The 57,671-nt window shown below is 37.5% G+C and carries 51 protein-coding genes (2 of these 51 running past the window's edge); 14 read left to right on the plus strand and 37 right to left on the minus strand.

Features of this window, described 5'->3' with window-relative positions; genetic code table 11:
• The 3 genes from A6E03_RS04800 to A6E03_RS04810 all read right to left on the minus strand — a co-directional run.
• Nucleotides 1–616: the 5' portion of an alkene reductase gene (locus A6E03_RS04800; RefSeq protein ID WP_065600274.1), read on the minus strand. 485 nt of this gene lie to the left of the window's left edge; 616 of the gene's 1,101 nt are visible here — the first part of the coding sequence; it begins with the start codon at nucleotides 614–616; its stop codon lies off the left edge, out of view.
• A 78-nt stretch (nucleotides 617–694) separates the two neighbouring features.
• Entirely contained in the window at nucleotides 695–1,363 is a 669-nt protein-coding gene (locus tag A6E03_RS04805) for an SDR family oxidoreductase (RefSeq protein ID WP_065591992.1), read from the minus strand.
• 278 nt (nucleotides 1,364–1,641) lie between these two features.
• Nucleotides 1,642–2,826: an MFS transporter gene (locus tag A6E03_RS04810; RefSeq protein ID WP_065600275.1), complete on the minus strand. Its 1,185-nt coding sequence runs from the start codon at nucleotides 2,824–2,826 to the stop codon at nucleotides 1,642–1,644.
• Between the two features lie 159 nt (nucleotides 2,827–2,985).
• Between A6E03_RS04810 and A6E03_RS04815 the strand changes: the two genes are divergently transcribed.
• Nucleotides 2,986–3,912 carry a LysR family transcriptional regulator gene (locus A6E03_RS04815; RefSeq protein WP_065600276.1) on the plus strand — a complete coding sequence of 309 codons (927 nt, stop codon included), beginning with the start codon at nucleotides 2,986–2,988 and terminating at the stop codon, nucleotides 3,910–3,912.
• 82 nt (nucleotides 3,913–3,994) lie between these two features.
• On the opposite strand, the gene A6E03_RS04820 is transcribed toward A6E03_RS04815, so the two are convergent.
• From A6E03_RS04820 to A6E03_RS04830, 3 genes are all read right to left on the minus strand, one after another.
• The gene (locus A6E03_RS04820) at nucleotides 3,995–5,341 is read right to left on the minus strand and encodes a magnesium transporter (protein ID WP_065600277.1); all 1,347 of its coding nucleotides are present in this window, start codon (nucleotides 5,339–5,341) and stop codon (nucleotides 3,995–3,997) included.
• 274 nt (nucleotides 5,342–5,615) lie between these two features.
• Nucleotides 5,616–6,170, minus strand: a complete 555-nt coding sequence (locus A6E03_RS04825) for a ferredoxin-type protein NapF (protein WP_065591988.1) — start codon at nucleotides 6,168–6,170, stop codon at nucleotides 5,616–5,618.
• Nucleotides 6,170–6,754 (minus strand): molecular chaperone TorD family protein, encoded by a 585-nt coding sequence (locus A6E03_RS04830; protein ID WP_065591987.1) that lies wholly within the window; start codon nucleotides 6,752–6,754, stop codon nucleotides 6,170–6,172. The genes A6E03_RS04825 and A6E03_RS04830 overlap by 1 nt, the downstream gene beginning before the upstream one ends.
• 333 nt (nucleotides 6,755–7,087) lie before the next feature.
• Here A6E03_RS04830 and A6E03_RS04835 point away from each other — a divergent pair, with 333 nt between their 5' ends.
• From A6E03_RS04835 to A6E03_RS04845, 3 genes are read left to right on the plus strand one after another with little or no spacing between them, the layout of a single operon-like run.
• Entirely contained in the window at nucleotides 7,088–9,526 is a 2,439-nt protein-coding gene (locus A6E03_RS04835; protein WP_065600278.1) for a DmsA/YnfE/YnfF family dimethyl sulfoxide reductase, read from the plus strand.
• A 10-nt stretch (nucleotides 9,527–9,536) separates the two neighbouring features.
• The gene (locus tag A6E03_RS04840) at nucleotides 9,537–10,151 is read left to right on the plus strand and encodes a DMSO/selenate family reductase complex B subunit (protein WP_065591985.1); all 615 of its coding nucleotides are present in this window, start codon (nucleotides 9,537–9,539) and stop codon (nucleotides 10,149–10,151) included.
• Between the two features lies 1 nt (nucleotide 10,152).
• Nucleotides 10,153–10,998 carry a DmsC/YnfH family molybdoenzyme membrane anchor subunit gene (locus A6E03_RS04845; RefSeq protein WP_065600279.1) on the plus strand — a complete coding sequence of 282 codons (846 nt, stop codon included), beginning with the start codon at nucleotides 10,153–10,155 and terminating at the stop codon, nucleotides 10,996–10,998.
• A 130-nt stretch (nucleotides 10,999–11,128) separates the two neighbouring features.
• Here A6E03_RS04845 and hdfR read toward each other — a convergent pair whose 3' ends face one another.
• Nucleotides 11,129–11,989, minus strand: a complete 861-nt coding sequence (hdfR, locus tag A6E03_RS04850) for an HTH-type transcriptional regulator HdfR (protein ID WP_065600461.1) — start codon at nucleotides 11,987–11,989, stop codon at nucleotides 11,129–11,131.
• A 70-nt stretch (nucleotides 11,990–12,059) separates the two neighbouring features.
• On the opposite strand from hdfR, the gene A6E03_RS04855 reads away from it, so the two are divergent.
• Nucleotides 12,060–12,458 carry a DUF413 domain-containing protein gene (locus tag A6E03_RS04855; protein ID WP_083190298.1) on the plus strand — a complete coding sequence of 133 codons (399 nt, stop codon included), beginning with the start codon at nucleotides 12,060–12,062 and terminating at the stop codon, nucleotides 12,456–12,458.
• A gap of 85 nt (nucleotides 12,459–12,543) precedes the next feature.
• Here the strand turns inward: A6E03_RS04855 and tesA are convergent, their stop codons facing one another.
• Nucleotides 12,544–13,161, minus strand: a complete 618-nt coding sequence (gene tesA / locus A6E03_RS04860) for a multifunctional acyl-CoA thioesterase I/protease I/lysophospholipase L1 (protein WP_065600280.1) — start codon at nucleotides 13,159–13,161, stop codon at nucleotides 12,544–12,546.
• A gap of 254 nt (nucleotides 13,162–13,415) precedes the next feature.
• Between tesA and A6E03_RS04865 the strand changes: the two genes are divergently transcribed.
• Both A6E03_RS04865 and A6E03_RS04870 read left to right on the plus strand, forming a co-directional pair.
• Complete coding sequence (locus tag A6E03_RS04865) at nucleotides 13,416–14,684, plus strand: dual specificity protein phosphatase family protein (RefSeq protein WP_176703451.1); 1,269 nt, start codon at nucleotides 13,416–13,418, stop codon at nucleotides 14,682–14,684.
• A complete protein-coding gene (locus A6E03_RS04870) occupies nucleotides 14,681–15,571 on the plus strand; it encodes a phosphatidate cytidylyltransferase (protein ID WP_065600282.1) in 891 nt (296 codons plus the stop codon). Before A6E03_RS04865 ends, A6E03_RS04870 begins: the two co-directional genes overlap by 4 nt.
• Here A6E03_RS04870 and A6E03_RS04875 read toward each other — a convergent pair.
• Genes A6E03_RS04875 through A6E03_RS04890 form a run of 4 tightly spaced genes read right to left on the minus strand, consistent with a single transcriptional unit; the run spans nucleotide 15,546 to nucleotide 19,660 of the window.
• Nucleotides 15,546–16,280: an SDR family oxidoreductase gene (locus A6E03_RS04875; RefSeq protein ID WP_065600283.1), complete on the minus strand. Its 735-nt coding sequence runs from the start codon at nucleotides 16,278–16,280 to the stop codon at nucleotides 15,546–15,548. The genes A6E03_RS04870 and A6E03_RS04875 overlap by 26 nt on opposite strands.
• An 8-nt stretch (nucleotides 16,281–16,288) precedes the next feature.
• Nucleotides 16,289–17,359 (minus strand): patatin-like phospholipase family protein, encoded by a 1,071-nt coding sequence (locus A6E03_RS04880; protein WP_065600284.1) that lies wholly within the window; start codon nucleotides 17,357–17,359, stop codon nucleotides 16,289–16,291.
• A gap of 2 nt (nucleotides 17,360–17,361) precedes the next feature.
• Nucleotides 17,362–19,065 (minus strand): bifunctional alpha/beta hydrolase/class I SAM-dependent methyltransferase, encoded by a 1,704-nt coding sequence (locus tag A6E03_RS04885; protein WP_065600285.1) that lies wholly within the window; start codon nucleotides 19,063–19,065, stop codon nucleotides 17,362–17,364.
• Between the two features lie 7 nt (nucleotides 19,066–19,072).
• The gene (locus A6E03_RS04890) at nucleotides 19,073–19,660 is read right to left on the minus strand and encodes a CDP-alcohol phosphatidyltransferase family protein (RefSeq protein WP_065591976.1); all 588 of its coding nucleotides are present in this window, start codon (nucleotides 19,658–19,660) and stop codon (nucleotides 19,073–19,075) included.
• A 306-nt stretch (nucleotides 19,661–19,966) separates the two neighbouring features.
• Between A6E03_RS04890 and A6E03_RS04895 the strand changes: the two genes are divergently transcribed.
• Both A6E03_RS04895 and A6E03_RS04900 read left to right on the plus strand, forming a co-directional pair.
• Nucleotides 19,967–20,650, plus strand: coding sequence for an ABC transporter ATP-binding protein (locus tag A6E03_RS04895; protein ID WP_065600286.1), 684 nt, complete (start codon nucleotides 19,967–19,969; stop codon nucleotides 20,648–20,650).
• Nucleotides 20,647–23,088, plus strand: coding sequence for an ABC transporter permease (locus A6E03_RS04900; RefSeq protein WP_065600287.1), 2,442 nt, complete (start codon nucleotides 20,647–20,649; stop codon nucleotides 23,086–23,088). The genes A6E03_RS04895 and A6E03_RS04900 overlap by 4 nt, the downstream gene beginning before the upstream one ends.
• A 56-nt stretch (nucleotides 23,089–23,144) precedes the next feature.
• On the opposite strand, the gene A6E03_RS04905 is transcribed toward A6E03_RS04900, so the two are convergent.
• Nucleotides 23,145–23,636: a hypothetical protein gene (locus A6E03_RS04905; RefSeq protein WP_065591973.1), complete on the minus strand. Its 492-nt coding sequence runs from the start codon at nucleotides 23,634–23,636 to the stop codon at nucleotides 23,145–23,147.
• Nucleotides 23,637–23,716: 80 nt separating this feature from the next.
• Complete coding sequence (locus tag A6E03_RS04910; protein WP_065600288.1) at nucleotides 23,717–25,693, minus strand: alkyl sulfatase dimerization domain-containing protein; 1,977 nt, start codon at nucleotides 25,691–25,693, stop codon at nucleotides 23,717–23,719.
• A gap of 252 nt (nucleotides 25,694–25,945) precedes the next feature.
• Between A6E03_RS04910 and A6E03_RS04915 the strand changes: the two genes are divergently transcribed.
• A complete protein-coding gene (locus A6E03_RS04915) occupies nucleotides 25,946–26,881 on the plus strand; it encodes a LysR family transcriptional regulator (RefSeq protein ID WP_065600289.1) in 936 nt (311 codons plus the stop codon).
• A 107-nt stretch (nucleotides 26,882–26,988) separates the two neighbouring features.
• Here A6E03_RS04915 and A6E03_RS04920 read toward each other — a convergent pair whose 3' ends face one another.
• Entirely contained in the window at nucleotides 26,989–27,234 is a 246-nt protein-coding gene (locus tag A6E03_RS04920; RefSeq protein ID WP_065600290.1) for a hypothetical protein, read from the minus strand.
• A gap of 406 nt (nucleotides 27,235–27,640) precedes the next feature.
• Between A6E03_RS04920 and A6E03_RS04925 the strand changes: the two genes are divergently transcribed.
• Together A6E03_RS04925 and A6E03_RS04930 are read left to right on the plus strand one after the other, a co-directional pair.
• Complete coding sequence (locus A6E03_RS04925; RefSeq protein ID WP_065600291.1) at nucleotides 27,641–28,012, plus strand: YgiW/YdeI family stress tolerance OB fold protein; 372 nt, start codon at nucleotides 27,641–27,643, stop codon at nucleotides 28,010–28,012.
• Nucleotides 28,013–28,109: 97 nt separating this feature from the next.
• On the plus strand, nucleotides 28,110–28,547 hold the full coding sequence (locus A6E03_RS04930; protein WP_065600292.1) for a cytochrome b562: 438 nt from the start codon (nucleotides 28,110–28,112) through the stop codon (nucleotides 28,545–28,547).
• A gap of 77 nt (nucleotides 28,548–28,624) precedes the next feature.
• Here the strand turns inward: A6E03_RS04930 and A6E03_RS04935 are convergent, their stop codons facing one another.
• The 22 genes from A6E03_RS04935 to A6E03_RS05040 all read right to left on the minus strand — a co-directional run bounded on the left by A6E03_RS04935 (nucleotide 28,625) and on the right by A6E03_RS05040 (nucleotide 55,061).
• Nucleotides 28,625–28,852: a glutaredoxin family protein gene (locus tag A6E03_RS04935; RefSeq protein ID WP_012551652.1), complete on the minus strand. Its 228-nt coding sequence runs from the start codon at nucleotides 28,850–28,852 to the stop codon at nucleotides 28,625–28,627.
• Nucleotides 28,853–28,894: 42 nt separating this feature from the next.
• Complete coding sequence (locus A6E03_RS04940; protein ID WP_065600293.1) at nucleotides 28,895–29,443, minus strand: DUF1415 domain-containing protein; 549 nt, start codon at nucleotides 29,441–29,443, stop codon at nucleotides 28,895–28,897.
• Nucleotides 29,444–29,500: 57 nt separating this feature from the next.
• On the minus strand, nucleotides 29,501–29,998 hold the full coding sequence (locus A6E03_RS04945; protein ID WP_065600294.1) for a hypothetical protein: 498 nt from the start codon (nucleotides 29,996–29,998) through the stop codon (nucleotides 29,501–29,503).
• 38 nt (nucleotides 29,999–30,036) lie between these two features.
• Entirely contained in the window at nucleotides 30,037–31,929 is a 1,893-nt protein-coding gene (locus A6E03_RS04950) for a bifunctional diguanylate cyclase/phosphodiesterase (RefSeq protein ID WP_065591966.1), read from the minus strand.
• A gap of 149 nt (nucleotides 31,930–32,078) precedes the next feature.
• Nucleotides 32,079–32,723, minus strand: a complete 645-nt coding sequence (locus A6E03_RS04955) for a sugar transferase (RefSeq protein WP_065591965.1) — start codon at nucleotides 32,721–32,723, stop codon at nucleotides 32,079–32,081.
• A 15-nt stretch (nucleotides 32,724–32,738) separates the two neighbouring features.
• Entirely contained in the window at nucleotides 32,739–33,923 is a 1,185-nt protein-coding gene (locus A6E03_RS04960) for a glycosyltransferase family 2 protein (RefSeq protein ID WP_065591964.1), read from the minus strand.
• Entirely contained in the window at nucleotides 33,920–35,008 is a 1,089-nt protein-coding gene (locus tag A6E03_RS04965; protein ID WP_065600295.1) for a glycosyltransferase, read from the minus strand. Before A6E03_RS04965 ends, A6E03_RS04960 begins: the two co-directional genes overlap by 4 nt.
• A 161-nt stretch (nucleotides 35,009–35,169) precedes the next feature.
• On the minus strand, nucleotides 35,170–36,669 hold the full coding sequence (locus A6E03_RS04970) for a chain-length determining protein (RefSeq protein WP_065600296.1): 1,500 nt from the start codon (nucleotides 36,667–36,669) through the stop codon (nucleotides 35,170–35,172).
• Entirely contained in the window at nucleotides 36,666–37,814 is a 1,149-nt protein-coding gene (locus A6E03_RS04975; RefSeq protein WP_065600297.1) for a glycosyltransferase, read from the minus strand. Before A6E03_RS04975 ends, A6E03_RS04970 begins: the two co-directional genes overlap by 4 nt.
• Nucleotides 37,804–38,559, minus strand: coding sequence for an acyltransferase (locus A6E03_RS04980; RefSeq protein WP_065600298.1), 756 nt, complete (start codon nucleotides 38,557–38,559; stop codon nucleotides 37,804–37,806). The genes A6E03_RS04975 and A6E03_RS04980 overlap by 11 nt, the downstream gene beginning before the upstream one ends.
• Nucleotides 38,560–38,716: 157 nt before the next feature.
• A complete protein-coding gene (locus A6E03_RS04985; protein WP_065600299.1) occupies nucleotides 38,717–40,102 on the minus strand; it encodes an O-antigen ligase in 1,386 nt (461 codons plus the stop codon).
• Nucleotides 40,102–41,328, minus strand: coding sequence for a glycosyltransferase family 4 protein (locus tag A6E03_RS04990; RefSeq protein ID WP_065591958.1), 1,227 nt, complete (start codon nucleotides 41,326–41,328; stop codon nucleotides 40,102–40,104). The genes A6E03_RS04985 and A6E03_RS04990 overlap by 1 nt, the downstream gene beginning before the upstream one ends.
• Nucleotides 41,329–41,518: 190 nt before the next feature.
• A complete protein-coding gene (locus tag A6E03_RS04995) occupies nucleotides 41,519–42,547 on the minus strand; it encodes a glycosyltransferase family 4 protein (RefSeq protein WP_065600300.1) in 1,029 nt (342 codons plus the stop codon).
• Nucleotides 42,528–43,988 carry a sigma-54 dependent transcriptional regulator gene (locus tag A6E03_RS05000; protein WP_065591956.1) on the minus strand — a complete coding sequence of 487 codons (1,461 nt, stop codon included), beginning with the start codon at nucleotides 43,986–43,988 and terminating at the stop codon, nucleotides 42,528–42,530. Before A6E03_RS05000 ends, A6E03_RS04995 begins: the two co-directional genes overlap by 20 nt.
• A 52-nt stretch (nucleotides 43,989–44,040) precedes the next feature.
• Entirely contained in the window at nucleotides 44,041–44,733 is a 693-nt protein-coding gene (locus A6E03_RS19780) for an Hpt domain-containing protein (RefSeq protein WP_255310583.1), read from the minus strand.
• A 32-nt stretch (nucleotides 44,734–44,765) separates the two neighbouring features.
• Nucleotides 44,766–46,289, minus strand: coding sequence for a SpoIIE family protein phosphatase (locus A6E03_RS05010; protein ID WP_065591955.1), 1,524 nt, complete (start codon nucleotides 46,287–46,289; stop codon nucleotides 44,766–44,768).
• A gap of 2 nt (nucleotides 46,290–46,291) precedes the next feature.
• Nucleotides 46,292–46,999: a CpsD/CapB family tyrosine-protein kinase gene (locus tag A6E03_RS05015; RefSeq protein WP_065600301.1), complete on the minus strand. Its 708-nt coding sequence runs from the start codon at nucleotides 46,997–46,999 to the stop codon at nucleotides 46,292–46,294.
• Complete coding sequence (locus A6E03_RS05020) at nucleotides 46,999–49,110, minus strand: SLBB domain-containing protein (RefSeq protein ID WP_065591953.1); 2,112 nt, start codon at nucleotides 49,108–49,110, stop codon at nucleotides 46,999–47,001. The genes A6E03_RS05015 and A6E03_RS05020 overlap by 1 nt, the downstream gene beginning before the upstream one ends.
• A 14-nt stretch (nucleotides 49,111–49,124) precedes the next feature.
• Complete coding sequence (locus A6E03_RS05025; RefSeq protein ID WP_065591952.1) at nucleotides 49,125–49,952, minus strand: OmpA family protein; 828 nt, start codon at nucleotides 49,950–49,952, stop codon at nucleotides 49,125–49,127.
• Between the two features lie 29 nt (nucleotides 49,953–49,981).
• On the minus strand, nucleotides 49,982–50,299 hold the full coding sequence (locus tag A6E03_RS05030; protein ID WP_065591951.1) for an STAS domain-containing protein: 318 nt from the start codon (nucleotides 50,297–50,299) through the stop codon (nucleotides 49,982–49,984).
• A 328-nt stretch (nucleotides 50,300–50,627) separates the two neighbouring features.
• Nucleotides 50,628–52,370, minus strand: coding sequence for a response regulator (locus tag A6E03_RS05035; RefSeq protein ID WP_065600302.1), 1,743 nt, complete (start codon nucleotides 52,368–52,370; stop codon nucleotides 50,628–50,630).
• 9 nt (nucleotides 52,371–52,379) lie between these two features.
• Nucleotides 52,380–55,061 (minus strand): ATP-binding protein, encoded by a 2,682-nt coding sequence (locus A6E03_RS05040; RefSeq protein ID WP_065600303.1) that lies wholly within the window; start codon nucleotides 55,059–55,061, stop codon nucleotides 52,380–52,382.
• Nucleotides 55,062–55,783: 722 nt separating this feature from the next.
• Here A6E03_RS05040 and A6E03_RS05045 point away from each other — a divergent pair.
• Together A6E03_RS05045 and A6E03_RS05050 are read left to right on the plus strand one after the other, a co-directional pair.
• The gene (locus tag A6E03_RS05045; protein ID WP_065600304.1) at nucleotides 55,784–56,665 is read left to right on the plus strand and encodes a sigma-70 family RNA polymerase sigma factor; all 882 of its coding nucleotides are present in this window, start codon (nucleotides 55,784–55,786) and stop codon (nucleotides 56,663–56,665) included.
• Nucleotides 56,666–56,695: 30 nt separating this feature from the next.
• Nucleotides 56,696–57,671 carry the 5' portion of a GGDEF domain-containing phosphodiesterase gene (locus A6E03_RS05050; protein ID WP_065600305.1) on the plus strand. It continues 623 nt past the right edge of the window, so only the first 976 of its 1,599 coding nucleotides appear in the window; the start codon lies at nucleotides 56,696–56,698; its stop codon lies off the right edge, out of view.

Raw genomic sequence — 57,671 nt, forward strand, 5'->3', positions numbered from 1 at the left:
GAGAATCCCCATACTTATCCGTTCTATGGTTAGAGTTAGTACGAAGAAATTGATCAATTAAATATCCGTTACCGCCGTGTATTTCAACACCATCAAAACCGGCTTCGACTGCGCGTTTTGCAGAGTAGGCGAAATCTTGAATGACACGATTGATGTCTTCATGAGTCATTGCTCGCGGCTGGATACAATCAACCATATTACCGTTACCTTGTTCATCCGAAATCCACACTTTGGTTTCGACAGGAGCGAGAGCAGATGGCGCAATAGGCAATTCACCTTTTTGGAAAGTAGGATGAGATACACGGCCTACATGCCAAAGCTGACAGAACATAGCCGAACCTTGAGAGTGAGCAGCTTTGGTTATTGGTTGCCATCCTTTTACTTGTTCATCGGTATAAACTCCTGGGGTAAATGAGTACCCTTGGGAGTCATCTGAAATTTGAGTCGCTTCAGAGATAATTAATCCGGCAGTTGCACGTTGCTTGTAGTAGGTCGCCATCATGTCATTTGGAATGTTACCCGGCTGGCTAGTACGTGCGCGAGTCATTGGAGCCATGACAACTCGATTTTGTAAGTTCAGATTGTTTAGTTTTGTTTTTTTAAATAATGAATTCATGATTGTATGCCTCTTTGTTTTTTCATCGTAAGTATTGAAGAAGTCTTAGTCGTTTTTTAATGTGAAATTTGTATTCTGTTAATTAATTAGGGCACCACCATCAACATCGATGATTGAACCTGTCATGTATGGATTTGCAATTGCCATCACATAGGCCATCGCAATATCTGAAGCTTGACCAATGTGCCCAACAGGTAAATTTTGTTTTGCGTTGTCATACATAGATTTGCGATTTTCCTCATCCATATTTTGATAAGCCGTAGTGGCTGTTAATCCGGGACTTACCGCGTTGACTCGTATTGGTGCAAGCTCTTTCGCAAGTACTTTGGTTACGATTTCTAATGCAGCATTCATTGCTGATTTTACATAGGTATTTGCCACAACTTTACGTGACAGCATCCCCGTTGTAAGGGTGATAGAACCATTGGGTTTTAGGTATCGAGCTGCATTTTTTGCCGCATGAATTGAACCCCAAAACTTAGTATCAAAGGCGTTTTTTGCTTCTTCGGTAACCACATCAACTACTTTTCCTGATGGTGCGAATGAGCCAGCAGTAATCACAAGATGATCAATAGGACCGATGGATTCAAAATAATGATGAACCGAGTTTTCATCACTGATGTCTAGCCCGGTAGATCGACTGGCAACATGAACAATATTACTTTCATTAGTGAAATGTTGGGCTACAGCCTCCCCAATCCCTGATGTTCCGCCAATGATGACGAACGTAGTTTTGCCTTGATTCATAATGCGTTCCTTCTGAAATCGTAGTGAGATAGTGCGGTACATGGGAATTATTCAGAGTAAAGATAGAAATAAAAACCCTGAAAAAATAAGTACTAGACTTTCTATTCTCTGTACTAATTTGTAATCAAAAATACCTATGTCCTCTGTTGTTAAACAAAAGGAAATGTTGTTGATACTGCCTTGGCATGAGGGGTCTTTTTTTATTTTTGAATTTAAAAGCATCCTAATGTTCCTTTGTTATAAGGCTCAGGTTATGAGCCTTTTTAGAAGGGGAGAAATTAACTAAGATTAGGAGTTACTTGTATTGGAGATAGCTCTTTTCTATTTGCTTTCGCAATGAATAGTAAACCTATGATAGGGACGACTACGGCAGCAAAAGGGATCATGCTTGCACCGAGCTGACTATCAAGCACCATTCCGCCTAAGAAACCACCGAACGCATTTGCTAAGTTAAATGCAGATATGTTTGCTGTCGCTGCAAGCTCTTGACCTTCACCGCCGTGATTCATTACTCGAAGTTGCATAGCGGGTACATTCGCAAATGAGGCAATACCAAAGATAAACGCAGCAATAACAAAGAGGATCTTGTTATCAACAACCAGGCCAACAACAATTAATGAAATGATCATTGCAACAGCCCAGAACATAGATGCTTTGTTTAGGTTTTTGTCAGAAGAGCGACCCCCTAAAATATTACCAATGATTATGCCTGCACCAACAATCACTAAAATCCATGTTACAGCGGCTTCACCATAACCCGTTGTATGCATAGCAATAGGCGCAAGGTAACCATACAGAGTCATAAAACCAGACCATGATAATGCAGTGATCGCTAAGCTAATGATCAACATTGGATTTTTGAATGCAGCAAGCTGAGTTTTAATGTCTTTCGCTTCACCGTGTCCTGTTGATTTAATTGAGGTTAGAATTGAAATCATTGCAATGGCACCAAAGGCTGCAACTGTAAAGAAAGTCGTGTGCCATCCGAACTGTAAACTGATCCAAGTACCAGCAGGAACCCCTAGAACATTGGCAAGCGTTAAGCCCGCAAACATTTGACCTACAGCACGTCCAGCCATTTTTTCAGAGACTAAATTGGTCGCAACAACAGCACCAATGCCATAAAAAGGCCCTTGAACAAGACCCGCAACAACGCGGCTAATGAGTAGTAAGTGATAGGTCGGCGCTAATGCTGATAAAATATTACCGATAATAAATAGAGCCATTAATCCTGTTAAAACAAGCTTCTTATTAAAACGGGCTAAATAAATGGTTAAGATAGGACCGCCAATAACAATGGCTAATGCATAGGCACTGATTAAGTAGCCAGCTTGCCCTTCAGTAATAGACAGTGACGTAGCTATTTGCGGAAGGATACCCGCAATAACAAATTCAGCAGTGCCAATTGCGAAGGCCGCTAATGTTAATATCCAGACTTGAAATGGCATTTTTTCTTTATTCATGATGTTACCTTTAACTTATTTTATTGTTGTGACCTAATGATGATGATTATATACATTCGCTTTAATTTGATAATTGAGTAAAATATAAAATCATTATTCAGGTTTTCTGAATAATGATGATTGGCAATATATAAGATTGAAATAATCGAGAAGGTGGCAATGGATAAGTTTTCTGATATGACAATGTTTGTGAGTGTCATCAAGCATCAAGGGTTGGCGGCGGCTGGGCGAGAGTTGGGTCTTTCTCCTGCAACGATGACAGCAAGATTACAGGGCTTAGAAGAGCGATATGGTGTAAAGCTACTGAATCGAAGCACAAGGCATATATCCCTTACCGATTCTGGTTACCTGTATCATAAGGCGTGCCTTGAGATCCTTGATAATGTAAAAGAGACAGAGAACCTGATATTAAATGGGGTGAAAGAAGTAAAAGGGTCACTTAAAATCAGTGCGCCAAAAGACATTGGTAAGCAATATATCCTTCCTATTTTGTCTGAGTTTTGTGAAAAATACCCTGAGGTGGTGCCGTATTTATATTTGAATGATGATGTTTCAAATATTGCTGAATCAGGCATTGATATTGTGGTTCGATACGGAGAACTCGCTGATAGTAGTTTGATATCTCGACGGTTATCGTCAAGCCATCGAGTATTATGTGCATCACCTAAATATCTAGCAAAGTATGGTACGCCGTTAACGCCACAAGATTTAGTCAATCATAATTGTCTTGCTATGGTGCGCAGTAACGAAGAGCTTAAAACGTGGCATTTTCAAGATACAGATAAGAAGAATGTAATAACGGTATTACCTAAACGATTTTCAGATGATGGTGAAGTCGTTCGATATTGGGCATTAGAAGGCTCAGGCATTGCTTTGAAGTCGATATTAGATGTGCAGGATGATATTAATAACTTACGCCTTGTGACGGTGCTTAATGGTTATATGGCAAATTTCAATACATCGACGTCGGTATCAAGCGCCGATTTGAATGTGGTATACATTAGTAAAAAATATCAGCCAAAACGAATTCGATTATTTTTAGATTTTCTTTTTGAAAGGTTTGGTGCGTTGAAAGCGAATGAATAAATTTGAAAGGCTAATAAAAAACACTGAGCCAAAGGGGTGACTCAGTGTTTATCTGTTAGGGGCTATTGTTACGATCTCGTGTTTACATCATCACCAAACTTGCCGTTCCTAAGAAAGCAAAGAAGCCGACCACATCCGTGACTGTGGTTAAAATAACAGAACCAGCAAGCGCAGGATCTAACTTAAACTTATCTAAGGTGATAGGAATAAGAACCCCAAATAGAGCCGCCGTAATAATGTTTACAATAATGGCGAGTGAAATTGTGGCACCTAACGCGAACGACTGGAACCAAGCACCAGCAAGACCACCGATGATTAATGACCATAACAAACCGTTGATTGAGCCAATCCCCAATTCATTCTTTAATAATGCAAAACGGTTACCAGGGGTGATTTGATTTAGTGCCATTGCACGAACCATTAAGGTTAATGTTTGGCTGCCAGCAATACCGCCCATAGAGGCCACGATTGGCATTAATACTGCCAGTGCAACGACTTGGGTGATGACATCTTCAAATAACCCAATCGTTACAGACGCTAATATTGCAGTCAAAAGATTAATACCAAGCCACACACCACGTTTTTTTGAACTCTTAAGGATAGGAGAGAAAAGATCGTCCCCTTCATCCATACCGGTACCGGCCATTAAACGAGTTTCGTAAATTTCACGTTGGGTATTAATCGCAAATTGCCAATCAAGTTGCCCAATTAAAACGTTATCGTCGTCGATAATCGCCACACTGGGTACGGCTGAGTGTTCAACGGCTTCAATACTTTCATTGAGAGGTTGGTGCACATTAAGAACTAAGCAATCTTCTAATTTCAATGTGTTGATTTTAACTGAATCATCAGCAGTCAAAATATCTGTGTATTGCACAATACCGTGAAATTTATGCGCTCGGTTAATCAAGTGCATATATTGATGCGACTGAAATAAATTAGTTTTTAATAGTTTTTTAGCTCGCCCAACACTGACATTAAAAGGTAATGTTGCAATTTTTCGGTCAGCCCAGTGACCTACTTCGTCATCTTCATACTGTTTTGCATCATCATATAAATCGAGTTCATCACGGCTGATGAGTTGCAAAGCAAGGCTGAAAATATCGTCAGGGAGAGATTCTGCCCACTCAATTAACGATAAGTTATCCAGTTTAGCTAAGGTGAAGTTTAACTCTGCTTCTGACAGCTCTTCTAGAATGGCGACACGAGCATCAGCACGCATTTCTGTTAATACATCAATGTGCATTTCGAGTGGCAGACGACGCCATAACTGCACACGTTGATCAACAGGGAAGGCTTCTAATATACGAGCAAATGAACCGTTATCTAAGCCATTTTCAACGTATTCACCGAGAAGTTTAAATTGTTCTTCTTGCTCTACGTTAAAAAGCGTCTCAATTTGAAAGGATAGGTCTTGATGTTCGTTCAATGTCGTACTCCATTGGCGGCAGCAGTATTCAAAAAATAATAAGTAAAATATTAAATGCGGTAGTCAGTTATTGGAATTTAACTACTTTTTATAGCAGATTTTTTAAATGAATTGTAAAAACCAGCTATTTAGAAAGAAAGATAGCCTATATATAAGCTAAAGAAAATAGGAAAAATGCAACGCGATGCTTTTAACGAACTAATTTTGTTACTTTTATTTATTATAAAAGAACATAATTTAATCAATTAGGGTGAAGGGATGAAAAGTTGTCAGGTTAGAAAATCGTGAATTCCATTTGTACCGAACCAATAAAGCAGGCTGAACGACATAATCCGCAGCCATTACACAATGAAGAGTCAACGGTCGGTAACTTTCTTGGTTCGATAATTATCGCATTTTGTGGGCAGGCATCCGCACACACTTCGCATCCGCCAGACAATTTATTATTACAACTGGAAAGGAATTTTGGGCGTAAATTAATCGTCCCTTTCTTTTCTCCAAGTGCACCTGACTCACAGCTTGATTGACACTCACCACAAAGCGTACAGTGATTATAATCAAGGTTTAATTGAGGGCGATTATCAACCATTTCAATCACGTGTTGAGGGCAGGATGAACTGCAGGTTTCACATGATTGGCATAATTCCATGAACATCCCTTCCTCAACCGCGTAAGGTGGTCGAGGAACCGTGGGCTTAATGGCCTTCTGAGATGATTCTTTTAGCGATTTATTGGCACCTGATAATAACCCACGAAATAATCCTCGTCGGCTAACCGTGTTATGCTCTAAATAAGAACGATAATAGTTTTCATCTCGTTTGTCGGACATTAGAAATACAGCTTATATTGATGAGGCGTTATATTAAATTCTTCTTGTAATGCAGTTAACCAATCAAAAGTAATGGAAGATAACGAGGTATATATCTCTGTGGTTGCATTTTTTTGAACTAATTCTAAATAATGATAGGCCCAAGGTAATAAATGTTCAGAAAGTAACTCAGAGATAACGTCTTCGCTTTTACCTTGTTCTATCATCATTGCCATTGCTAACAAAGAAAGCCCAAACTGATCTTCTGGCTCTCTCATTCCGGTATTTAACTCGATATTATGTGTTAATAGAAATTGGCGGAAGCGTAATGTCGAATCGCCAAAAATAACTTGCTCTCTGTCTAGGTAAACCGATCCCCAAGGTGGAGCGGGCATGACGTCACAGCCTTCAAATAATTGTTGGAAGTCACTAGCGATAAAGTCTTTGTCAGTATTTTCATAGGCATAAATAAAGTCTGAAAATCCAGAGTCGTTCAAATCCTCACTGTTTTTTATTATCTCTATGTATTGAGTATTATTCTCATTATTTAGAGGGTAATAGAAGAAACTGCCTAATATTTTTGCTGCTGCGCTTATACTTTCCATTAATACTCTTATATAAATTGTAATCAACAAATAAATCCTACTATAAAATTACTGCCTTTTATTTGTTTTCGCTCAAAAAATAAAGACATATAATTTACAGATATATTAATAGTAGATAAATAATGTGACTTAGATAATGCAAATGAATAAAAAATCAACTATTGATATTAATATTTTTACTCTATTACATTTGATTGATCAAAAACAATGTTTATTTATGTGGAAAAATTAAATTATATTAATGACTACCCCAAGAGAGGTAGTGATCGTAATGATAATAATTTCCATCGGAATATATCAGTCATAGATATATAATATAGAGAATGTCGATACATGAAATTAAAACAATTGCTAACGCCAAAGATAAGCCGTCGTCACTTTGTTAAGGGTGGTTCTATATTCGGTGGATTCGCCGCGGTTACCAGTGGTATTACACTGCCTTTTTTATCTCGTTCGGCAGTTGCGGCACCGCAAGCCCCAGTGAGTGAAGATAAAGTCGTTTGGAGTGCGTGCACAGTTAACTGTGGTAGTCGCTGCCCATTACGTATGCACGTTTCTGATGGTGAAATTAAATGGGTTGAAACCGATAATACCGGTAATGACGAATATGGTAATCATCAAGTAAGAGCTTGTTTACGTGGACGTTCTATGCGTCGACGTGTTTATAATCCAGACCGTTTAAAGTACCCAATGAAGCGTATTGGCGCTCGTGGTGAAGGTAAATTTAAACGTATTACGTGGGATGAAGCGTTTACTGAAATTGCAAATAATATCAATCGTATTAAGAAAGACTACGGTAATGAAGCGATTTATCTAAACTACGGCACTGGCACATTAGGTGGCACGGTAACGAAATCTTGGCCTCCAGGTGGCAGTTTGATTGCTCGTTTAATGAATTTAAATGGCGGTTACCTTAACCATTATGGTGATTATTCTACAGCGCAAATTGCTGAAGGCTTAAGCCATACTTATGGTGGCTTTGCAGCAAACAACTCTCCTTCTGATTTAGAGAATACGAAGTTAATCGTCCAATTTGGTAACAACCCTGCTGAAACTCGTATGTCTGGTGGTGGTGTGATTCACCATTTCATGGAAGGTAAAGCGAAATCGAATGCGCGTATGATAGTGGTTGATCCTCGTTATACCGATACTGCGGGTGGCCGTGAAGATCAGTGGATCCCTATTCGTCCGGGAACCGATACGGCATTTGTTGCTGCGATGGCTCATGTGATGATTAAGGAAGATTTGGTAGACCAAGCGTTCCTTGATAAATACTGCGTTGGTTATGATGAAAAAACATTACCTGAATCGGCACCAGCAAACAGCGATTATAAATCTTATATCTTAGGTTTAGGTGGTGATAATACGGAAAAAACACCTAAATGGGCTTCAACAATCACGGGGATCCCTGAAGATATTATTATCAAGGCTGCTCGTGAAATTGGCTCAACAAAGCCTTGTGCTATTATTCAAGGTTGGGGTTTACAACGTACTGCTAATGGCGAGATCGCTTCTCGTGCAATTTCAATGTTGTCACTACTTACCGGTAATGTCGGTATTAACGGGGGTGGTACTGGTGCTCGTGAAGGAAGTTCTAGCATTCCATTTGTTCGTTTCCCTACGCTAAGTAACCCGATAGAAGCATCTATTCCTATGTTCCTTTGGACAGACGCTATTGTTCGTGGACCTGAAATGACGGCCACAGAAGATGGTATTCGAGGAAAAGAAAAACTAGATGTGCCTATCAAGTTCATTTGGAACTATGCGGGTAACTGTATCATCAACCAACATGCCGATATCAACCGCACGCACACCATCTTACAAGATGATAGCGCTTGTGAAATGATCGTTGTTGTTGATAATCACATGACATCTTCTGCTAAATACGCCGATATCGTACTGCCTGATTTAACAACGTCTGAGCAATCTGATTTCTGTATGGATGCATCGGCTGGCAACATGCCTTATTTCATTTTTGCTTCTCAAGCGATCAAACCTCAATTTGAAGCAAAAAGCATTTATGACATTTGTACGGGTCTTGCTGATAAGTTAGGCGTGAAAGAAGCGTTTACTGAAGGGCGAGATCAAGAAGGTTGGTTACGTCACTTGTATCAACTGACTCGCGCACAAGATCCAACGTTACCTGAGTTTGACGCGATGCGTGAGCAAGGGATCTACAAACGTAAAGTTGAAGAGCATTTTGTTGCTTATAAAGATTTCCGTCATGATCCTGAAGCAAATCCGCTAAATACACCAACAGGAAAAATCGAAATCTATTCAGAGAAACTGGCTGAGTTAGCTGACGCATGGACATTAAAAGACGATGAAGTGATTCACCCTCTTCCAATCTATGTACCTAACTTTGAAGGGTATGAAGAATCAAAAACAGGTAACTTCCCGCTTCAATTAACGGGCTTCCATTACAAAGCACGTGCTCACTCAACTTATGGCAACGTGAGTGTCTTGAAAGATGCCGCACCACAAGAAATGTGGCTTAACCCAATGGATGCTAAACAACGTGGCATCAACAATGGTGATTTAATCCGTATTTTCAATGACCGTGGTGAAGTACATATCGCAGCAAAAGTAACACCGCGAATTCTTCCAGGGGTTGTGGCATTAGGCGAGGGTGGCTGGTACGCACCAGATGGTCAGCGAATCGATCATGGTGGTTGTATCAACGTACTGACTACGCAACGTCCAAGTCCATTGGCAAAAGGCAATCCGCAACATACTAATTTAGTAGATGTGCAACTGGTTAAGAAGGCATAAGGGTTAAACAATGAAACAATACGGCTTTTATATTGATTCAAGTAAGTGTACTGGTTGCAAAACATGCCAACTTTCTTGTAAAGACAACAAAGATTTAGATGTGGGTGTAAACTTTCGCCGCATTTATGAATACGCAGGTGGAGATTGGCTAAAAGAAGGCGAAATCTACCGCCAGAGTGTGTATTCATACTATCTTTCAATTGCATGTAACCATTGTGATGAACCGGCGTGTACTAAAGTGTGCCCATCAGGAGCGATGCATAAGCGTGAAGATGGTTTTGTAGTTGTTGATGAAGAAATCTGCATCGGGTGTAAATATTGCACCATGGCTTGTCCTTACGGCGCGCCACAATACGATGAAGAAAAAGGTCACATGACTAAGTGCGATGGGTGTTATGAACGTGTAGGTCAAGGTTTAGAGCCTATTTGTGTTGGTTCTTGCCCATTACGTGCATTGGAATTTGGTCCAATCGCGGAGCTACGTGCTAAGTACGGTACAAATGCTGATGTTGCACCATTACCATCATCATTGATCACCAAACCAAACATCGTCATTAAACCTAACCGTAACGCTCGTCCTACTGATGATCAAACCGGTCATCTAGCAAACCCTAAGGAGGTATAACATGGCTTGGCATGAATGGCCGTTGATTTTATTCACGGTACTCTCTCAAACCGCTGTCGGCGCTTTCTTAGTATTAGGCTGTGTTACGTTAAGTGGCAAACTATCAAAAGATGAAGATACGCGTTTACATCGCAGTATGTTTTTTCTTTGGGCATTAATGGGTTTAGGTCTAATGGCATCTATAATGCATTTAGGCAGTCCATTTAGAGCGTTTAATGCACTTAATCGCGTGGGTAGCTCATGGTTATCTAATGAAATTTTCGCATCAAGTTTATTCTTTGCAGCAGGTGGCTTTTATTGGTTACTTAACGTATTAAATAAAGGGTCTGAAAGTGTGAAAAAAGCGTTATTGTTGCTAGCGATGTTGATTGGCGCTGGTTTCATGTACGCCATGATTAAGGTGTACCTTATCAATACCGTTCCAACGTGGAACAGTGTTTATACACCATTAACGTTTCTACTAACCATGACTATTTCTGGATTGGTATTTGCCCATACTTTATTGGTGGGTTCAAAGCATAACCATCGTGATCTTGATAATGTATTACCGACGGTTGCTGCGATTGCATTAGCGATCAGTGTGATTGTGACGATCAGCCAAATGATTGGTCTTAGTCATGTATCATCTGCGATTGTTGAAGCGTCAGATCTCATTCCAAACATGATGACCCTGCAGGTACTACGCATTGGTCTGTTGTTTATTGGTTTTGCGTTAATGTTCTCGCCACGTTTACTTTCAAGTAAGCCTGCGCTACCAATGATGCTACTTAGCTTTGGTTGTGTGCTGGTTTCTGAATTAATTAATCGCGGTGTATTTTATGGATTGCATATGTCGGTTGGCATGTAAGCACTCATAAAATAAATAAAGAACTCGTTGATTTATATTATGGCAATAATGATTTTTCGTTGTTGCCATTTTTATGAGATAAAAAAGAAGGACTCAATTGAGTCCTTCTTTTTTTTAAGAGAGAGGTTACTTACACGCTTTTTGTCACCATTTTAGGATTAATATTGGTAATTTGTTCGATAAGTTCAGCTTTCTCGCTCTTTTCTTGCCATACCAAATACAATGCCTGTTCCATCACTGGAGCCCCTTCGACTAAATAAAGCTCCTTATTTTCAACGTTTTGGTTAATCACTGGTGCAGGTAAATAGCCAACACTTGTGTGAGTCAGTAAATAATCTAACGCCATTTTAGAAGAGTGACTGTGTAAAATCGGTGTTTTTTGTAATTCAGTGATTTTACTGTGTTGGATGGCGAAACGAGCCCCCCAATCCAAATAAACTAATGGCATGGTTTGTGTGCTTGCTAACGTACAATTCAGCTCTTTAGACACTAATTGAAGTTGATAATCTCTGATTTTAAAGACTCGGATCCCATCAATTTTAGGGGGTTCACTTGTTATAAAGAGATCAACGCTTTTATCTAATAATGCTTTTGCGAGATCTTGACGAGGTATCGACTCTAAACGTAAAGCCAAACCTGGTATCGTTTCGTAGATACTATTAATCCAGTCAGAAATACCATCAAATTCCCAAATTAAAGCACTTGCCCCGATGGTTATTTGCGAGTTGTATTCTTCCGTTAGCGCGACATCTTGTTTAGCTCGCCCCCACGTTTGCAAAATAGCTTCAGCATAAGGAAGTAAACGTTCGCCCGCAGCCGTAAGTTGTACATTATGGCGTTGACGCGTAAAAAGAGGATTCCCTAATTGCGATTCTAATTGGCGAACGCGAAAACTTACAGCGGATTGGGTAAGAAATAAATGCTCTGCAGCACGCCCAAAATGACGCGTTTTTGTGACTTCTAAGAAGGTTTTAAGCAGATCCGTATCCAATGTTTTCATCTCTTTGATGGTGATATTGCCAACAATAAAATATTTTGATTGAAAGCGCTAATATTTTTTGTTGTACAACGAGCTCACTCTGAATTACATATACGTTTCTTGTGGTCACGAAGAAGCATCAATGCGAACTCTTACTAAATTTTATGATGACAAAAACTTCAAAAGAGGTTTTAGTCGTAGTGGTTTCACAATCCGCGAAGCGTTGATTTTAGAAACTTATGGTCGAACAATGCAATCATTACTAAACGGTGTAGTGGTAGCTGAATCAGAAGCTGAATTACGATTTGTTGAGCAAGTACAGCATCAGCCTGCTGCGATTTCAGAATTTGCACAATGTTGGTTGAAGTATCAAAATAAGATTAACTTTAAACCTAAGTACTATACGTTGTGTGGCACTCAGCGTTCATCAGATGACAGTTCTGATGATCACAGTGATTCGTCATCAGATGATCTTGATTAGATAAAATTTTCTAATATTAAATAAAAGCCGAATACTTTTTTAGTATTCGGCTTTTTTATTGGGCTGGTTTTACCCTGAAATCTATTTATTTCAAATAAGGTGAAAGTTCTTTTGCCATAAACTCAGCAATCCACGGTTGTGCTTCTGGTTTTGGGTGAAGCCCATCCTTCATCATCCATTCTGGTTTTATAATTATGTGTTCTAAAAAAAAGGGCAGTAAAGCAATGTCATGCTTTTCACTAAGTTTAGGATAAAGTGAACCAAACGCTTGGCTATAACGTTTACCATAGTTAGGTGGCACTTGAATTTGCATTAATAGAGGTTGGGCGTTAGCGGCTTTAATCTGAGCAAACATATTTTCTAAATTGGCATTTATTTTTTGTGGTGGAAAACCACGTAAGCCATCATTTGCGCCTAGCTCAATTAATACATAATTAGGTTTGTGTTGGGATAACAAGGCCGGTAGGCGGTTTAATCCATTTCCTGTGGTGTCACCTGAAATACTGCCGTTAACTACCTCTGTAGGCTTATTTAGTTTATTTAATTTAGCAGGCAATAACGAAGGCCAACTTTGCTCTATTGGCATATTGTAACCAGCACTTAAACTATCACCAAGGATAAGAAGCGTTTGGCTATATGCATTTTGTAATGGAAAGTATAGGCTAGCAAGAAGAACTAGAAATAAAGTAAAAATACGACGCATAATATACAAGCTCAGTAGATATGATGAGACATACAATGATAAGGATGAGAACATATTGCAATATTTATTTTAATTTGAAAGGGATCGAAGTATGTCTTTCAAATTAAAACATCATTAACGATAGATATCGTGACTCAAGTAGCAGCTTGTTTACCAATAAGGATATTGAAAACCTCGTGCAGGATAAAACTAAAAATAATACGAAATCAGTTATTACAAAAACCATGTTGATATTATTTCAATCTTTGATATTTATGCTTATTTATATCAGTAATAATTGGTATGCAGAACATCAAGGGATAACTCGAAGTATTATTACTGAATTTGATTTAGCTCTTCCTTTTACTGAATGGATGATCATCCCTTATTTAAGTTCTGCTATTTATTTCTTGCTTGCCTTTTTTTATGTTAATGATTCTAAAAAGTATCAACAATTAAATCAAAATATGTTACTTGCCGTTTTAATCTCAGGGTGGTGTTTTTATTTATACCCACTCTATTTTGGCTCGGTTGAGTTGGTGATTAATTACCCTTGGGAGCTTGGTTTTGATTTGGTGTATTTTTTTGATAAACCTTATAATCAAGCACCTTCTTTGCATATTATCTACGGCATTTTATTATGGTTCTCATTATTTGGGCGACTCAATAGTACACTCAATTGGGTCATTACGGTGAGTATTGCATTAATGTTGGTATCAACACTATTTACTTACCAACATCGGATTCTTGATGTGATTAGCGGAGTTGCTGTTGCTGTTGGTGTTATCTGCTTCACTCGATATTATCTGTTGAGCTATCTGTCACAAGTCTATTTATCGTTAGCATCAACCTGTTGGTTATTGAGTATGATATTGACGCTCGTTAATCCGATATTAAGTCTATTGTTTGGCTATTTATCAATAGGATTTGGCCTGCTATTCATTGCTTATTTTATGAATAAACCTTATGTGCTTGGTAAGCGTCGGAATGGCACAATAGGGATGATCTATCTTGTTTGTCTATTTCCTTATCGATTTGTCTATTGGTTTATGTGGAAGATGCGTTCTTGGGTTGATAAACAGCCAGTCGTTTCTATCTTGCCATGGTTAAGTGTTGGCCGACGATTATCGAAGTTCGATGAACGAGAAAAATTTACACATGTTATTGATTTGAGTTCAGAGCTATCACTAATGTCGACTCTTCATTACGATGATGCCTATCAAAGCGATAATCAATATAGATATTTACCTTTATTAGATTTACAGCCGATCACAATGGTTGATGCGGTGCTTTTTTGTGAATCTATAGAAATGATAAAAAGAAATAATGAAGTTTTTTCTGTTTATGTACATTGTACGATGGGGATTAGTCGCAGCTATGCCATGATCGCAAGTTATCTTGTGCGATCAGGCGAATGTGAACCGTGTGATGTTAAGGCGTATTTATCGACTTTAAACCCCCATGTTATGTTGAGAGAGTGTTATTTAGATCAAGAGCTACTACAAAAATTAAGTGAATACAGCGTAGAGAAAGATAAGCTATGAGCCCTAATTTAATTTTTATGTTGATAATGTTTATTTTTATCTCTGTTGCTACGGTTGCTGCTTTTATCAAAAAAGAATCTCTTAGTTCTGAGTTTTATTTACGTGTTAGATCATGGTGGTGGATGCTATTTGTGCTCACTCTCTTTGTGTTATTGCCTATTTCATGTATGCCTTTATTTATTTTATTCTTAGGGTTAATGGGGGCTCAAGAAATAGCAAAGGTGAGTCGATTAAACGCCTTAACAACCCGTGCTTTGATAATATCAATGACGCTACCAATACTACTAAGTTATTGGTCTTTTTATATTATGCTGATAACTGGAGTTATAGGGTTTACTTGCGCTCTAATTTGTCTTTTTATATCCCAAAACGAGTTGGTGACAGGAAGAAATAATAAGGTTGCCCCATTGCTAAGCATTATGGTTTTACTTGCTGTTTTTCTTTTCTCTTTTACCCTATTACTTAGTCATAAAGAGAGTGAAGTAGCGATGAGTTATGTGTTATATCTTATTTTTGTGACGCAATTTAATGATGCGATTCAATATTTTGTTGGTAAACAATTTGGTAAACACCAATTGTGTTCAACAATAAGTCCTAATAAAACGGTGGAAGGGGCAATTGGAGGTGGGTTAATTGTATCAGTGTTAGCGACTATCCTTGCTTTATTTATTACCCCTTTTTCTTTAGTCTCAGCCATAGCGATGAGTTTTACCTTAACAACATTAGGCGTTTCAGGAGATGTCTGTGTTTCATGGGTAAAGCGTAAGTTTGGTGTTAAAGATATGGGGACTTTACTCCCTGGGCACGGTGGACTGCTTGATCGTATTGATAGCTTACTGTTAGCTACGCCAATATTTCTACTTATTGTCGAGCTTTTAATACTTTAGTAACCAAACGTGAAGGTAAGCAGTTTAAAAGCGTAACGAGTAGCTTCATTCTTAAAGGGAAAATACTGAGACCCGCTTTCTGCTTAATGGCTTTGATTATACAATTTACGGCTTGATATTCTTCTAATAAAAAGGGTTTATGAGAGGCATCTCCTCCATTTAATTCTCTGAGTTTTTGGGTGTTTATATAACCCGGTGCGATAGCCGTTACATTGATATTATGTTTTGTTAAGGTTGTTGCATAGTGCTTTGTTTGTGTAATCATATCGGCTTTTAAGCGACTATAAAGTGTTGGTGAAGAAGATCGCACTAACCCTGCGATTGAAGAGATGGTTACCAAATGACCGTAGCCTTGAGCGGTCATTTTTTGTGATGCTAGCTTAAAACAGAGATTAAACCCTGTTTCGTTTACCAACTTCATTTCATTTTGCTCATCCTGAGTGAGATCTAAACGCCTTTCATTAAAATACTTTCCGGCACAATAGATCAGAATATCCATTGGACTTTTTTTTAACGAATCAAAAAATTTAATGACTTCATCATAATGGCTCACATCTACATTTATCAGGAATAAGGAGGGTGTTATTAGCTCTACTGGTACCTTGGTAATATCTCGTCCACAAATAACGACTTGATTGCCTGTATTTAGATAATACCTTGCTAGAGCGAGGCCAATTCCACTTGTTCCACCAATAATGATTACATTCATGTGGCTTCCTACTTTTTGTGTTGATTAAATGCCATAGAGGCTTTGTGGTAACCATAATCCCATTGAGCTTGCATCATTGTACGAAATTGATCATAGCTTGGGGTTTCAAGCTCTATTTGGTTGGATAAGCATTGTATCTTTTTATTGATTTGATGGGCTTTGAGTCTCTTTGGTGAGTCGGCTGTATCGATCCAAATATCTTGTGCCCTGCGTGGAATAGTTTGTTGAACATCATTAGGGTTATAGCCTAGAAGATGTAAAAAAGCGGGGATGGCACTAAAGCTTGAGAAAGGCTGTTTTTCTTCTAGTGAGAGCATTGTTGAACAATGTTGAGCAAGATGAAAAGGCACTAGATCCAACATTCCTCCCATGTAGTTATTTCCTGCAACTGAGTATGGGGGTAAATAATAAATATCAGACACTGAGATACGAATCGCATTCTGAAAAGAGACAGAATCTTCTTTTTTAAAAACGTTTTTGATAAGAGAAGAATGAGGGGTATAGGGGGCTTTTGATAAAGCTGAAATTCCCTTGTTATTGCTAAAAACAACTTCTTCAAATAGAGGTGAAGAGTGTCTTTTTGTCCCGACTTGGCTTTCATTAAAGCAGAGTTTTGAGCCAATTATCGCAATGGTACAGCTGTTTGAAGCGTAATTAGGAATGAAAGGGAACAAAGGCTTTGTTTCATCATCGATCGTAAAAATCGCATCGTGATGGAGGTCGGGGAAAATATCTGTTGCTTTACGATGGAGATACCGTTTACCAAGATCGAGAAAGAGCTTGATAAGCGAATGCCTCCTATTACATTGAATTCGTTGAGACATCTGGTGTAGTTCATGACTTAACAGTGCTTCTTTTTGCTCTTCAATTGAGTTAAATGATCCAATAATACCTGCAGCGATAGCACCGCCACAGGTGGCAAAAATAGCATCGGGGTGTTTGTTAGAGTCAATGGCTGCTGCATACATTCCAAGATAATAACCAAATCGTGAACCACCACCAGACATTAGCATCGTATGTTCAAATGTTTTATCTTTATGCTTCCCTGGTATTTGGTTACTCTTGGTATTTGGCTTCATGCTTAGAGACTCTTTTGAGCAATAGATACGGTAAATATGCCACTAGGGTCAATGTCCATATCCACTTTTGTTAATCCTACTTCTGTAACTAAAGCGTCCATTTCGGCTTGAGAACGACAGCGCATAATCCATGGTTCCCCTCTGTGATTATTGAGGGTTCTGCCTATAAACTCTTGCTGTGGGTGCCAAGGTTGATTGGTATAAAGTAAATAACCACCGGGAGCTAGTTGATTAATCATACCCTCTAACGCCGTTTTGATTATGGTGTTATCAGGAAAGAGTTCGAATAGCCCTGAAACAATAGCAAGATCGTAGTTTGATTTATTAAGATAACTTTCTTTAGAAAATGCATCGGCTTGAATAGAGGTGGCGCGTGTTTCTAAATTCATGGTTTCAATACGTGAAGCCATTATTTGAATATTTGATGGGTCAAAGTCTCTCATTTCAACAGAGATCAGAGGATTTGATTCCATAAGGTCAAATAGGTAACGACCATTACCACTTGCGATATCAAGTACATGGAATGTTTGTGTGGCATCAATGTATTTTTTGAGTAGCTCGGCGATGATTACTTTTCTACAGCGAATGCCTTGCCAGCCTGGGCTATCGAGATAAATTCTATCCACTATTTTACCAACAAAGGTGTTCCCTTGTGCCTTATTAGTATAAACATTATCGAGTGATTGGCCTGAATCGAATCCATGCTGTAAACCAATGTTAATTCCTTGGCTTAAACGACCAATTGAGTTCAGTACCACTCTGGTGATTGGATAGACTGGATTTATGCTAGGTAATAGTAACGAATCCATCTTATCTTTGCTTACTCCATAGTGATTGGCTTTGCTGTAATTAACCTTAGTGCTAGGTTGTACAAAGCATTCATCAATAAAAGTTTGGCATCTGTTGAAAACGTCTGTTGTTTTATCTTCATGAAAAATCGCGTGATAAAGATCAGGATAGTAAGTCCATTCTTTTTTTGTAGAAGAGAGGCGATTATAAAATTTACGTTGAGCTGAGCGACTCACTACCCAATCTTGCCCTGCACACAGTACCAAGGTTGGTGTATGGATTGTTTCTGCATCATCAATGATCCTTTGTCCTGTTTGGTAGGTATCAATTAAAAGATCGGTCGATATAGATCTTGAGATAAGTGGGTCTTGATTATAAATCGTTTGTTGAGCTCTATCATGAGTCAGTACTTTTGATTTTACATAACTGGTGACTTTAGGTAACAGGGATAGCTTCCTTGCTACTTTTAATAGCGCGATAGCAAAAGGGACATATAAACGGATGTTGAACGCTGGGGTAGCGAGGATCATTCCTCTAATATTGGGAGCATAATCATGAACCCAGCTTGTGGCAATAACAGCACCCATACTACTGGCAATAACAAACATATCTTCAGTTGAACGTTGGGTTTCTTTACTAATCTGCTCTACAAAAAGTTGAAGATCTTTAGCGAAGGCTGAGAAATGCTCTGCATCATCTCGTGGGCCTTCAGATAATCCATTACCACGTGCATCCCAAGCATAAACGGTATAATTATGGTCCACAAAGAAATTAGCCATCGCTTCCATTCTTCCTGAATGTTCATGTCCTCGGTGTAGCAACAAGATGATCCCTTTGGTATCAGGTTGTTGGTTCCAAGAGCGGTAGATAATCTTTGTCTCATCCCAAGACGAAAAGCTTTGGTGATTTAATGTCATAATTTGCCTAAATAATAGTGTGTAAACGTTTGTATATGGTGACAACAATCGCGAGGTTGGCGATGAGTATTATCCACAGCCCGATGGGGGTGAAATCTATCCCCAAGGCAACTAGTAAGCCCAGAACGCCAAATAAAAAAGCTCGGTCACTTTTACCCAGTGGGCCTTGGTTAGCTCGGTTCTGTGTTATTTGAACGGAGAGAATAGCAATCACTTCACTTAACCATGCAAGCAAAACGAAGCCAAATAATGCATAAGCGTTGAATCCGGTTATCGCGATAAAACTTAAATAGATAGCAGCATCAGAAATTAAATCGCAAACCTCATTTAACACTAACCCAAGTGAAGAGGTCATGTTGTGCTCACGAGCAAGCATGCCATCAATAGCATTTAAGGCCATGCGTATAAAAAGAACAATGGGTAAAACTCCCCACCATACGCTTTCTCCAATAGAGAAGAGCGCGACAGATGCTCCAAACGTGAAGATAAGAGTAAAGAGAGTGACTTGATTTGCGGAAATATCTGCATTTGCAAGTCGATTAACACAAGGACGTAAGAGAGATTGAAATCTAGGTTTAAGTTGATAAATACTCATAGAAATGAAAAACCTTACTGATTAGAAAACTAGGCTTTTTGTGATGATTCATATGAAATAGCCTATTTCAGAGGGTTTACAATGTCTATGATTCGTTAAATGTGAATGGTTATATTACGAGCAATATCTCCTCGTACAGCTTAATTTATTATGGATAAGTAATCCTAAATGTAATGGTGATCGTATTTATCGATTCATATGACGAGAGTGTTTTAGTTAAAGAAGTGTAAAGGGATTGCTGATTAATGGGCACTTACATATACAATACGTGTAATAACATAAAAATAATATCAAAAGGAAATGACGATGACAGCTGCCATAACAGTGAGCTCAGTAGGGAAATCAGTAATTTCAAATGACGCTGAATTAACCATTTTAAAAGACATCTCTTTTGAGGTTCAGTCAGGTCAAAGTGTGGCGATTGTAGGCACATCTGGCGCAGGTAAATCAACGTTGATGACTTTGCTGGCTGGATTAGATATCCCAAGCTCTGGAGACATTGAATTATTAGGACAAAGCCTGTCTCAATTAGATGATGAAGCTCGTGCTAAAATTCGCAGTGAATCCATTGGTTTTGTTTTTCAAAGCTTCTTACTTATCCCATCATTAACCGCGCTTGAAAATGTCACGCTGCCTGCGATTTTACGAGGTGAAGGCGAAGATATTCAAAAAGCGAAACAGTTACTCGATTCTGTCGGTTTATCTGGCCGTGAAACGCATCTTCCTTCTCAACTTTCAGGGGGAGAGCAGCAGCGTGTGGCATTAGCGCGTGCCTTTATGACTCAACCTCGTATTTTGTTTGCAGATGAACCAACCGGAAATTTAGACCAACATACAGCAGAGCACATCATTGAATTGCTGTTTGAGATGAATCAAAAACATGGCACCACCTTAGTACTTATCACTCATGATCCTAAACTCGCACAGCGATGTGAGCGCACACTAACCATTAATGCAGGACAGATTAATGAAGAGGTAAAAGCGATATGAGTGAGCAATCAATGAGGCCAAACGCCTCAGGAAATAAAATGATATTGCGCTGGAGTTGGCGGGAGATATGGCAAGGTCAATTATGGCCGGTGATGGCGGCATTAACTTTAATAGTGGCGTGTGTGGTTGCTTTGTCTGCCTTGGCCATTCGAGTTGAGAAAGTAATGACGGATCAAGGCCGTTCCATGATGGCTGCCGATCTTGTGTTTCGCTCTGCCAATCCAACCCCCGAATTGATTCTGCAACAAGCGCATGACCAAAATTTAGTTTTATCTTCTCAAGTGCGTTTTCAAACCATGGCATTCAGCGACACTGGAATGCAACTGGTGAGTGTAAAATCGGTCGAAAGTAATTACCCACTTCGCGGTGAGCTCTTATTGAATGGGGCTAACAATGAAATACATACTCACGTTCAACAAGGTGAAGTATGGATTGCAGATCGTCTTTTATCATTACTCGAACTCAATATTGGAGATGTGATAGCCATTGGTGATGCAGAATTGCCAATCAGTGGTGTAATTGAATCTGAACCTGAGTTAGCGTTTAACCCATTTAGAACCATGCCCAGTGTGTTTATTCATCAATCTGATCTCGATAAAACCGGTGCAATTCAACTTGGCAGCCGTGTTCAATATCGAACCTTATTTAAAGGTGAAGATAGTGCAATAGCGTTACTGCAAAATGATTATGAATTGCAAGCCGGAGAGCGTTGGATAAGCGAAGAAACGCAAGGTCGAACGGCGGATTTAATGCAAAAAGCCAAACAGTATTTATCATTAACTATTTTGATGGTGATATTAATGGCATCCGTCACCTTGGTATTAACCTGCCAACATTATGCGACCAGCCGTGCTAATACCGTAGCTATGCTAAAAAGCATGGGTGCAAGTAAGCAATGGTTGAAGCGTTGGTTATTAAGCCAAGTCGGATTGATGTTTTTTACCGGAGTGGCGGCGGGCTCTTTAATTGGTCTTGGGCTAGAGTTATTACTGCGTATTCCACTGGCAGGGATCTTACCTGAGGATCTACCAAGTTATGGTTGGCAGCCGTTTGTGTTCGGTTCCGTCGTGGCGTTGTTTATCGGTTTACCGGCATTGGGTATTCCGTTATTACGGTTACTTGATACGCCTGCGATAGCGGTATTGCAATCTCAAATTACCGCTTCTTCTAAAAAGGGATTGTGGCTTATTGCCGTACCAGTGGTGGCATTCTTATTAATGTATGGCACTAACAGTTTAGTGTGGATGGTATCGGTTGGTTTGGTGGTGCTGTTCGTTCTATTAGCAGGGATCAGTTATGGGTTAGTGCATTTATTTGGCCGCTTTAAATGGGGAGCGGCAATGACATTGGCACTTAGCCGAATTAAACGTTCCCCAAAAAACAGCATGATGCAGTTAGCCGCTTTATCAGGCTCGTTAATGCTTGTTGCGGTGATTTGGTTAGTAAGAACCGATCTATTGGGTGATTGGCAACAAACACTTCCGCCTGATGCGCCCAATGTTTTTGCGATGAATATTGCCCCTTATGAACAGCAAGAGTATTTGCAAAAGCTGGATAATGAGAAATTAGATCGCTCAGAAGGATACCCGATTGTTCGTGGTCGCTTAACTGAGATTAATAACGAAAGCACCAAAGACAAAATGAAAGGAGAAGGGCAAGGTTCAGAAGCACTACGTCGGGAAATTAACTTTACATGGCGTGATGCATTGCCTATCCATAATGAAGTAGTTTCAGGAGAGTGGACAACGTCGAATGGCGTTTCTGTTGAACAAGACGTTGCTAATGACTTAGGCATTGAAATTGGAGATACATTAAGCTTTTCTGTGAACAGTCAGTCTTTTTCTGCGGTGGTTAACTCTATCCGAATCGTCGACTGGCAAAGCATGAAACCGAATTTCTATTTTATCTTTACACCTGATGTGATTGTTGATTTACCTGCGACGTGGTTAGTGAGTTTTAAAATAGATGACAATGAAAATACATTGCTGAATCAATTAGCTCGTGATTACCCAACCGTAAGTTTATTGGATTTTAGAACCATGGGTGGGAAGATCCAAGCGATGCTCGCGCAAATTACGTGGTCGTTAAGTGTATTGGCCGGTTTAGGTGTGGTGAGTGGCGTATTATTGATATTCACTTTGCTTCGTTTGAGTTTGTATCAGCGCCAACGTGAAATCACCCTTTATCGAACGCTTGGCGCAAGCCGTCAGCGTATTAGTCAGACGTTATGGAGTGAATACGGGGTAATGGCATTAGCCGCCGGTTTTGTTGCTGTGATGGGCGCTGAGGCGATTGTTTTTAGCTTGGTGAAATGGGGCTTTAAACTTGAACCAAGACTGCACATCGGAATGTGGATTGTGTTGCCATTATTAGCCATGATGATTGTGTTTATGAGCTTGGTGAGTGTGATTAAGCAGCTATTAAAACCATTAAAGTAAGGTAAACCTCGAGCCCTTTTATTGTGAATGCAGTAACAGGGCTTTTTTATTTGGGTTCATATTGATTTAAATAGAGAACTAAACCAACGATCTAGCGTTTCTACATCATTTTTATTGCCATTAATGATGACCAATTGGCTTTTCTTCGCGTCATCCCACGATAATTTTTTTGTTGCAAGTGCATCTAGCACATCAAGTTCTGTGATTAGCAGCAACTCTTCTTTTTCAGGTAAGGTTTCTCTGCCCGTAATATTGATGCCTTGCTCAAGCGTCACCTTGCTGTAATGCCCTTTGATTGCTTCAAATAAACTAAAATTAATTTGGTGATCATTTGGTTTGGCTAACGCTGATTTAATGGCGAACAATTGAAAGTGCTCAGGTTTATTGGTATTACCTAAAGTATCATTTTTTCTTACCTCAATGATTTCTGCAAATACATCTAATGAACCAGGCTCGGTAATTAAGCTAAACCCAGTGTCTTGATGCAGTCCACAAGCAAAACTCAGTGAAGAAAAAAATGCTAACAGTAAGGTGAATTTTTTAATCATAGGTATGACTCCTTACACAAAATTAAGGGGACCAATGTTGATCCCCTTCTTAGGTTGTTGGACGCTAACTATTGACAGTATTAACGAACGATAAGCATGATATTTTCAGGGCTCATTGGTTTATCAAAGTAACTCATGAAAAGACCAAAATCTTTGATACTGCCGTTAGAGAACTTAAAATCACCTGACTGTAAGCTTTTACCAATCACCTGTTGAGCATTAGGTCCTGCTATCAAGATTTGGTTTAGTACTTTACGAGAGGTATTGATTTGCACATCAGCATTATCTAATGCGGTATTGTGTAGTTGAGCGATACCGTTGCGGATCTCTATCGTAAATGATTCGTTAGTATCTGAGAAATTGTACGTTAACGCCATTTCAACATTCAGCGTCTCTTCTGCAATTAGAGTTGATGTCATCATGTCGAAAATTTGCTTACTTGGTAATGCGGTTAACACATCTACCGAAGCGAAGCTGATCATATTAGAAAAATCACGAGTACCTTCTAATTCGGCAGCAGCGTTAAGTCCCCAGTTGCGCCAGTTAATGTTCACTTGATCTGCTGCCCATGCTTTGTAAGCAACGGCTTTCAATTGACGAGCTTCAGTATCTTCTGTGTTTACCGTAATTGGGTAAGAAAGGATCTCAGCAGCAAACGTGTAGTTTTCAGCTTTAATGGCCGCTTTTGCCGTTTTGATGATGTTGTCACGACCGCCCATGATCTCAACAAACGCTTTTGCACGTTGCTCATAAGCCATTGGCTCTAACTGCCAAGGGTCTGCTTCAAAGAAACCATTGTAACCTACATAAATTTGACGAACGGCGTGTGCAACGGTTCCGTAGTGCTCACCTAACCAAGGGTGCTCAGCAAGGTGTTTAGGTAGTTTAACCACTTCAACTAGCTCATCAGGCGTCATGCCTTTGTTCATATAACGAATGGTTTGATCGTGAGTGTATTGAATCGCATCACGGTAAGAGGTAAGAACATTAGCGACAGCTTCTTTGCCTTCAACAGGGCGACCGTGTGAGTTGATCATGATTTCAGTATCAAACTGACGCATGGTATCGATGCCTTTGAACCACATTGATGGGTCACGGAATTTAGTACCACGGATAGTATGTAAGTTCGGGAAGTTTTCACCTTGTAGAACTTCCGCTGCGTGCAAGATTTTTTGTTCAGGAAGATAAACAACGATCTCATCTTTAGTTTCAGATGGCACGTTTACGATCTGCATATGTACGCCTGAGATAGTGATGTCTAGCGTACCATTAGCTTCAATAAGCGTATTTGGTTCGATGAAAGAGATATCACCTTGCATGAAGCGAGGACCAAGGCCATCGTTTACTGTGCCATGTTCACCTTCTTCAACGTGTTTTGCACCAGTGTAAGAAGTGCGGTGACCAAATAAAGTACCTAAGTTAGAAGACCAGTTTGCTACTGCGTCAGTCAAGCCTTCTTGTGCAATGATTTTCACTTCACCTGAAGCGACTTTTTCATCGGTTGTCCAAGCACGAACACCAGAGATATGGTCAATATGGTTGTGAGAATAGATGATAGCTTTAACTGGCTTATCAGTGATCTTACGGAATTGTTCGCGCACTGATTCAGCCATTTGTACTGATTCGCCTGGATCAACGATGATGATACCGTCATCACCTTCAATCATTACGGGAGTATCAAGACCAAACCCATAACCTAAGTACACATTATCATCCACTTGAATGATGGCTTGATCCATTTTACGACCATGCTTTGTTAGGCTAGGGTGTACATGATCTGATTCTTCAGTATAAGCCAGTGATTTTCCTGTTTTAGACAAGACTTTAATTCGATCGCCTTTCCCCCAAAATAGGTTTGATTTGTGCTCAAATAACACGTCGCTTTTATAACGAGCATTAAGATCTAGATTTTGATATTGCGCAGCAGAGCTAGTTTGCAGCTCTTGACCTATTTTAGAGGTCGCTTCAGTCATAGGGGTTGCAACCGTTGCGTGTGATGTGAATAAAACCGCTGCAATGGTGATAGGTAGAGTTAGTTTTTTAAATCTATTAGTCATGATAACGACCTTCTTTTATTTTTAAATAATAAAGTAATTTTCTTGTCGTTAATCATAGTGACCTGAAAGGTGGAGAAATAGAGGCTAATCCGAATTCAATTCATCGGTTTTACGATAGGTTTTAAAGTGATTGTGGTGGATAAAGGCGATTTTAATGTGGGTCGTATCTCAATAAATAAGAATTGAGATCTCATATATAGTAGCTTTACGGTAAATTATTCAGGTGATGAGAATGCAATTAAGATGAGCCTAATGAGTAATGATATTCCAAATTTTAATCTATTAGCGGTATTTGTAGCAGTAATGGAGCAGGGAAGTTTAAGCAAGGCCGCAGATCATCTAAATACCAACCAATCGACGATCAGTACAGCTCTAGGACGATTAAAGAAAGAAATAGGGCATGAGCTTTTTATACGTAGTGGTCGTGGTGTTGTACCCACCTCTTATGCCACCAGTTTATACGCAGAAATCCAAGCCCCAATTCAGCAGCTTAATGGTGTGTTTCAAGGCTTTGGTGAGTTTGACCCTAATACTTCAGTACGAAATTTTGTTATGACAGCACCAGAGCACCTTCAATGGATATTGCTCAGAACCTTTGCTGATCGACCAAAAAAGAACATCTCATTAGAATTGTTTGAGCAGTCAGACAACGATGAAACCATGTACGATGGATTGTTGACTCAAAAGTTTGATGTGATGATCGATATTGTCCCACCAACTCACCCTAATATAGAATCCACCCATCTTTTTGATGGTGAGTTTGTGATTGTGTGTCGCAAAGGGCATCCAAGAATTAAAGAAGTATTGAGTATCTCTCAATATATGAATGAAACACACGCCGTTTTAGAGCGAACAAGAAACCAGATGTATACACTTGGTCATTATACTTCGATAGACATCACCAAGCGTAAAGTCGCTTACCATGGACGCTCAATGTTCAGTAACATGCTATTATGTAGTCAGTCTGATTATCTTACCGCAGTGCCACTCTCAATGGCATTGCAGTTTGAAGAGCATTTACAACTTCAAGTTCTTAAACCGCCTTTTGAATCAAAACAGATTTCTAATTATCTAATTTGGTTAAAAAAACTAAAACACGATCCAAGCCATAAATGGTTTAGAAATGAGTTGATATCAGCAGTGAAAGAGAATGTATCTAAGATGATGGATGTAGATTATAAAAAATAAGCTATCATCTTTATTTATCATATATTTATTCTGATGTTATTAATGCCATATTATTAATGTGACATTAATAACAAAAGATAAGTTGTGAATGTTATCCAACATTAATCTTAAATACGTTTAATAATGATTTGATTTGGGAAATGGTTATCTATCTGATTAACAGAATAAGATGACGTTCCTTGTTTAATATCATTAATAGGCGCTTCTGTTGCAATCTCAATTTTTAAACCAAATTCATGAGATTTTGCTTCAAACGTATCGAATACTTCTTTTTCTTGCTTAGTGAGTTTGGTTAGGTCTTTGCCTTCTAATTCTAGTATTTGATCCAATAGTCGCTTATCTGTTGAGTTCATTATTTTATCCTGATGAATATATTTATTAGGACTTTACGCCTTAAAGTTAAAAATTAAAAGTAGAAATTTGATTGGGACTTTATGCTTGGAGAGTGATGTATATCAATGAGTTAAACTCTGGTTACCTAAGGTTGCGGGATTGTTTTATTCGAATAATATAAACGCCATACATATCAATATTGTTATTTAAAATAAGTTAATAAGACGATGTTATTTACTTTAAATAATCTACAATCAGTAAGAGTAAAGAAATAGTTGATATGGTTTTAAACAAAGAGTAATGTGAAAAATAGAGTTTTTAAGACCACTAACTATTGAGCCCGATTTTTTAATAAATATATTAGATTAGGTTGAAAATAGTAGAGTGGTTTTAATTTTTTATATATGACATTAAAGGTATTTAATTATGAAAATGAGAAATGTTTTATTCACCATTATATTAGCATGTTCATCAACTCTCGCATCTGCTAATGACCAAACTGCTAATTATCAGGATGAATTTTCAAAACCTGTTAATGGGATAAATACAGTAGAATCTGTATTGAATGCCAGTGCTGTCATTGAAGATACACCGATCTTACTTACAGGGTATTTAGTCGAGCCTTTAGGAAAAGAAGTGTATGTATTTAAGGATGACACCGGAACATTAAATGTCAAAATTGATGGCGATAGAATGCCAAGCTCACAAGTAAAACCAAACGATAAGGTGACGCTTAAGGGTGAAGTAAATAAAGAAGATAATTACATTATTTATGTAGATAGCATCACTGTTGATTAATGAAAATATGAGACGTTATGGTATTGAAACATATTAATCCTGTGAGTATGAGAGGCAATACATTACACTGCCCATCTCGTTTATTTAAAGGATTACTATGAGAACTCTATTTTTAACGTTAGCCCTGACTTTTTCTGCTGGCGTTGCTGCAAATACTACGAATGAATCTACAGATGCGATTGAGACAACATCAACTTTCATTAGCGCCCCTGTTGATACAAAAGCAGCGATGAAAGAAATGAGATTAGAATTTAAGCTAAGTGAACGAGCCGACTCTATTGAAGAAATGAGCAAATCGGTAATGAAGCTTGAATCATTAATTGATTATCTAAAACAAGAAACATATACCCCAGAAAAAGAAGAAATGTATCAAGAAGGTTTTAATAAGTTATCAGTATCGGTTGAGCTTATTAAATTGGACTTAGAAGCGGGTAATTTAGATAAAGCAAAAGAAACATTAGCGCAAATTGATGAGCTGAGAGTGGAATATCATAAAAAGCGTAACCCAAGTATTTGGAGTAAGATCTTTGGGTAATGCATTTTCTTTAAGTTAAAAAATGGAGCCAATTAGGCTCCATTTTTACTATTTACTATATCTGCGATATAGAGCGATTAACTGTTATACATTTTATCGAAATTCTTCTGATTCCAACCAACCATCACTTGATCACCAATCTTAAGAACAGGGATAGAACGAGCCCCCATGGCCTGTAGTTCCTTACGTCCTCGTTGCATTTTTGCATTGGTCAATCTATATGCGATCTTTTTAGAATCAAGGTAACGTTGCGCGTCTTTGCAATGTGGGCATTTGTCAGCGACATATAAAACAATACGTTTCATTAGGCTCTCTCCAAGTAAATCTGGTTATACAACTAGCGTAGGTTATACAAACAAGTAAGGGAATAACTTACGACGCTCTTCAGGGTTTAATGCTTCGACACGAGCGATGTTTGTGTCTGGAATGGCTTCAGGGTTTGGATAGTGCTTTAACACTTTTGCCATGCTTTCTTCACGGATAAGATGAAATACTGGATACGGAGAGCGGTTTGTTAGATTTTCATCATCTTCAGGAGCAGCTCCGCCAAAACAGTAATCAGGATGGAAAGTTGCAATTTGGAATGTACCTTCCCATTCTTGCTGCTTAATAAGCGCATCAACCCAATCTAAGAAGAAGTTATAATCCATAAAATCTTGTAGCATATTTGGAATAGCAACGAGCGTGGTTTCTAGTTCTTCTGCTGTTTTAGAATCTAAATTCATTAATTCTTGTAATATATCTTCAAGCAGAGTTTCTTCTGTTGTCGCTTCAGATACAAAAATTTTGATTTGCTTATTACGGTTTGGTTTCGCCGCAAATGGGCAAAGATTAAGGCCGATAACCACATCTTCTAACCATTGTTGAACTTCTTGCTCTATTTTTTGAGTATTCATGCTGACTTCATTTTTATGGATAATATTTTTGGCAAGAATAACAGATTATTGTTGAGTTTAGAAACCACCAGCCCACGTATCAAATTCTGAAATCGTATTCAATTCTTGTTGTGTTAATGGTTTTGGGTAATAAGGTAAGCGCAATAGTTCTTCTGAAGGCAGAATTTTCCAATTAGGTGTCAGTAAATGACGTTCAATTCTTTCTTCTACTCGAACGTAAAGGTAATAACCATCAGAGTGGGTATTTGCGTAGCTAGCAATGGTTGCGATGACACCTGAAGGGAGTTTAACTTTTCGTCCAAGAGGAAAGCGTTGATGAAGTGCAAAGCTAACTTCCAGATCTTCGGTAATGCCTTGTCTAAACTTGGATAAACCGATAGCAGTAGAGGTGCTGCGGTACGTCCATCCCACCAATAACAAACCAGTAAGAGAATCGCGGAACGGTTTTCCCTTTAGTTGCCCAAATGTATCGATGAATTGAACGATAACACGATCTTTATTTTGTTCGTGAATTTGTAAAAACTGTTCACCATTTTTGTCTGCGAGTAATTGCATTTATTCCCCATTTTTATAAATATATTCGGAAAGTTTATCTATATAAATCGAAAGTAGGGGGTTCCTATAGAAGATTGATTAAATAATCCCTCTTCCAGTTTGTCAGAAGTCACGGGCTTTGAGTAAAGATACCCTTGAATAATATCAACCCCTTCCTGGGTAACGAAATGTTCTTGGTTTATGTTTTCAATACCTTCAACAACCACTTTTAATTTCAGCTTTTTAGCTATATTAATCATGGCACATACAATGTTCTGATCGGCAGTATTTCGTTCTATATTTTTAATGAAGCTTTTATCTATTTTTAAGGTATCGAATGGGTATTTTTTTAAATATTGAAAAGACGCATAACCGGTTCCAAAATCATCAAGAGCAATTGATATTCCCATTTTATGTAGTTGATTTAACGTATCAATAGCTAATACTTCATCTGCAATTAACCCACTCTCTGTAACTTCTAGTTCTAAATTTTTAGCAGGGAGGTTGTAAAGTTCTAATAGTTGTTGGATGTGCTGAACAAAATACGGGTCTTTTAATTGAATAGCTGAAACATTAACGGCAGTAACAAAGTTTGGTGAATGCAGGATCCATTCAGAGGTTTGTTGAACGGCACTTCTAAGGGCGAAGTTACCTAATTCATATATTAATCCATTACGTTCGGCTAATTGGATTAAGACTTCGTTAGAAATTGAACCTAAATGTGGATGATCCCAACGTAATAGAGCTTCACAGCCTAACCAACGTTTTGTATACGGGCACACTTTAGGCTGATAATTTAAAAACAGATCATTATTACGTACGGCCTCTAATAAATACCCTTCAATTTTATGCTCTGAAAAGCTTGATTGTAAGGGGAGCGAACGATCTGAAATAGTGAAGGTTTTACCTAAGTTTTGACATTCTACAACGGTATTGTAAGCACATTGCAATAAATCGGAACGAGATACTCTATTTTTAGAGTGAACGGCGCCAATATAGCTTCGTAAATGGATAGGTTTATCGTTCTTTGAAAATTGGGTTTGGCCTATTTCGGAAAGGTGTTGGCATAGTTGAGGTAGTTTTTCTTTATTGGTATGAATAATCAATAAAATATCAGAAGAGCCTAAACGTCCAGTGACTGACATATCCGTTATTTTTGTTAGCTTAGAACGATACTCTGTTAATAAACGATCGAAAATATAATGCCCATACTCTTGCTGTATTTTGCGACTGTTTGCAAAATGAATTTGTAGTAGAACAAAATTTTGATTTGTATTTATTAGCTTATCCATGTGTAGATGAAGCGCCGTTGGATTTAGAAAGCCAGTACCCGCATCGTGATTTTTATGGTATTCAACGTTTTGTTCTGCTGCTCGACGGCAATCTATTTCGTTCGCTAATTTTATATTTATTTCAGTAATATGCTTATTACTTATCGCAATTTCTTGTTGTAATTTTTGATGGTTTTTTAATAGTTCAGAATGTTGAAATAAAGTGCCAAGTTGCGCTTCTATAGATTGTTGATAGGTTTCTAATAATAACTGGTAAGTTGGGTTAAATGTGTTTTCTTTATTATCAAGAAGGCAGATGGTTCCAAACGGACTGTTATCTGGCCAAAATAGAGGCAATCCGCAGTAGGCAATCATATTAAGCGCGGCGTCAGGATTTTTTTTCCATTTTGGTTCTTTTAAGGCGTTTGGCACAATTAATTGATGGCGATGTTTAACAACATATTCACAATATAAATGTTGATTTAGATCTTGCTTATCTCCTTTGGTATAAGGATTATTTGTAGAATCACTGCATGAAAATACATCCATATTTTCGTTATTAATTCTCATTATTAAAGTCGCAGGTACTTTAGCAAGATCGGCAAGGACATTGAGCATGTTTTGCCAATCTTGTTGTATCTTTTCAGGAATGATAATCGAGGACGTTAAGGACTTCTGCATATTAAGGTGCCCAATAAGAAGTAAAATTCTACATATCGTCACATATTAGCAGGTAAATCTGTTTTGTATTCGTCTTATTTTTAATACTGAGACGCCTTGCTACTTATTAAAGTAAACGATTGTATCTGTTGGTTTAATTAATCAATTGGTTATTGCCCTCTAGCAAAAAGCATTACTTTTATCGTCATCAATAAAATTGAAAGATCGGTTCTTAGCCAGCTAGAGATAGATCGTAGTGATAAAGCGTAACTATGGTCAAATCCCACTTTTGAACGGACATCGTCAATGCAAGTATCGTAACCTTGATTAACTTGGGCAAGCCCTGTTATTCCGGGCAACACCCCATAGGTTCGTTCACTAAAGTAAGGAATTTCATGTTCTAATTTATTATAAAATGTTGGTCTTTCTGGTCTTGGTCCAACTAAAGACATGTCTCCTTTTAAGACATTTATAAATTGTGGTAATTCATCTAAACGGGTTTTTCTTAAAAATCGTCCAACAAGAGTCACTCTGGTGTCATCTTTGGTTGCTAAGGTTGCCCCTGTTGTTACTTCTGCGTCTTGTACCATGCTTCTAAATTTGATCATTTCAAAAACATGAACTTGATCTGGCATTGCTTTTCCAACCCGTAATTGACGATAGAATATGGGTCCTTTTGAATTAAGCTTTATCGCTAATGCTATCAATGGAAAAAGAGGCAAGGTTAGTAATAAACCAATTAAAGAAAAACTGACATCAAATGTGCGTTTTGCACGAATAGTCGGTTGGTTAATTGTGTAATGAGAGTCCATCATATTATTGTCCTTTAATTATTTATGCACACGACGCCAAAAAGTAATGGGTTTATTGAATACGTAGTTTAGTCCGCCAAATAAATTAGCAATATGTCCGGTGACTAAATAGGTTAAGGTTTGGCAATATTTGTTTGAAAACAAGCGAGGAAAAAGAAACCCCATTAATCCAATGCCATAACCTAAAGTTTGTCCAATAAAGGCAACAAGAAATATAGGATTAGAGATAAGTGCGGCAGAACCAATATAAGCAAATATCATGAAATAAGGCATGGTTAGTCGCAATCCTTTTCCCGAGAAAAAAGTAAATGCCGTCCCCTTGTATTTTGGGTTAAGTAGAGGAAATAAGCGCAGCAATTGTTGCAGGTTCCCTGCAGATATTCTTAGACGTCGAGTGAAATCTTCATCATGCATTACGTGCTCTAATTCTAAAGCTTTAATGTTTGGTTCGTAGACGGCTTGATAACCTTGTTCGACAATTTTCATTGGCAAAATAAAGTCATCATTAATGGTGTCTTTATCTAATGGGATAAATAATTCTTGTCTGAATAAGTAGAAAGCGCCATGAGAACCTAAGCTAGAGCCAAGGGTTGATTCTTGTTGCTTAATTTTTGTTTGGTATTTCCAATAGTGTTTCTCCCCCTCTGAGCTAGGATCAAGCAGGTGATATGTCGGGTTCACTACGCCGACTCTGGGATTTTCAAAGTGTTTTGCGGCGATAAGTAAGGCATCGAATGAAAGTAAGGCTGATACGTCACTTAGGGCGATGATATCACTGCTGTATTGAGGTATTAATTGATTAAGCAATGCCACTTTACCTTGGTTTTGCTCAAAGTCATGAACTTCAATATGCACATCAGAACACACGGCTTCTTGAATGGTGTTATAAGTGATCTTAATCGTGTTATCAGTGCATCCATCACAAGCAATGATAATAGAGAGTTTGTTAGAGGGGTAATCGAGACAAGATAGGTTTCTAATTTTATCCGCAATCCACTCTTGTTCGTTATAAGCAGGAATAATCATGGTTATTGTTGGTAAAGAGCGGTCACGTTTTGATTGGTGAAATCCTCTTGGGATTACTTTTACACTGTGCTGCGGGTGTTTTGATGAAAACCAACGTAGAAAAATAGGGTATAACACATGATGATAGACCACAGCAAAAATACTGAGAGAAGTGAGAACGGTTAGAATAATATTCATGCGGTTACTCCTGAGAAATATAAGTGTTCGTAGGCGTCAGCCATAGATTGCGCATCATTGTTATCTAAGATAAAGGTTCTTGGGTTGCTTTCTGTTTTTTGGTTTGTGAGTTCTTTTATTGCTTTTGCTAATGAGGCTGGAAGGTTGTTATTTATTAATTTACTGGATTTTGGGCATAAAGTTTCAGCAACACCGCCAACGTTATGTGCAACACAAGGAATACCACAAGATTGAGCTTCTAATGTTGAAAGAGGAAATCCTTCATTGTTAGATGGAAGGCAGAAGATATCGAGCGACTGATAGAAAGTCGGCATCTGTTCAATATGCCCCAGAAAATGAACTCGCTTTTCTAGTTTGTATTGTCGAACTAAATGTAGCAGGTGCTCTTTTTGAGACCCTGAACCGGCCAATAATAAGTGGTAGTTATTATCTAAGAAGATCATGGCTTCAATTAAATTTGGGTGAGCTTTTACTGCTTCTAAACGAGCGGCATTACCAATAAGAATCGTATTTTTAGGCAAGTTGAGTCCTAATGATTTTCTCGCTTTATGTTGATCTCCCGTTGTGAATTTGTGAGGGTCAATGCCATTTTTTATGGTATGGATAGGATATTGATTGAAGGTTTTTTCTAGTGTAATTTTTACAAAGTCTGCGTCAGCAACCAATTTTGGTTTTGATAAAAACAGAGCCAGCTTTTGTAAATAAAGATGTTTCTTGGCGGTTAAATGCCATGCGTCATGCTCTGTATGAACGTGGTTTACGTCTCGATTGAGCATGGCGGCAAAACCAGAGTAAAGCAAAGGGCCGATGTGATGAGAATGAACAATATCAACATTATATTGTTTAAATATGGTCAGTAATTGATTTATAACGGATACCGAAAATCCTGAAGATTTGTTTAAAAATATCAGCTGATTTTGGTGGCTTTTTAACCTAGGCCACGCATTAGTCGCATTATCTATAGTGCCGTCTAAGCTAACCACCATAATATTGTGCTTTGGGTTAGTAAACGTCAGCATATCTAAAACCATGGCCTCTAGTCCACCAGGGGCAAGGTGTTGAACAACATGGATGATGGTTTTCATGGTGGACTCCTTTAATTTAATCTTTACTCTGAAATGTCTTTTTATGTATTTAATTAATAGTTGCAGAGTTTGTGCCATAATTAATTTACTTTAAAATCAATTTCTTATGTATTTTGTTTTCTGTTTTCTCAAAATGAGAATGAAATTAGCAATTCACAATATTACGAATGATGATCAAATAATTGTGGCGTCGCATGACCGTGGTTCATTGGTTTATTATCTTGATAGAAAGAGTTAATTGGTTGTTTCGGTATACGGCTTAATATTGGCGCTGAGCTTAGTTCTGCAATTTCATCTTTTCTTCGTATCGTGGTATCGCATAATTCAGCTATGGTGGCGAGTCCAATACCTAAGGCTAATCCACCAATAAGACCCGCAATGATAAAGAGGAAATTAGGTAAATTGGACGGACTGTTTGGGGTATAAGGTCTATCAATTATTTTTATTCGTTTATCTTGTTCAAACACACCTAGCGAGCTTGTTAATTTAGCCATTTCAAATCGCTCAACAAGCTCTGTATACAATTGACGTTTTAGTGCTAAATTTCGTTGCAGTTGGTACAGTTCTTTCTCATCTTTACCGAAGCTTGTTGCTTGTATCTCAAGGTCGTTGATCATACTTTCTAAAACATTCGTTTCTTCGGTTAGTGCATCGACTTTACCGGTCGCTTTTTGCAGCTCTTCAAGCTGAGAAAGTAAAATAGGAGGGGCTTTAGCTAAATCCTCTACGCTATTACTGCTTGCAATGTCCCACAATTGCTCACTGCTTATACTCGGCTGAGTTTGAGACAATAGACGACTTCGTTCTTCTTCTAAGCGGTTTAGGTTTCTTAATTTTCCTTGCACCTTACTGTGTTGAGGGGTGTATCTCGCTTGCAACAAGGTAAGCTCGCCACGAATTCGAATGATTTGTTCTTCTATTTTACCGATGACTGGATTGGTTTTTGATAACTGTAAATCAATAGAACCTAAGCGTTTTTTTGCGCCCGCAAGTTCGGCTTGACGTTCGTATAAACGTTGTTTTAGTTTGGTTAATCGATCCAAACTGGTGATCTGCATTTCTGGAAGAGTGGTATTTTCTCTGCTTTTAAATTGAGCTAGCTTCTCTTCTGCAATATCCAGATCTTCGCGACGAAAATCGATATTTTCCGCTAAAAATTGGCTTGAGTCTTTCATTGAAGACCGTTCTGGTGCAAGTAATTGCTCTGTAAAATGTCGACTGACGGCTTCTAAGGTGTCTTTCATGCCCTCTTGTTTTGTTGAACTATAATCGATACGAATAAGATCTTTACCTGCCATTGTGACGGATAGATTTTGTGATAAATGGGCAACCGCATTATCAATCGCTTGAGGTGACATTGATTCATGTACATACCCTCTTTCTTTGGCAACTAAACCTAAGATATGTCGACTGTGTAGCAAGGTTTGTAATGAACTTAAACGTTCTTTTAGCATGGTAGAGACAGCTAAATCTTCCAAAAATGGATTCATTTTTGCTGTTTCTTGAATTAACATACTCGTGTGAGAATCGTAATGTTTAGGCGCTAATTTAGCTATCGTGAACCCTATTATTGGCATCATTAAAACAGGGATCATAATGAGGTAGCGCCTGCGCCACGCGGATTCTAGAATAATAAAAATGCGTCGGCTTAACGTAATCATAGTGCCTCCAACCAAGCATCAAGTTGCTTTGCTTTGGCTTGCCATGTATGTGCTTTAATTAATCTCGTTTGCTTTTGTATTTGTTTATGGCGTTCTAATTTATTGGGAGAAAACCAATTTTTTTGAATCGCATTTAAACTCGCGTTAAATTCATTGACTGAATTTACAGTGTGAATTGCTGATTTATAAGGCTTCAGGGCCGGAAAATCGGTGCTAATGATTGGCGTTCCTGTTGCTAGATATTCAAGTAGCTTTAAAGGGTTACAGGCTCTTATTTGTTCATTTTTGACAAAAGGTAATAAGCTTACTTGCCAATGCTGGCTATAACGCGGCAGTAAATGATGTGGTTTTGAACCAAGTATATGAACATTGTCTCGCGCAACGAGAGGGTTATAAGGCAGTTCATTTTGACCAATAAAAACAAAGTGCCAATAAGGGTTAGTTTTAATGACGTGATTAAGTAAATCATAATCGAGCCACTTCGATAGGCTGCCATAAAACCCAGCAATAGGTCGGCCATCATTGGGTAAATCTTTTGCTCTATAAACAGATTGATTAAATAGAATAAAATCAACTCCGTGAGGTAAATATTTTACTTTATTTTTTGGGAATTTCTCACACAAAATAGGGCTGGCAGCCAAAATGATATCTGCTTTTTTTACTAATTTTTTTTCATGCTCAAGCACAATATCGTGGTCTACTCCTGCTAAGGCACCAAAATCATCCCCACAATAATAAATGACGCTTGATTCACCTAAACTGCCACAAATATCAGCAACGGTTGGTAAAGACGTCCATAGAACCGGATTTTTTAATCCTGCTTTTTTCATGAGCGGTTTTAATTGTTTTACGATTAATTTTTTTGCCAGCCATCGAGTAAAGCGTCCTTTTGGGGCTGGAATCGTTTTTAGATTCACCGTTTGAAAGGGGCTATATGTGGTTGTCGCCTCAATATCTTCTGTTTTAGGTTGTGTTAGTTTTTTCCAAGCTCGTTTAATGTCATGTAATGACCAGTTTGGCTGACGTAACCCAATAGAATTGACCCATAGTATTTTTCTAGTCAGTGCTAGTTGCTTTATTAAATGTTGAGTACTAGATGGTAAACCGCCCCAATCTTCGCCAAAAACAATCAGATCATGCTTCATAACTAATGTCCTCTTTGATTGCTTTTGAATGTTCTATTTTTAATTTTTTGATCACTTTTGCTGGGTTACCTCCGGCCAAGACAAACGGCGGTAAGCTTTTGGTTACGACGCTACCAGATGCGACAATTGTGCCTTCCCCTACGGTGACATTACCGATAATACTAACGCGAGATCCAAGCCATACGTCTTTCTCTAAAATAATATCGCCCACTTGTATGTCTAGATCGGCTTTACCTAATGCGCGTTCTATTGGGTCAATAGGGTGCCCTGGGTAACCGCACAGAAAACCCTGCCCAGCAATGCGAACATTGTCATTAATGATCACGTTATTACCGACAGCGATGGTTGTTTGCCAACAGATATCGACATTGTTGCCAATATTAAGGGTTGGATTAGTTGAGTTAGTGCGGCCACTAAAGGTCGTTTGTCCTGATATACGACAATCGTCTCCAATATTCATTATCAGAGGGCCACTAAAGAAAGGGATCCCCCCATATAATAACGTACGCTTTCCGTATGAATTTAATCGCCCTTTAAAAGCGGGAAGGTAGAAAAAAAGATGAACTATCGCCTGCCATTGGGTTGTGAGCGTTTTATGCAATCCATAGAAGAATTTATTTAGTAGACGGGGGGTTGGTAATTCAAAATGACGTATGAATTTCGCAATACGAAATAGGCGAGAGGCTAACGGAGTGTCCCCCTCTTTTAGCCATTGTTTGAATCGATAAACAGATAAAGTATTCATGTGTAAATTCCTTTATTTATAACGCATACAAGGAATACTTCACGGATTGTGCCAGTTATTTTTTACTTTATTTTCAATGAGATAGTTTTGGTTGTTTTTATGGATAATTAAAATTCTCATTTTGAGAATCTATTTGAGGAGGAATAAGTGATGTAAATTAGTGAGTTAATTCATTGAGTGCTTGCTCACTTATCTTACTTACCGCAATAACTAACGCGGCTAAAATATAAATGGGCCAATTAAACCCTTGTGTTAAAAAAGTACCAGAGACAATGGTACCGATGAGGCCTGCAAATACTGCTTGAGCGCACGTATAAATTGCAGGGTCAATTTCATTTTGCACCGCTTTAACCGCTTTTAGGGTTTTATGAGCATTTCTAATGAGTACGATAATCAAGCTAATAAAAATAATGAATCCGAGAACCCCTGTTTCTGCTAATACCCCAAACCATGTACTGTGAACGGCATGGTTTAACCCATCCCAATGAGGGCTGTAATAAAAATAGTTGGCGTAAAAATTATCTAAGCCAACGCCGGTTAACGGGTGTGCGAGAGCCATTTTAACTGCCGCTTCCCAAGCGTATAAGCGCCCCATGGCTGATTCATCAATACCAGCTTCTGCTGCTCCACCTGACGACCTGTCTGAAATGCCGGCCATAATAAATAAGATTGATCCCGCAATAAACGCAATAGACAATAAAAGGGTTTTAGATTTAATTCGTTGTAATCCATAAATGCCAAATACAGCAATCATACCTAATAATCCCCCCCGACTTTGAGTGGCCATGACTGCCCAAAATAAAATAGGAATAGAAATAACCCCAATCATTCGTTGATGCCAAGGCAATTGATGGGTAACGAGTAAGCCAACTGCAAAAGAGATAGGGAACATCAGTACTAAGGCAAGATCATTAGGGTCACCAAGCATAGAACCAAATTCTCGTCCGATAGTGACTCGCGTTCCTTCCACTAACCCAATGCCCCCTAGTTTATTTTGAATGGCAACTATCCCAACCAATACGCCAGCAATGGTAATGGCTTTTAATGTAAATGACAGTTGTTGAGGACTTCGTACTAATATTGCAATGGCAAATGTCATTAATATGATTTTCCAATAGATGCCTTTAAAGTATTCAATGGCAATTGGACGATTACTTGCAAATATAATTCCGATGACAATTAACACCATAAAACAAGTAAGCAAAGTGAACTCTTTACACCAAAAAAATTTAATTTGTTTAGTGATAATCACTTGCCAGCTAAGTGCTACCAAAGAAGCAAGAGAGAGCAATAAAGGTATTTTTAAATTATAAATCTGAGGGAAGACTTCGTGAATTCGAAAGAAAGAGAAAATAACAAATAACAACACCATTAAAAATGGGCGATTTAGGGTATAAAAAACGGCCAGAGGTAAGATACCAAGTACCACAATCAAAGCAGGGTGAGGGAACAAGCGCCACAAAATCCCTGCGCATAGAGAGCAGGCAATAGCGGTAAACCATTGAAGAGTTTTCGATTGAAGTGGTGTGTCGTTGGTTACCATTATTTTATCTCATTATTTTTAAAAAACAGGTCGAAGGCATTGGATAAAAGAGGTTGGATCGTTTGCCAAAATGGTCTTGAATACCTTGATTTGGTTGTTGTACTGAGTTGCTTTTCATAAATATGCTCAAATTGTTGAGTGTAGTGAGACAGAGTAAAGTGACGGTATACGGTTTCTTTACCTCTTCGTCCCATTCGATTAGCCAAGTATGGATTATTCATCAATACCATGATGGCTTTGGCAAAAGAATCACTGTCATTTACTTGGGTTAATAGGCCGGTTTCATAATGAGAGATGACTTCTGGGATCCCTCCAACCATAGGAGCAATAACAGGCAACTGAGCAAGAGACGCTTCAACTAAAGCTAATCCAAACGCTTCGTCTCTAGCGCCATTGATATAAGCATTGATATCACTTTTTAATAGTCCAACAACATTGCATTGTTCACCTAAAAAATGAACATTATTTGTTAATTTTAACTGCTCAACTTGGGATTCTAGATTGGTTTTTTCTTCTCCATCTCCAATAATTACCAGATGCAAGTTAAGTGAGGTTGCATCGAGTTTATGTAAGCTTTCTATAATTAAATCAATGCCTTTTCTATAAATCAGTGAGCCTGACGTAGCCAAGACAAAAGCGCTTTTATCAATGTTTAATTGTTCTCTTAATAACGTGGATTTTTGAGCGTTTAGCTTCTTTGTATTTATCCCATTTGGAACTATTGTTATATTTCTCTCTTTATAGCCATCAAGTAATAAGTTTTGACCAACAGCGTCACTGACCGTGATTAATTTAGGGCTAAAATGAAGGCCTAAGCTTAAGCGATCTCGTAATGAATATTGGGCATGTAAGTGGGTCACAAGTGGAGTATGAGTATGACGAGCGACTAGGTTCATCCATTGACAGGGGACGGCACTGTTACAATGGATTAAATCAACATGATGTCGGTGTATAATATCTTTACCCTGCTGATAAAACTCATGCCAATTAGAAAGAGAAAAACGGGGAGATTGCCAACCAAGTAATACCGTAAACGGTGTGATATAGCTTGCAATGATTTGCTTCTGTATTTTATCTGCAAGGTATTGTTGGTTGCACCATAAAATACAGTTATATTTTTGGTGGTTAATATTTTTGATGAGGTTGATTAGACAGATCTCAGAACTACGATTCCAACCATTCTCATAATGTATAAACAGTAACGTTTTTTTTATGTTGTTTGACATGAGCCACCTCCCTTACTTTACTCTTGAACATATAGAGATAGAGCAAAGAAAGTGCCAGATTGTAATGTCTTTTATCTTTTTGATTTTAAACGATTTATAATTTATATCTACTGCGTTTTCTCAAATTGAGAATCATTTTCTATTTAAAACAAGCACAATCGTTAGAAATGAAATATACATTGATAGGGGCTTATACCTGATAGACACTTAATAGTATTGGGATAATCGCATCGCTAGAAAAGTGTTTTTTAATGGTTTGCTGTGCGCTCTGTTGTATTGATTCTTTTTGTAAGTGAGGGAGTATAAACCAGTTTGATAAACAGTGAGAAAGCTGTTCTGGTGCAGTTATCCAACCATTTTCTCCGTGTGTTATTAATTTTTTCAAATTACCGACAGGAGTTGAAATAACAGGGATCCCTCTTCCCATTGCCTCTAGGGCTGTCATCGGTAAGCCTTCATAGCGAGAGCAAATAATTAATAATCCAATGTCTTGCCAGATAGTATTCATTGAATTTTGATGGCCATGACACATCACATTGGTTGGTGCTTGTTGATTTATGTCTTTTTCCATAGGGCCGGAACCATAAACATGAAATTGATGCTTTGGGTGCTGTTCGGCTAATTGAATGAATCGGTCCGGCGCTTTTTCATGGCTTAATCGCCCCACAAAAGCAATATTGGTTCCTTGAGACAAAGAGAGATTTTTTGTTGATATGAAATTATTTAATACCGTTGTGTTACTTGGTATACGCAGATTAATGTTTTCACTGACAGAAAAGTTGTGATGACTTAATAGGGCGGTCCAGCGGTCTAGAAAATCATAAATTGCCAATTTACCTTTACTCACTTCCCCGGCATGAAACGTATTAATAAAGCGTATTTTTTGATGGGAGGTAAGTAAAGATAAACGCAGTAACCGCGAGTATATCGCCGCTTTGTAACCGTGAGAATGGATTACAGAAGGGGAGTGGTGACGAGCATAACGAAATAAATCACGTAATGATCCATTTAAAAAGCGATAAGGAATATTAGCGTCGTTTAACAAACTGATCAGAGGGTGCGTGTGTTCGTATTGACGCAGAAAAATAACTCGAACCGAACGTTGGAATGATCTTAGTCCTTGTGCAAGTTGCAAGATGTGGGATTCAATGCCTCCCACATCTTGGCTGTCTAATAATAACCAAATATCAGTGTTTTTTTTATGAATCTGACTCTTCATACGCTTCCCATGCCTGTTTTTTTCGATACAGGGTTGATGGGCTTAGTTCTAGCAATACCGCAGCATTGAGAACATTTCCATCGCAATGGTCAATGGCATTTTGAATGACTTCTCTTTCAATATCAGCCATAGGGCGAATCGTACTGGTGTTAACGTCTTGATGATGCGCCTGAGTAGGTTCAGTTATTGGTTGGGCTACCGCCTCGGCCTCTTTATATACTTGTGTTGGAGCTTCTCGTGATGCCATTGGTTTTACAATAGGAGAGGCTAACGGTTGATTTAATGGTGGTGGTAGATGCTCTATTGCCACATGAGTTTCATTATGAAGAACCACGACGTTTCTGATAATATTTTGCAGTTGGCGAACGTTTCCTGGCCATGCGTAATTACACAGTCTTAATTCAACTTCACGAGACATGGCTTTGAATTTCTTTTTGTCTTCTTTTGCGTATTTCTTTAAGAAGAAAGACGCAATATCAATAATATCAGTGCCACGATCTCGCAGTGGTGGCATTTGAATAGGAACGACATGAACTCGATAATAGAGATCTTCTCTAAAGCGACCTTCGTTTACCTCGGTAAGAGGATCTCGGTTAGTCGCACAAATAATACGAATGTTTGTACTGAGTTCTTTACTTCCACCTAATGGAGTAAAGCGTCCCGTTTGTAGAAATCGCAGTAATTTTTTCTGCATTTCCAATTCCATTTCGCATAACTCATCGAGAAATAACGTGCCACCGTTAGCCATCATTGCCGCGCCTTTACGATCGGTTGTTGCCCCTGTAAACGCCCCTTTTATGTGACCAAATATTTCACTTTCCATTAAGTCTCTAGGGATGGCACCACAGTTTATTGCGACAAAAGCTTTGTTGTTGCGTTGGCTTTGATAATGAATGGCTTCTGCACAGACTTCTTTACCAGTACCACTTTCACCATAAATGAACACGCTAGCCGTGGTTGGAGCTACAGCATCAATGGTTTTGTATACCGCTTGCATTGGTAGGCTTGAGCCAATAAACCCTTGATATTTTTTACGGTTAAAGGTGTTCTGTAGATCTTCGACTAACCCTTCTAATTTATTACGTTTTAAATGATTAGCGATAGAGGCTTTTAAGCGATTAGCTTGGATGGGTTTTTCAATGAAATCATCAGCACCGCTTTGTAATAAATTGACGGCGATATTAATTGTTCCGTGTGCAGTTGCAACGATGACGGCACATGGCAATTGTTTTTCTTTCATCCATGCCAGAACATCTTGCCCAGACATATCAGGCAATTTTAAATCAAGAATCACCAATTGTGGTGGATTCTTCTCCATGAAAGCTTTTGCTTGCTCTCCTGTGGTGACATGAAAGAATTCATAAGGCTCATCCTTTACATATTGTTTGTAGAGGATAGCCAAAGAGGTTGAATCTTCAACTAAAAGTACTTTTTGTAGCATAAGCAACGTCCTGTTTTACCTAGCAGTTTTTTATTGTACTGTTTTTTTGATTTTAATTTGTGAAGCCTAAAGCGTTTCGTTGCTCTAGTGCTAAAAATGACTCTTGTGCGATGTCTGGTAATAAACGGGCCTTGGCCAAAGCATCATCAAATTGGTGTTGAATACAGTGTAATTCTATTTGGCGAGCAATGGCAGATAAGGCAGCATTACCAAGAGTGAGAGAGCTGCTTCCTAGCGTATGGGCTTCAAATTCTAGTACATACAAGTCTTTAGTATGGGCGGCATTTGTAATGGTTTCAACACGCTCTTTGGATTCGATAAGATAGAACTTAATTAATTCGGGCATGACACTAGCGTCGGTATCTTTGATGATTTGCTGAATAATTTTTTCATCAATTAATACCATAGAAGGATCGTCTTCTTCTTTCTCTTCATTTTGTGACATCGTTTGCATTTGTAGTGTTGGCGATTCTGAAATGGTTTCATCAACATGATAATTATCTTGTTCTGATTTTTTTTCTTTTTTTATGTCGACTTTAGATGAGGCGATTTTTTGATCTTTTATCGGGGTATCAATAGGCTGAAACTGAGCTCGAGTGACTAACACCCCGATAAAAAAAGCGATACTGATTGTCGATATTAGTTGAAGGACTCCTGAGCTAAATTGAATAGCTAAAATAAGAAGAACAATAAAGGTAATGATGCTGGCCCATGCTTTTGGTGCTGTTTTTTTATATGTGTTCATAAGTTGCCTCTCATCTCTAAAGTGCCATTTCATTAGTTTTTGCGTTCAATTAAAAGCAATAATGCATCATCATTAGGAGGTGTCCCTGCTAATTTATCAAAGCACTTCATTACGTCTTCTAGAGCTTGTTCGATTGGCTTATGTAGCGTTGATACTAAGTTTTCTTTTAATGCGGTTTCTAGCGTTTCTCTTTCTGAAATGGAATCACCGGATTCAAATAGTCCATCCGTGAATAGAGCTAAACGCTCACCTTTCTTTAGTGTTAAGGGCTTTTCCTTATATTTTGTTTGTGGTAATAACCCCGGCAATGTCCCTTGGATATCGATAGTCTGTAGCCCTTTTGATGAAATGTGGAGAGGGGCAGGGTGTCCAGCGCTACTGATCTTTATCGTATCACCAGAAATGAAACTTAAACAACAACTTGTTAACATGGTTTGTGACAACAGTTGGTCTTTAAATGCATTATTTGAGAGGTGAGATAACAATTGTGCGGGTTGAGTGATATCTGTATTTTGCATTAAACCTCGGATGTATCCAGCATAAGCGTAAGCGAAAAACTTGGCACTTTCATCGTGGCCCATGACATCCGCAAGTAATAATAGTGATGTCCCTCCTTCTGTTTTAGAAAGTAAAAAATCGCCTCCGCCCTGACCGGTATTACGTTGCTGGGATACGATTTTCCAATGGGAGGAATTAAGTTCAGTATGTGGCAGTAATGTATTTGTTATTTTTTGATTTACCCGTTGAGAAAGAGATTTATATACTTGTTCAAAGCGAGCTAATACACGATGTATAGAGAGCAATAATTGTTCTTTCTGAATGGATTTATCTAAGTAATCATCAATACCAAGTTGATTCGCATTTTGTAAGGTATGTGTATCTTGTAAACGCGACAGGAAAATAAAAGGAGTAAAAAACGTGTCCTTTTTTTCCAGTTGCGATCTTAGTTCTAATCCACTCATTTTGGGCATTTGAATATCGGATATGATCAAATCTACCGTTTCATGATTTAAAAATTCAAGCGCCTCTTCCCCGTTATTTTTTGTGGTAATTGTGAATTCTTTTTGAAGATAAGCTTGATAAAGGATCCTTAGTGTAGCGTCGTCTTCGACAATCAATATATGATGTTTTTTTTGAAAAGTAGTGCGATCCCATTTTAAAGTCAGAACATTATTTTGATGCGAAGAAGTGTAAACAACCTCATCAGTTTGGTTTTGAATGATATCGATACCCCGACCGCCACATTTTAAACTAAAGTCGCTTATATTTGCATTGATGTGCTGTTTTGTTGGGTCCCAAACCTCTCCCGTGTCAGTGATGTCTAATTGCCAATACTTTGTTGTTTTCTTTAAGGCGACGGTGATGTTTTTACTGGTTTGTTTTGGATGAAGAACAAGGTTCGTACTCCATTCAGAAAAGCAAAGTAAGCACTGATGTTTAAACGTTTGATGAATATCTAAACGGTCGAGTATCTTAGATAATGACTGACGTAATACTCTGACTGAGTTCAATGATGTTGGTTGAGTGTCTTCAAAAAATAAAACGGAGTTAGTCATCATTACACCACTGTTGATAAGAATCGATTACGTTGAATCATAGAAATTAACTTAGTAGAAAGGCGCTTAGGTAAAAAGTGCAAACGTTCAATCTTGCTACAAAGTTCCTTTTTTAAACTTAGATTGTATTTATCATTTAAAACATACCCGGTGATATTTGCTTTGTTTTTTTCTAATAACTCTATTGCGGCTTGAAATTCGGCTTTTAGGGTTTGTCCTGATAGTACGACGACGACGGTTCCGTCGCATGAGCCCGCAATGGTTTGAGCGGGAATGCTTTCGGCGTGTAATTGAGATAGTGAAGACGAATCTATGATGACCTTATCAAATTCAGTAAGCCATTGAACTATTTGTTTTTTTAGGTTTTTAGGTTGACGAAGTTCCATAATGTCGGCTTTATCGGTTGGTGTAGGAAGCCCTGATAAGACGATATTATCTTGCACTGTCAAAGCGAGATAATGTGGGGTAGATGTCGGGTTGAGTGTTGATTCTGGTATAAAAGATAAAGCCGTTAAACTTGGGTTTAATAAATTAAGATCAACCAGAAGCGTTCGATAACCTGCCAATAAGTGTCGCTCAGTCAATGCTTGGGCTAAAGAGGTAACCCCTTCTCCTGAATTGGTTGACGTAATACACAATGAACGACATTCTTGTTGTTCTAATTGCAAAAAGACTTGTTCAATTTCCATGTTGCATGATGGTATTTTCATTACAAGGCTCCTATTAATGCAATAGTTGCTACGACTTGAAAAACATCTTTCATTACGACTCGAACTTGTTCCATTGTACTTTCATCTTTATTGGGAATGTAGATAGTATCACCGGCTCTTAATACAGGAAGGCTTCTGAAATCAGCAGTACGACTGAACTCTACAAGATCAAATGTTCTTGCTCGCCCTTTATCTAGAGAGTGATTTACCACACTGATTTTCTCTAGATAAGCGACATTACTTGGGCCTCCCGCTTCTGCTAATAAATCCAATAACGTCATTGAGTCATTGAAACGGTAGCGTCCCGGTTTGTTGATCGCACCAAGTACCCTAATGGTCGTTTCTTTGCTTTCATTAATCCAAATACGGTTTTTTTCTGGGATATAAATGGTATCGCCTGTTTTTACAATAGGGAGTAAGGATTCATCGCCTGTTTCAAAATAAAGCGCTAGATTTAACTTACTTACTTTTGAGTAAGTTTTATCACGATGCGTCACTCGAATATTATGAATATCTGCATCCAGAGTTGGACCGTCAGCAGCAGATAAAATATCTAGAAAATGCATTTCATTGGTGAAACGGTAACGCCCCGCGGCATTTACTTGACCAAACACGTAGATTGAACTGTCTGAGCTTTGACGAACCCATTGTGCTTTATTGTCTGATGGATCTTGAGGCAAATCATGAACTCGAATGGTTGCCCCTGCTCTAATGGTTGGCAGGGCAGAGTCTGGTTTTCCTTTGGTAATAAATGAATCTAAATTAAAAGTATAAACTTGATTATTACCTTCACGGTCAGGGGTTACGATTTCGATTCGAGTTGTGTCACCTCGAAGGGTTGGACCACCGACATGAGCTAATAAATCTAAAAATGACATTTCATCTGACCATTCAATACGGCCTGGATGTTGTACTTCACCTAATACTCGAACAGCACGACTTGGCGCTATTTTTAACCACGACTTTTCATTCATGTCTGTTTTTTCAGGAACAAAAATCGCGTCACCAGCCGAAATTACAGGTGGGCGTTGGTAGTTTGTTCCTTCAGTATAACCGGATAAATCAAAATTAATTACCGCACCATTGGCTTTAATAATTCGTATTTGACGAGATTCCGCAAATCGTGTTGGTCCACCTGAGTTCGCTAAGATATCCATAAAGGTAGCGCCTTTTTTACCTTCAAACGCACCAGGTTTTGCTACTTCACCCATGACATAGACCATGTTTGAGCCCGATTTGATTTCTTCTTCTTGTTTTGGAACAAAGATGGTTGACCCGACTTCAAGTGGGGGCAGTAAACTGTCATCACCGGTATCTAAATAACGTTTTAGATTAAATAGGGCGGGTTGGTTTTTTGAGATAACTCGAATTTGTTCGACACCAGCGTAACGGGTAACCCCACCAGCACGCATTAATACATCAACAAGATTGGTTCCTGATTTATAAGAGAACGTCCCTGGAGCGTTTACCTCACCAAAGACTTTAATCGCTTTTTTACCATCAGTTGCATCACCGGCTTGGGATAATTTTGATGGATCAAACTCTTGTTCGATATTACCAACCATTGGCGATGCAGGGATAAATAACGTATCTAATGATTGAAGTTTTGGAAGTAAAGATTGATCACCCGAGTCTAAAAACGCTTTGTAATTAAAGGTCGTCACTTTGTCTGAACGACGGAGTTGCAAGCGGTTTAATTGAGCCCCAGAGCGTAAGCCGCCAGCCGCATAAAGAGCCAGTTGAACAGAATCACCATCTGATAAGGTATATTCCCCAGGTTGTTTTACATAACCTTGAATATTGATGATAAGTTGGCGCTTACTTACAAAGACTTGCAGGTTACGTAAATCTTGTAATATGGTTTTTAAACTTAATGTGACACTAGATACCATCTGAGCTTCAGTTTTTCCTGAAACGAATAAAGGTCCAATTTCTGGCAATATTACTCGGCCTTGTTTATCCACTTGAAAATCTTTGTTTAAAGACTCTTCACCTGGCAACATGATGGTGATGACATCACCAACACGAATGGTTTTTTCCGTGTCTTTTGAGTGCACCATTGAGATAGAAGAGAACAAAATGGTGATGAATAAAATATGAATAATACGCATGATTTTGTCCTTTGTTATTGTTCAAGTTGCAAAGGTTGGTCAAGTTCTAATAATTCAATAGTGACTCGACGATTGGTTAATCTTACGTGAGGCTCTGTCCCTTCAAAATAAGGGTCGTCTGAACCAACAGCATCAACATGAATACGGGTTTGCTCAAGACCAAAAATACTCAAGTAGCGCTTCACTTGTTTTGCCCTTTTAAGTGCAAGTTCTTGATTTCCATTCTCTTCACCAACCGCATCAGCATGGCCAGTTACGAGTAATTTAAAATCTTTATTTTTAATCAGTAATTGAGATGCCTCTGATAGGTTCACCACATACTTAGGATTTAATTCAGCAGAGTTAAAAGCAAATTGATTGTCTCGGTTTAAGAGATCATAGATTTCTTGTGCTAACTCGATGTCTGAATTCCCTGAATTTGAATCTGATGGTGGCTGACAAGTTTCTTGTCTTTTAACATAATCCAGTTGGCGCTCTAATCGTGTTAATAAATTTCGTTGAATGATAAGGTCATTAGCCGCATCTAGCTGTAGTCCTCCCTCTAACTCACGAGCAATACGGGCTTCGTTTTGTTTTGCTTGATGAACGGTTGCAGGAAAGCACCATTCTGCTTTTTCTAAAATAAGAATATCAAGGTGGCGGGCGGCAAGTTCCCAATCAAAACGTAATCCATGTTCTGGGCCTAATGGTTGGTCTGGCATCACGGGAGAAAATGCAGCTTGAGGATAATTTTCTGCTTCTCCACCTTCACCAGGTTCGGCAAACGAAGTACAACCTGAAATAGAAAGTAATCCAACGCTTAGAATGAGCAATTTTTGTTTGTTCATGATGTGCCTCTCCATGTGTTCGACGATCCATTAAAGCGAAATAATTAATGTGTTATGTTGTTTACAGGAATCGCATTTTCAATACGAAGTAGTTTAAGTAGCTCTAAAGGTTGGCCATGCGCGTTTTGAATTTGCATAGTGCGTTCCTTTTCAATTAATCGCTTGTATAGATAAACAATGGCGCCAATTCCTGAAGAGTCTAAAAACGCCACTTGAGCTAAGTCGATATGAACTTGACGATGTTCTTGTTCAATGACTTCATCGATAGTTGGTTGGATATCTCGGCAGCCGATAGCATCCATGTCCCCTTGTACTGATAAAACGAGTACTTCATGATTTGTTTCAAATTGATGTAGTTCCATAATTATCTCCTAAGAATAAATCAATGTTGTATTGATAAGTTTAATAGAGCAGTAAGTGTGCCAAAAAAATTAACATTTAAATTTCAGGTAGTTATGTGTTTTATAACTACATTGCGAATGATTTTATTGAAGACATTCTCAATTTGCATTGCAGTTTGCAGAGTAAGAAGCTTATGTGAAATTAAGTTAAATAGAGATGAGTAAATAAAGAGGAAAGATCGTATTTTAAAATGTTAACTTTTTGAAAAGAAGAAAGTTAATTAGATATATTAAGTTCGATAATATGAATGCAAAATGAGTATCATTATAGTAGTGAGTAAATTGTTAATTATTTTGTAGGAAGAGTCTTAAATGGACGCTGTTCATTTGTTATCACATGCTTTACTAGAGTTGAGTTTGCTGATGTAGCACTTTTTTCCTCAATAAAATTGTCGTGTGTATGTAGTGCTTTTAAGACAACGTCTCTTCTATCCATTAGATTCTGAGATAAAGGCATATCTTTAATTAAAGATACCATCGCGCTTATTTTTGTCGGGTTATCTATACTCAACGCGATATAATACTCCAAGATGCCAATGATCACTTCTGAAGAGTATGGGAATTGAACAAAGGTTTTCTGATAACGGTCTAAGTTATTTGTTAACTCATTAACAGGTAAAACTTTATTCTGATGGTTATCGATTTGATTGATAGTGTATGACAATAACAATATTGACTCCTTTAGATCTGAGTCATTCTTTAATATGTTAAGGTAATCTGTGCAATAGTCATTAAATCGATGTTTCGTTTTAATAACAGAGCTGACTCTTTCAAGTAACCATAGCTCTCCAAAAAATGATAATAAATAGAGCAATTCAATAAGAACCACTGAATTTAATTGATGTAAATTATCAAAAAAAGGTTGAACGACTTTTAAGGTGATTTGCTTTGCTTTAATAATATCGCCGTTTGTTATTAGCTGTTTACATTCACTAAAGCTAAATAGAACACTCAATTGTATTTTTTGTGTATCAGTTAAACGGTACTCAGAACGACGAACAAAATTTTTCTGCTCAAGACGTAACTGCTTTTTATCACTTTCCGATTGGCAATTTTGAATGTAACTTTCGTAATAACTGAAACATTCCGCGACATAAGAACCCCAATTTTGGTCTGCAATAGGCAAATGATTTGCAAGTAAATGAGAAGACTTAAGAAAATAAACTTTGTTATTACAGCTTAATGCAAGTTTCATTGTTTGTAGTGATCTTGAAGGTACACTAGGAGTAAGATCTAACGCTGTATGTGCTGAAAACAAAGCGTCTTCATAACGCAATTGTTTAATTTGTAATTGACTTAAAAAATCAAAAGCAGAGGCAAATAAAGGATGTTTTCGGCAAAGAGATTCTGTTTTATCAATCAACTCACTAGGCGTAGTGAGTTCAAGTTCCGCTTCTAGCTGTAATTTTGTGAGAATGTAATTTCGTCTGTTAATAAATTCTGGCTGTTCACATAACTTAATTAAGTTTTCTTTATCGTTAGAAATGAAGAGATCAAATAAAAAGAGATCTAATTCATTTAGATTTTTATTTTTGGCTAAAGAGATGGTTTTTTCTTTAAGAATATCTGCATTATTACCTTCTTTTTTTAAAAAATAGAGATACTTAAAGAACTGAAACTCTTGATAAGCATCGGCCATTTTATAGCTAAGTATCGATTGGCTGATGGGTTTACAAAGATAATCCCCATTGCCTTTTGAGAGGGTGCTTAGTACTGTTTGTGTTGTATTATCCCCTGAGATAGTGATAACTCGTGTATAAGGTTGGATAAATCCCTTTTCTCTTAATAAATCATAAAGTTCTGAACCATTTAAGACTTGCTCTAAGTGATAATCAATAAATAACAAAGAGTAGTGTTTTTTAGAACACATTTGAAGAGCTTGTTGGTAAGATTTCGCATAACTTATTGATTTAAAACCTAACAGCATGAGTAGTTTAGATAGAGACAAAGACGATACCCGACAATCGTCGACAATTAAAATATTAAATTGGTCCGTTTTTTTTGTATTCTCTCTGTTTTTTAATAAATTCATAATGTTAGATTATTTCATCCTTGTTATTTTTTCTAATAACATTTCTTTTTTGAACGGTTTGGCTACATAGTCATCCATTCCTGATTCATAGCATTTAGAAATATCCTGATCAAGAACACTTGCGGTAAGTGCAATTATAGGAATTTTCTTCCTGTTTTGTATCTTCTCTATTTCTCTGATTTCTTTAGTTGCAGAAAAACCATCTTTAATTGGCATCATGCAATCCATTAGGATTAAGTTATAGATGTCATTTTTTTTAAATTTTTCTATGGCTTCTTGGCCATTATTCGCGATATCAAAAGTGTATCCTGAACTATTTAAAAACAAAGAGGCTACTTTCTGATTAACAAGATTATCTTCAACTATTAGTATGTGTTCTGTTGTTGGTTTTTTTTCTAAATGACGATGATCAGTTGCTGTTTGGAAAATAGGATTTTGTTGATGTTGAACAGAAGTAATAGGTATATTTTCTGAGTGAAAAGCTAAAGAATGAGCTAATGTTTTGGTAAAGCGACAACCAAGTAAAGGATAAGTGACTAAACCATCAATGATTGACTCAAAATGGGCGGCTCGATTTTGATGATTTTGAATTAAAACAATAGATGTTTTTTGGTATGTTTTACGAAGTGCTAATAGTTTGTTTTTACAACACATATCCACGCAGTTATCAATGCAGTAAAGGATGATGGCTTGTTCTTTATCAAACAAAATAATATCGTCAACAGATTCGACAGTGATGAATTTCAGTAAGTGTTGATATTTTAATTCTTCTAGAATTGCCGTTTCAAAACTAGCCTTGTTACCAACTAAAATAATTGAAGTACGATCTAATCCAGTTGCGGGTAATGTGTTTTCATGAACAATGTCAGTATTAATTGAAAAAGAAAAATCGCTCCCTTTGTTTTTTTCAGAAGTGACCTCTAATGTACTCCCCATTAGTTTTATTAGTTGCTGAGTGATGGCTAACCCTAACCCTATTCCACCATATTGACGTGTAATAGATTTGTCTTCTTGCATAAACGGCTCAAAGATCTTTGTTTGTGCTTTGCTATTTATCCCTATACCTGAATCTGAGACTGAAATAGAGACTCGCCCTTTATTCATGCTTGTTGATATAAAATCAACGGTAATAGTAATGTGACCCTGATGAGTAAACTTAATCGCGTTGGAAGTTAAATTCATTAATATTTGTTTGATCCGGTGCTCATCTAACATTAAATAGCGAGGTAAATCTGGAGATATAGCCACATTAATATCAAGATTCTTTTCTGTCGCTTTTGAGAGACTGATGGATATGGTGTCAAAAATAAGCTCACGTAAATCGGAACTGTGAATCTGAAGAGTTAAGTTACCCGCTTCGATCTTTGATATGTCTAGTATGTCATTTATTAAAATTAACAGCGTTTGAGAAGAGGTTTCTATTGTATTGAGGTAGTCATATTGAATTGGTGACAGTTTTGTTTCTGATAAAATGCCCGACATACCAATAATACTATTCAGGGGCGTTCTTATTTCATGAGACATATTGGCTAGGAAAGTACTTTTAGCTAAGTTTGCTTGTTCAGCTTCTTCTTTTTCGCCAATGATTCTTTCTTCATTTTTTGCTCTTTCTGATATTAATGCATTGATTTTTTTAGAGAAAAAAGTCAGCTCATCATTGCCACTAATATGAATTTTAGTTGTGAAATCATGATTCTTTTCAATTAAAGCCATCGAGTGAACGACAGTGGTTAAGTATGAACTAATTCGTTTTGATAATGAAATACCAAGGTAAGACATAACAAGTAAAGACAGCAACAGGGCGCTGATAGAAAATAAAATCGTGTAGTAACTGACCTGTAGCTGATTTTGTAGATTAATTTTCAGCTCATTAGTCAGTACTTTGGTTACGGATTGGATTAATAGCAGTCGATGGTGAAGTGCTTGTATGCTTGAATTCATGTCTCTTATTGAATAATTTGCTGCTTTGTTTTTGATCACATCGTTGCGAAATTTCATGCTGTTAGTAAAGCTGTCATTGGTAAATGTGTTTAGTAAAAGTTCGATGTTAGAGGTGTGTTTATCCATAGATATGAACTGGGTAATGTACAGTTCTTGACGATAAAATAGAGAATATAACTCGTCGTGATACTGCGTTTTTTCAGAGTTCACATCAAGATTTATATACCAATTTTCTTGTGTAGCCCAATAATTGAGTAACTGGAGCTGTAGGATTATCCTTTGTTTTTTATTTATATCGTTAGATGAGAATGGTAGCTGCTCAGCATGTTCTAGTGTGTATATTGTATTCAATACATCAGATACAGAAGTTGACCACTCTTCTATATCATCAGTAGAAAAATTACTGATTTTAGAGTTAATTTTTATTAGTTCATTCAGTGCAGTGTCCAGTTCGGGGGGATCATTTTTCTTTATGTGAGAGCGTAATTGCTCTAAAGCTATTTTGGATGAGGATTTCTCAACATCATTATTATTTTCATATAATGAGTTTAAACGTAAGTTATGCATGGCAGTCGCGTAACTAGATAAGGTCTCATTAAATAACAATCGTTCATTAATCGCACTGAGAGTACTTAAATTATGAAATTGTGTACGTATCTCTTTTGCGGATAAACAAAATAAGACAATTAAAGGGAGAATAATTAAGGTCAATAACCTTAATTTGATAGAAAACCTATTCATTAATGACATAAAACAATCCTTGTTGGAAAAAGCCATTCGTCCTGACCTAATATTAGGAAGCATAGGATATTAAACAAAAAAAAGTAGTCATTTGTGTGATATTACGAAATTTTTTGTTGCTATATAGGTGAGTTTATTGCTGATTTTATTGTACTTTTTTGATTTTTTATCCGAGTTGTGAGTCGGTATGATTGAGAATCATGCTACTTTTCAATGCATGATGTAAATACACGTTTCAGTCAAAATAAAATCAGAATGATATACCTTCGATAAGTTAAAAGTCATAGATAAAAAGAAAGTTAAGTAGGACTTAGGGCTCTTGGTAGCGTTTAACGATAAAATCATCAATTAATACGGATGATAAATAATGAAGTTAAATAAGAGGGGATAACGTAAATCAGCGTGGTTTACTATTTATTGCAATAACAAGCAGGTGAATATAATGGAATTTATAGTAAATTTAACATTTTAACTGGTTATTTAAATAAAAAGTGTTTTATTGCCTTATTTGTCATTAACGGATATTTTTAACAGTGTCAATATCATGACGTCTTAAATTTGATATTTTGTGTCAAGTATTCGTGACGGAACTCCCATTACCTTTATTTACTAGGTGAAATTATTGTTACAGTATTGTGTATTAAACGTATTTGCACCATAGTTTATTTATACCTCTGAATATACAGATGGATAGATAAATAATATTACGTTTGCTAGGTAAAGGATATTGTATGATTAGTTCAGGTAAAGATAAAAAAAACACGGTAAATAGTACGTTAGATTCATATTCATTATATTTAAAAGAAATAAATAGATATCAACTTCTTACAGCAAAAGAGGAGGTTAGCTATAGCCGATCTTATAAAATGGGATGTATGAAATCTAGAAATAAATTGATTGAATCAAACCTACGCCTTGTTGTTAAAATTTCAAATAAATACAGAAACAGAAATCAAACAGATTTATCACCACTTGATATTATTGAAGAAGGTAATTTAGGATTGATAAAAGCGATTGATAAGTTTGATCCTGAATTAGGATATCGTTTTTCAACTTATGCTGTTTGGTGGATAAAAGAATCGATTGAAAGTGCTCTGTTTAATCATTCAAGAACGGTACGTCTGCCAGTTCATATAACCAAAGAGTTAAATGTCTACTTAAGAGCGGCTCGTGAATTAACGAAATCTCTTAAAAAGGAACCCTCGATCAGCGATATTTCTTCATATTGTAAAAAAGAGGCGGGTAAAGTTAATAGAATCATGGAATTAGTGCCATCTTCTTCAACCTTTCGCTCTGCTTTAATTGAGGATAAATCATCAATTCTGGTTGATTTATGCATTAATGATCGCGCTAAGGATCCTGATGAGTATCTATCTAAAGTTAATTTAGAAGAAAATTTGTCATCTTGGATTAACTCTTTACATGGAAGAGAAAAGCAAATTATTATTAATCGTTATGGATTATTTGGTCATAATATTCAAACTCTTGAAGAGTTAGGCCGTGATCTGGAATTATCAAAAGAACGTGTTAGGCAAATACAGTCAGAAACATTGATTAAGTTAAACACTATATTTTCAAGTAATAATCTAAATTTAGAGTCAGCATTAGGATAATTTTTCTGTCTTAACATTGAGGTACTCTATATGAATGTTTATATAGTTTTTAATGTATTAACTGTGTTTAATATTATTTCATTACTTTATTCTGCTTTCCTGATTAATAGGATAGGATTACATAATGTTAAGTATATAAAAACATATTTATCAATTATTTTTTCTGTTTACCTTGGTGTTTTTCTATACATCGAAGGTTATTTTGTAAATCATGGTTTTATTGACCGTTCTGATACCGTAGTTTTAGTTGTAACAACAATAGCGACTCAAACGTTAGCTATGAGTTTATTGGTAATGAGTCGTTTACTTAATCATTTTTTATTAATAAAAAAAATAAATAATAATTATGGGATTCTAAGCTCTAATATTAAGAGTGTTACGTATAAAAAAATCATATCTACTAAAATAGGTTCAGGGATCCCATTTAGTTTTATTAAGATAAAAATTAACAACAACAATAAATTAATTGATACATCAACAAATAAAACCTTCACTAAAGTGATATCTCATGCCGTATTGATGTTAAAAAAAACCTTAAAAAATAAGCATTTGGATTTTTTTCATGATAACCGTGAGATTATAATAATTAGTTATGCAACAAATAAAAATGAACTTACCGAGATTGCGACAGAAATGCACGATGTGTTGATATCGCCTATCTTAATGAATGAGAAAAACTTTCTTCTTCAACCCATTATGGGCTGTGTTATCTGTACATCAAAAGCAACCAATACTGATGAAGTTATTAAGCAAGCAGATATCGCTTGTTATAAAGCTAAAAAGTTAGGGTTAATTATTGATTTTTACCGCAGTACTTATACTAAATCTATTTATGAAGAAGTGGATATTCTTAATAAATTAATTTATGCCATCCCTCATAATGAATTTGAATTGTATTACCAACCAATAGTAAACAGTATTGATAAAACGATTCATGGTTATGAAGCGCTGATACGTTGGCCTCAAGAAGATGGCACGATGATCCCTCCTGATAAGTTCATTAAAA

It is taken from the genome of Aliivibrio sp. 1S128 (assembly GCF_001691065.1).
Lineage (GTDB): Bacteria > Pseudomonadota > Gammaproteobacteria > Enterobacterales > Vibrionaceae > Aliivibrio.

Coding starts and splice junctions, on each gene's coding strand:
- A6E03_RS05010 (WP_065591955.1), bottom strand. CDS start 46,289: ATGACTAACTCCGTTTTATTTTTTGAAGACACTCAACCAACATCATTG.
- A6E03_RS04835 (WP_065600278.1), top strand. CDS start 7,088: ATGAAATTAAAACAATTGCTAACGCCAAAGATAAGCCGTCGTCACTTT.
- A6E03_RS04890 (WP_065591976.1), bottom strand. CDS start 19,660: ATGAGTATTTATCAACTTAAACCTAGATTTCAATCTCTCTTACGTCCT.
- A6E03_RS04935 (WP_012551652.1), bottom strand. CDS start 28,852: ATGAAACGTATTGTTTTATATGTCGCTGACAAATGCCCACATTGCAAA.
- A6E03_RS04885 (WP_065600285.1), bottom strand. CDS start 19,065: ATGACATTAAATCACCAAAGCTTTTCGTCTTGGGATGAGACAAAGATT.
- A6E03_RS04925 (WP_065600291.1), top strand. CDS start 27,641: ATGAAAATGAGAAATGTTTTATTCACCATTATATTAGCATGTTCATCA.
- A6E03_RS04825 (WP_065591988.1), bottom strand. CDS start 6,170: ATGTCCGACAAACGAGATGAAAACTATTATCGTTCTTATTTAGAGCAT.
- A6E03_RS05000 (WP_065591956.1), bottom strand. CDS start 43,988: ATGCTACAAAAAGTACTTTTAGTTGAAGATTCAACCTCTTTGGCTATC.
- A6E03_RS05035 (WP_065600302.1), bottom strand. CDS start 52,370: ATGAATTTATTAAAAAACAGAGAGAATACAAAAAAAACGGACCAATTT.
- A6E03_RS04905 (WP_065591973.1), bottom strand. CDS start 23,636: ATGATTAAAAAATTCACCTTACTGTTAGCATTTTTTTCTTCACTGAGT.
- A6E03_RS04895 (WP_065600286.1), top strand. CDS start 19,967: ATGACAGCTGCCATAACAGTGAGCTCAGTAGGGAAATCAGTAATTTCA.
- A6E03_RS04965 (WP_065600295.1), bottom strand. CDS start 35,008: ATGAAAACCATCATCCATGTTGTTCAACACCTTGCCCCTGGTGGACTA.
- A6E03_RS19780 (WP_255310583.1), bottom strand. CDS start 44,733: ATGAACACATATAAAAAAACAGCACCAAAAGCATGGGCCAGCATCATT.
- A6E03_RS04870 (WP_065600282.1), top strand. CDS start 14,681: ATGAGCCCTAATTTAATTTTTATGTTGATAATGTTTATTTTTATCTCT.
- A6E03_RS05025 (WP_065591952.1), bottom strand. CDS start 49,952: ATGGAGAGGCACATCATGAACAAACAAAAATTGCTCATTCTAAGCGTT.
- A6E03_RS04970 (WP_065600296.1), bottom strand. CDS start 36,669: ATGATTACGTTAAGCCGACGCATTTTTATTATTCTAGAATCCGCGTGG.
- A6E03_RS04880 (WP_065600284.1), bottom strand. CDS start 17,359: ATGAAGCCAAATACCAAGAGTAACCAAATACCAGGGAAGCATAAAGAT.
- A6E03_RS04980 (WP_065600298.1), bottom strand. CDS start 38,559: ATGAATACTTTATCTGTTTATCGATTCAAACAATGGCTAAAAGAGGGG.
- A6E03_RS04940 (WP_065600293.1), bottom strand. CDS start 29,443: ATGAATACTCAAAAAATAGAGCAAGAAGTTCAACAATGGTTAGAAGAT.
- A6E03_RS04955 (WP_065591965.1), bottom strand. CDS start 32,723: ATGATGGACTCTCATTACACAATTAACCAACCGACTATTCGTGCAAAA.
- A6E03_RS05040 (WP_065600303.1), bottom strand. CDS start 55,061: ATGTCATTAATGAATAGGTTTTCTATCAAATTAAGGTTATTGACCTTA.
- A6E03_RS04920 (WP_065600290.1), bottom strand. CDS start 27,234: ATGAACTCAACAGATAAGCGACTATTGGATCAAATACTAGAATTAGAA.
- A6E03_RS04945 (WP_065600294.1), bottom strand. CDS start 29,998: ATGCAATTACTCGCAGACAAAAATGGTGAACAGTTTTTACAAATTCAC.
- A6E03_RS04930 (WP_065600292.1), top strand. CDS start 28,110: ATGAGAACTCTATTTTTAACGTTAGCCCTGACTTTTTCTGCTGGCGTT.
- A6E03_RS04910 (WP_065600288.1), bottom strand. CDS start 25,693: ATGACTAATAGATTTAAAAAACTAACTCTACCTATCACCATTGCAGCG.
- A6E03_RS04875 (WP_065600283.1), bottom strand. CDS start 16,280: ATGAATGTAATCATTATTGGTGGAACAAGTGGAATTGGCCTCGCTCTA.
- A6E03_RS04985 (WP_065600299.1), bottom strand. CDS start 40,102: ATGGTAACCAACGACACACCACTTCAATCGAAAACTCTTCAATGGTTT.
- A6E03_RS05030 (WP_065591951.1), bottom strand. CDS start 50,299: ATGGAACTACATCAATTTGAAACAAATCATGAAGTACTCGTTTTATCA.
- A6E03_RS05015 (WP_065600301.1), bottom strand. CDS start 46,999: ATGAAAATACCATCATGCAACATGGAAATTGAACAAGTCTTTTTGCAA.
- A6E03_RS04990 (WP_065591958.1), bottom strand. CDS start 41,328: ATGTCAAACAACATAAAAAAAACGTTACTGTTTATACATTATGAGAAT.
- A6E03_RS04840 (WP_065591985.1), top strand. CDS start 9,537: ATGAAACAATACGGCTTTTATATTGATTCAAGTAAGTGTACTGGTTGC.
- A6E03_RS04915 (WP_065600289.1), top strand. CDS start 25,946: ATGAGTAATGATATTCCAAATTTTAATCTATTAGCGGTATTTGTAGCA.
- A6E03_RS04950 (WP_065591966.1), bottom strand. CDS start 31,929: ATGCAGAAGTCCTTAACGTCCTCGATTATCATTCCTGAAAAGATACAA.
- A6E03_RS04805 (WP_065591992.1), bottom strand. CDS start 1,363: ATGAATCAAGGCAAAACTACGTTCGTCATCATTGGCGGAACATCAGGG.
- A6E03_RS04975 (WP_065600297.1), bottom strand. CDS start 37,814: ATGAAGCATGATCTGATTGTTTTTGGCGAAGATTGGGGCGGTTTACCA.
- A6E03_RS04900 (WP_065600287.1), top strand. CDS start 20,647: ATGAGTGAGCAATCAATGAGGCCAAACGCCTCAGGAAATAAAATGATA.
- A6E03_RS04830 (WP_065591987.1), bottom strand. CDS start 6,754: ATGGAAAGTATAAGCGCAGCAGCAAAAATATTAGGCAGTTTCTTCTAT.
- A6E03_RS05020 (WP_065591953.1), bottom strand. CDS start 49,110: ATGCGTATTATTCATATTTTATTCATCACCATTTTGTTCTCTTCTATC.
- A6E03_RS04810 (WP_065600275.1), bottom strand. CDS start 2,826: ATGAATAAAGAAAAAATGCCATTTCAAGTCTGGATATTAACATTAGCG.
- A6E03_RS05045 (WP_065600304.1), top strand. CDS start 55,784: ATGATTAGTTCAGGTAAAGATAAAAAAAACACGGTAAATAGTACGTTA.
- A6E03_RS04815 (WP_065600276.1), top strand. CDS start 2,986: ATGGATAAGTTTTCTGATATGACAATGTTTGTGAGTGTCATCAAGCAT.
- A6E03_RS04960 (WP_065591964.1), bottom strand. CDS start 33,923: ATGAATATTATTCTAACCGTTCTCACTTCTCTCAGTATTTTTGCTGTG.
- A6E03_RS04995 (WP_065600300.1), bottom strand. CDS start 42,547: ATGAAGAGTCAGATTCATAAAAAAAACACTGATATTTGGTTATTATTA.
- A6E03_RS04845 (WP_065600279.1), top strand. CDS start 10,153: ATGGCTTGGCATGAATGGCCGTTGATTTTATTCACGGTACTCTCTCAA.
- A6E03_RS04865 (WP_176703451.1), top strand. CDS start 13,416: ATGCTTATTTATATCAGTAATAATTGGTATGCAGAACATCAAGGGATA.
- tesA (WP_065600280.1), bottom strand. CDS start 13,161: ATGCGTCGTATTTTTACTTTATTTCTAGTTCTTCTTGCTAGCCTATAC.